At 37.6% G+C, this 57,671-nt stretch carries 51 protein-coding genes and 1 riboswitch (1 of these 52 running past the window's edge); of the genes, 43 read left to right on the forward strand and 8 right to left on the reverse strand.

The window, feature by feature from the left end; translation table 11 throughout:
- The first annotated feature begins 493 nt into the window (after positions 1-493).
- The 13 genes from mntA to CSV70_RS13610 all read left to right on the forward strand — a co-directional run bounded on the left by mntA (position 494) and on the right by CSV70_RS13610 (position 15,080).
- A complete protein-coding gene (gene mntA, locus CSV70_RS13550; RefSeq protein ID WP_099629592.1) occupies positions 494-904 on the forward strand; it encodes a type VII toxin-antitoxin system MntA family adenylyltransferase antitoxin in 411 nt (136 codons plus the stop codon).
- Positions 897-1,301, forward strand: coding sequence for a type VII toxin-antitoxin system HepT family RNase toxin (gene hepT / locus CSV70_RS13555; protein WP_099629593.1), 405 nt, complete (start codon positions 897-899; stop codon positions 1,299-1,301). Before mntA ends, hepT begins: the two co-directional genes overlap by 8 nt.
- Before the next feature lie 188 nt (positions 1,302-1,489).
- Positions 1,490-1,681 carry a DUF6440 family protein gene (locus CSV70_RS13560; protein WP_099661134.1) on the forward strand — a complete coding sequence of 64 codons (192 nt, stop codon included), beginning with the start codon at positions 1,490-1,492 and terminating at the stop codon, positions 1,679-1,681.
- Between the two features lie 41 nt (positions 1,682-1,722).
- Positions 1,723-2,004 carry a hypothetical protein gene (locus CSV70_RS13565; RefSeq protein ID WP_099629220.1) on the forward strand — a complete coding sequence of 94 codons (282 nt, stop codon included), beginning with the start codon at positions 1,723-1,725 and terminating at the stop codon, positions 2,002-2,004.
- 676 nt (positions 2,005-2,680) lie between these two features.
- Positions 2,681-2,819: riboswitch (cobalamin riboswitch) on the forward strand.
- A gap of 154 nt (positions 2,820-2,973) precedes the next feature.
- Positions 2,974-5,037, forward strand: a complete 2,064-nt coding sequence (locus tag CSV70_RS13570; protein ID WP_143560427.1) for a DUF4430 domain-containing protein — start codon at positions 2,974-2,976, stop codon at positions 5,035-5,037.
- A gap of 18 nt (positions 5,038-5,055) precedes the next feature.
- On the forward strand, positions 5,056-6,891 hold the full coding sequence (locus CSV70_RS13575; protein WP_099629222.1) for a prenyltransferase/squalene oxidase repeat-containing protein: 1,836 nt from the start codon (positions 5,056-5,058) through the stop codon (positions 6,889-6,891).
- Between the two features lie 9 nt (positions 6,892-6,900).
- Positions 6,901-7,437: a DUF4430 domain-containing protein gene (locus tag CSV70_RS13580; protein WP_099629223.1), complete on the forward strand. Its 537-nt coding sequence runs from the start codon at positions 6,901-6,903 to the stop codon at positions 7,435-7,437.
- Positions 7,438-7,455: 18 nt separating this feature from the next.
- Positions 7,456-8,325, forward strand: coding sequence for an energy-coupling factor transporter transmembrane component T (locus tag CSV70_RS13585; RefSeq protein ID WP_085130948.1), 870 nt, complete (start codon positions 7,456-7,458; stop codon positions 8,323-8,325).
- Positions 8,298-9,929 (forward strand): ABC transporter ATP-binding protein, encoded by a 1,632-nt coding sequence (locus CSV70_RS13590; protein ID WP_099629224.1) that lies wholly within the window; start codon positions 8,298-8,300, stop codon positions 9,927-9,929. The genes CSV70_RS13585 and CSV70_RS13590 overlap by 28 nt, the downstream gene beginning before the upstream one ends.
- Before the next feature lie 3 nt (positions 9,930-9,932).
- The gene (locus CSV70_RS13595; RefSeq protein WP_085130946.1) at positions 9,933-10,877 is read left to right on the forward strand and encodes an AAA family ATPase; all 945 of its coding nucleotides are present in this window, start codon (positions 9,933-9,935) and stop codon (positions 10,875-10,877) included.
- A gap of 11 nt (positions 10,878-10,888) precedes the next feature.
- A complete protein-coding gene (locus CSV70_RS13600; protein ID WP_099629225.1) occupies positions 10,889-11,935 on the forward strand; it encodes a DUF58 domain-containing protein in 1,047 nt (348 codons plus the stop codon).
- The gene (locus CSV70_RS13605) at positions 11,932-14,151 is read left to right on the forward strand and encodes a transglutaminase-like domain-containing protein (RefSeq protein ID WP_099629226.1); all 2,220 of its coding nucleotides are present in this window, start codon (positions 11,932-11,934) and stop codon (positions 14,149-14,151) included. The genes CSV70_RS13600 and CSV70_RS13605 overlap by 4 nt, the downstream gene beginning before the upstream one ends.
- Positions 14,152-14,369: 218 nt before the next feature.
- The gene (locus CSV70_RS13610; RefSeq protein ID WP_369822362.1) at positions 14,370-15,080 is read left to right on the forward strand and encodes an endonuclease V; all 711 of its coding nucleotides are present in this window, start codon (positions 14,370-14,372) and stop codon (positions 15,078-15,080) included.
- Between the two features lie 168 nt (positions 15,081-15,248).
- On the opposite strand, the gene CSV70_RS13615 is transcribed toward CSV70_RS13610, so the two are convergent.
- Positions 15,249-15,677, reverse strand: a complete 429-nt coding sequence (locus CSV70_RS13615; protein WP_099629228.1) for a HEAT repeat domain-containing protein — start codon at positions 15,675-15,677, stop codon at positions 15,249-15,251.
- 360 nt (positions 15,678-16,037) lie between these two features.
- Positions 16,038-18,137 (reverse strand): sigma-54-dependent Fis family transcriptional regulator, encoded by a 2,100-nt coding sequence (locus CSV70_RS13620; protein ID WP_099629229.1) that lies wholly within the window; start codon positions 18,135-18,137, stop codon positions 16,038-16,040.
- A 248-nt stretch (positions 18,138-18,385) separates the two neighbouring features.
- Between CSV70_RS13620 and CSV70_RS13625 the strand changes: the two genes are divergently transcribed.
- The 6 genes from CSV70_RS13625 to CSV70_RS13650 all read left to right on the forward strand — a co-directional run bounded on the left by CSV70_RS13625 (position 18,386) and on the right by CSV70_RS13650 (position 25,113).
- Complete coding sequence (locus CSV70_RS13625; protein ID WP_099629230.1) at positions 18,386-19,546, forward strand: acyl-CoA dehydrogenase family protein; 1,161 nt, start codon at positions 18,386-18,388, stop codon at positions 19,544-19,546.
- A gap of 18 nt (positions 19,547-19,564) precedes the next feature.
- Positions 19,565-20,749 carry a CaiB/BaiF CoA transferase family protein gene (locus CSV70_RS13630; RefSeq protein ID WP_099629231.1) on the forward strand — a complete coding sequence of 395 codons (1,185 nt, stop codon included), beginning with the start codon at positions 19,565-19,567 and terminating at the stop codon, positions 20,747-20,749.
- 14 nt (positions 20,750-20,763) lie between these two features.
- Positions 20,764-21,552 (forward strand): enoyl-CoA hydratase/isomerase family protein, encoded by a 789-nt coding sequence (locus CSV70_RS13635; RefSeq protein ID WP_099629232.1) that lies wholly within the window; start codon positions 20,764-20,766, stop codon positions 21,550-21,552.
- 20 nt (positions 21,553-21,572) lie between these two features.
- Positions 21,573-22,343 carry a 3-hydroxyacyl-CoA dehydrogenase gene (locus CSV70_RS13640; protein WP_099629233.1) on the forward strand — a complete coding sequence of 257 codons (771 nt, stop codon included), beginning with the start codon at positions 21,573-21,575 and terminating at the stop codon, positions 22,341-22,343.
- A 61-nt stretch (positions 22,344-22,404) separates the two neighbouring features.
- Positions 22,405-23,946: a long-chain-fatty-acid--CoA ligase gene (locus CSV70_RS13645; protein WP_099629234.1), complete on the forward strand. Its 1,542-nt coding sequence runs from the start codon at positions 22,405-22,407 to the stop codon at positions 23,944-23,946.
- Between the two features lie 15 nt (positions 23,947-23,961).
- Complete coding sequence (locus tag CSV70_RS13650; protein ID WP_099629235.1) at positions 23,962-25,113, forward strand: thiolase family protein; 1,152 nt, start codon at positions 23,962-23,964, stop codon at positions 25,111-25,113.
- Positions 25,114-25,366: 253 nt separating this feature from the next.
- On the opposite strand, the gene CSV70_RS13655 is transcribed toward CSV70_RS13650, so the two are convergent.
- Positions 25,367-25,969: a LysE/ArgO family amino acid transporter gene (locus CSV70_RS13655; RefSeq protein ID WP_099629236.1), complete on the reverse strand. Its 603-nt coding sequence runs from the start codon at positions 25,967-25,969 to the stop codon at positions 25,367-25,369.
- A 274-nt stretch (positions 25,970-26,243) separates the two neighbouring features.
- Here CSV70_RS13655 and CSV70_RS13660 point away from each other — a divergent pair, with 274 nt between their 5' ends.
- The 13 genes from CSV70_RS13660 (at position 26,244) to CSV70_RS13720 (ending at position 36,289) form a co-directional block, all read left to right on the forward strand.
- Positions 26,244-27,098, forward strand: a complete 855-nt coding sequence (locus tag CSV70_RS13660; protein ID WP_099629237.1) for a hypothetical protein — start codon at positions 26,244-26,246, stop codon at positions 27,096-27,098.
- Between the two features lie 61 nt (positions 27,099-27,159).
- Complete coding sequence (locus CSV70_RS13665; protein WP_099629238.1) at positions 27,160-27,396, forward strand: hypothetical protein; 237 nt, start codon at positions 27,160-27,162, stop codon at positions 27,394-27,396.
- A 135-nt stretch (positions 27,397-27,531) separates the two neighbouring features.
- The gene (locus CSV70_RS13670) at positions 27,532-27,852 is read left to right on the forward strand and encodes a hypothetical protein (RefSeq protein ID WP_099629239.1); all 321 of its coding nucleotides are present in this window, start codon (positions 27,532-27,534) and stop codon (positions 27,850-27,852) included.
- Positions 27,853-28,189: 337 nt separating this feature from the next.
- Positions 28,190-28,723, forward strand: coding sequence for a GNAT family N-acetyltransferase (locus CSV70_RS13675; RefSeq protein WP_233191819.1), 534 nt, complete (start codon positions 28,190-28,192; stop codon positions 28,721-28,723).
- Positions 28,724-28,773: 50 nt separating this feature from the next.
- Positions 28,774-29,226, forward strand: a complete 453-nt coding sequence (locus tag CSV70_RS13680; RefSeq protein ID WP_099629241.1) for an SMI1/KNR4 family protein — start codon at positions 28,774-28,776, stop codon at positions 29,224-29,226.
- A 35-nt stretch (positions 29,227-29,261) separates the two neighbouring features.
- Positions 29,262-29,771: a MepB family protein gene (locus CSV70_RS13685; RefSeq protein WP_099629242.1), complete on the forward strand. Its 510-nt coding sequence runs from the start codon at positions 29,262-29,264 to the stop codon at positions 29,769-29,771.
- 186 nt (positions 29,772-29,957) lie between these two features.
- Entirely contained in the window at positions 29,958-30,518 is a 561-nt protein-coding gene (locus CSV70_RS13690) for a class I SAM-dependent methyltransferase (RefSeq protein WP_099629243.1), read from the forward strand.
- A 73-nt stretch (positions 30,519-30,591) separates the two neighbouring features.
- Positions 30,592-30,879: a TIGR04104 family putative zinc finger protein gene (locus CSV70_RS13695; protein ID WP_099629244.1), complete on the forward strand. Its 288-nt coding sequence runs from the start codon at positions 30,592-30,594 to the stop codon at positions 30,877-30,879.
- 472 nt (positions 30,880-31,351) lie between these two features.
- The gene (locus CSV70_RS13700) at positions 31,352-31,735 is read left to right on the forward strand and encodes a VOC family protein (protein WP_099629245.1); all 384 of its coding nucleotides are present in this window, start codon (positions 31,352-31,354) and stop codon (positions 31,733-31,735) included.
- A 151-nt stretch (positions 31,736-31,886) separates the two neighbouring features.
- Positions 31,887-32,300 carry a VOC family protein gene (locus CSV70_RS13705; RefSeq protein WP_099627494.1) on the forward strand — a complete coding sequence of 138 codons (414 nt, stop codon included), beginning with the start codon at positions 31,887-31,889 and terminating at the stop codon, positions 32,298-32,300.
- Positions 32,301-32,541: 241 nt separating this feature from the next.
- Entirely contained in the window at positions 32,542-32,832 is a 291-nt protein-coding gene (locus CSV70_RS13710) for an RNA polymerase alpha subunit C-terminal domain-containing protein (protein WP_099629246.1), read from the forward strand.
- A 176-nt stretch (positions 32,833-33,008) separates the two neighbouring features.
- The gene (locus CSV70_RS13715; protein ID WP_143560428.1) at positions 33,009-34,463 is read left to right on the forward strand and encodes a WD40/YVTN/BNR-like repeat-containing protein; all 1,455 of its coding nucleotides are present in this window, start codon (positions 33,009-33,011) and stop codon (positions 34,461-34,463) included.
- 1,172 nt (positions 34,464-35,635) lie between these two features.
- Positions 35,636-36,289: an endonuclease V gene (locus CSV70_RS13720; protein WP_099629256.1), complete on the forward strand. Its 654-nt coding sequence runs from the start codon at positions 35,636-35,638 to the stop codon at positions 36,287-36,289.
- A gap of 402 nt (positions 36,290-36,691) precedes the next feature.
- On the opposite strand, the gene CSV70_RS13725 is transcribed toward CSV70_RS13720, so the two are convergent.
- The 5 genes from CSV70_RS13725 to CSV70_RS13745 all read right to left on the reverse strand — a co-directional run bounded on the left by CSV70_RS13725 (position 36,692) and on the right by CSV70_RS13745 (position 42,740).
- Positions 36,692-37,462 (reverse strand): LamB/YcsF family protein, encoded by a 771-nt coding sequence (locus CSV70_RS13725; RefSeq protein ID WP_198166050.1) that lies wholly within the window; start codon positions 37,460-37,462, stop codon positions 36,692-36,694.
- A 259-nt stretch (positions 37,463-37,721) separates the two neighbouring features.
- Positions 37,722-38,507 (reverse strand): SDR family NAD(P)-dependent oxidoreductase, encoded by a 786-nt coding sequence (locus CSV70_RS13730; RefSeq protein WP_085130931.1) that lies wholly within the window; start codon positions 38,505-38,507, stop codon positions 37,722-37,724.
- Between the two features lie 24 nt (positions 38,508-38,531).
- Positions 38,532-39,839: an aspartate aminotransferase family protein gene (locus tag CSV70_RS13735; RefSeq protein ID WP_099629248.1), complete on the reverse strand. Its 1,308-nt coding sequence runs from the start codon at positions 39,837-39,839 to the stop codon at positions 38,532-38,534.
- 17 nt (positions 39,840-39,856) lie between these two features.
- Positions 39,857-41,554, reverse strand: a complete 1,698-nt coding sequence (locus CSV70_RS13740; protein WP_099629249.1) for a thiamine pyrophosphate-dependent enzyme — start codon at positions 41,552-41,554, stop codon at positions 39,857-39,859.
- A 19-nt stretch (positions 41,555-41,573) separates the two neighbouring features.
- The gene (locus tag CSV70_RS13745) at positions 41,574-42,740 is read right to left on the reverse strand and encodes an NAD(P)/FAD-dependent oxidoreductase (RefSeq protein ID WP_099629250.1); all 1,167 of its coding nucleotides are present in this window, start codon (positions 42,738-42,740) and stop codon (positions 41,574-41,576) included.
- 621 nt (positions 42,741-43,361) lie between these two features.
- On the opposite strand from CSV70_RS13745, the gene CSV70_RS13750 reads away from it, so the two are divergent.
- From CSV70_RS13750 to CSV70_RS13800, 11 genes are all read left to right on the forward strand, one after another.
- The gene (locus tag CSV70_RS13750; RefSeq protein ID WP_085130927.1) at positions 43,362-44,564 is read left to right on the forward strand and encodes a sugar diacid recognition domain-containing protein; all 1,203 of its coding nucleotides are present in this window, start codon (positions 43,362-43,364) and stop codon (positions 44,562-44,564) included.
- A gap of 751 nt (positions 44,565-45,315) precedes the next feature.
- The gene (locus tag CSV70_RS13755) at positions 45,316-46,392 is read left to right on the forward strand and encodes a TRAP transporter substrate-binding protein (protein WP_085130926.1); all 1,077 of its coding nucleotides are present in this window, start codon (positions 45,316-45,318) and stop codon (positions 46,390-46,392) included.
- A 401-nt stretch (positions 46,393-46,793) separates the two neighbouring features.
- Positions 46,794-47,291, forward strand: coding sequence for a TRAP transporter small permease (locus CSV70_RS13760; RefSeq protein WP_158232340.1), 498 nt, complete (start codon positions 46,794-46,796; stop codon positions 47,289-47,291).
- A gap of 16 nt (positions 47,292-47,307) precedes the next feature.
- On the forward strand, positions 47,308-48,579 hold the full coding sequence (locus CSV70_RS13765) for a TRAP transporter large permease (RefSeq protein WP_099629251.1): 1,272 nt from the start codon (positions 47,308-47,310) through the stop codon (positions 48,577-48,579).
- Between the two features lie 22 nt (positions 48,580-48,601).
- A complete protein-coding gene (locus tag CSV70_RS13770; RefSeq protein WP_099627488.1) occupies positions 48,602-49,558 on the forward strand; it encodes an ornithine cyclodeaminase family protein in 957 nt (318 codons plus the stop codon).
- Positions 49,559-49,766: 208 nt separating this feature from the next.
- Positions 49,767-51,191 carry an NAD-dependent succinate-semialdehyde dehydrogenase gene (locus CSV70_RS13775; protein ID WP_085130922.1) on the forward strand — a complete coding sequence of 475 codons (1,425 nt, stop codon included), beginning with the start codon at positions 49,767-49,769 and terminating at the stop codon, positions 51,189-51,191.
- Between the two features lie 497 nt (positions 51,192-51,688).
- On the forward strand, positions 51,689-52,420 hold the full coding sequence (gene pxpB / locus CSV70_RS13780; RefSeq protein WP_099627486.1) for a 5-oxoprolinase subunit PxpB: 732 nt from the start codon (positions 51,689-51,691) through the stop codon (positions 52,418-52,420).
- Positions 52,396-53,373 carry a 5-oxoprolinase subunit C family protein gene (locus CSV70_RS13785; RefSeq protein ID WP_233191820.1) on the forward strand — a complete coding sequence of 326 codons (978 nt, stop codon included), beginning with the start codon at positions 52,396-52,398 and terminating at the stop codon, positions 53,371-53,373. Before pxpB ends, CSV70_RS13785 begins: the two co-directional genes overlap by 25 nt.
- A 108-nt stretch (positions 53,374-53,481) precedes the next feature.
- Positions 53,482-54,897 carry an FAD-binding oxidoreductase gene (locus tag CSV70_RS13790; protein ID WP_099627484.1) on the forward strand — a complete coding sequence of 472 codons (1,416 nt, stop codon included), beginning with the start codon at positions 53,482-53,484 and terminating at the stop codon, positions 54,895-54,897.
- A gap of 1 nt (position 54,898) precedes the next feature.
- Positions 54,899-56,227, forward strand: coding sequence for a (Fe-S)-binding protein (locus tag CSV70_RS13795; protein WP_099629253.1), 1,329 nt, complete (start codon positions 54,899-54,901; stop codon positions 56,225-56,227).
- Positions 56,228-57,319: 1,092 nt separating this feature from the next.
- A protein-coding gene (locus CSV70_RS13800; RefSeq protein ID WP_099629254.1) for a CaiB/BaiF CoA transferase family protein crosses the window boundary here: on the forward strand, positions 57,320-57,671 show its 5' end (the start). 860 nt of this gene lie beyond the right edge of the window; the window shows 352 of its 1,212 coding nt (coding positions 1-352); the start codon lies at positions 57,320-57,322; the stop codon falls past the right edge of the window.

The following is a 57,671-nucleotide window of genomic DNA, read 5'->3' on the forward strand; positions in this document are numbered from 1 at the left end:
GGAACCTATCTTCTAGAGGGTTCGACTAACTTATATAACTGGATATTACTCTGTCTGAATCTATTGTCTTTGATATCGGTTGTTGTTTTGAGAATTAAAGAAACTCCAGTCGATTCAAAAAGCCATTAAGTAAGATCAATTTTTATTCAAAAGATGGCTTAAAGGGACCAAGATTGTGCAAGAATCGGGCGCGATTGTCGCAGAGTTTCTCTGTAGTCAGCTAGTTGATCTTCGCTACAGCCGGCTCCGGGAGGATCAGCGAAAGTCGTAACGAAGAACGTCTTTTGCGAGTGAAGCGAGGAGTGTGGTTCACCGCCCGCCCATAGGACACGCATCCGGCTGCAGCGCAGATCAACGGGTTGTAACCACTATCCCGTTATCGGTGGCGTTAATGGCAAATCGTTATGTAAGAAACGAGTGAGATTGAGGGAGGAGTAGCCATTTTTGGTTACTCCTTTTATAATAGATAAAACAGACGAAAGTGGTGAGAGTCATGCTATCTGAAGAAATAAAAAAAGAACTTGTAGACTTGCTAAATGAACGAGTAAATCCGTCATTTATTTTATTATTTGGATCTCATGGAAAAGGCACTGCTAGAGAAGACAGTGATATTGATTTGGGTTATTATGCAGTTGATTTACTTTCATCATATGAACGTTTTATATTAGCGGGTGAACTAGCACGAGTTGCTAAAAAGGAAGTCGATTTAGTCAATATTCGAGAGGTAGATACAGTATTTGCTATGCAAATTTTTTCAACTGGTAAGTTACTTTCTTGCCATGATGAAAATGAGTTTATAAAACAGCGAATGAAGGCTTTTAGTATGTACATTAACCTTAACCAGCAACGAGCAGATGTATTACAAAGCATTCGGGAAAGAGGGAGTGTGTTCGGCGATGAATGATGTGATTTTAAATAAAGTGACAACCATCGAACGTTGTGTGAATCGAGTTCATGAAGTATATGATCAGAATGTAGATAATCTAAAAGATTTTACTAAGCAAGATAGCATTATTTTAAATATTCAGCGTGCATGTGAAGCTAGTATCGATCTGGCAATTCATATCGTTAGTGAAAAGAAGTTAGGCATACCCAAAGCAAGTCGTGATGCATTTAAGATGTTGCAAGAAGCTACTATTATTGATGAATCATTAGCTAGCACACTAATGAATATGGTAGGTTTTAAAAATATTGCTGTACATGATTATCAATCAATAGATTTAGAAATTTTGGAAGCAATTTTAGAAAAGCATATTAACGATTTTAAAGACTATACGAAAATCGTCTTGCGTGTTCTTTAGGAAGGTATGTCAGTTAATAAAGTCACTTGGTGAATCTGTATTCTTAGAAGTTTTTAGGCTTGAAGAATATCTGCGATTTCATAAAATATAATTCCGTTAATTGATAAAATTAGGCCTTCGGAGTATTTCTATTAACATGTGTCTAGTACCTCAATCGGGCCAGATTATTAAATAAGGAGTATGAAATAATGAATTACAAACGCTTTGAAGTCATCGAGAAGCAAGGAAAGATTGAACGCTTTCAAATTATTCGAGATAACGAGACAGGTGTCCTTTATATGTCGCACGCTATGGGGTACGGTTTGGGACTGACTGTGATGGTTGATCCTGAAGGGAAACCTCTAGTAGATTTGGAATATCAGAAATCTAAAACTTGTTAGAGAATCGGGCCATTTTGTTGAAAATACGAGGTGATGAAGCGATGAGTAATGATGATTTTACTTTATCAAATATCTTTGGCAAGTTTATCGAAGACGAAATAATGGACATCGAAACATTTAAACTTATATATGATTTTGTTGCATTAGATAACTTTCGCCAAGGTGAGTATGAAGGCAATATGTTTGTTATTAGAAAGATAAATACGAATTATATACAGTTAGAAGATGAAGTAGCGACAGCAAATACTCCCAAACCAAAAGTATTTGTTTATACAAGGAAAGAATTCTTAAGTCTTTTACAATCACATAAACCAGGTTTTTAACCTACTCTTTTAACGGGCGCGATTGTTGGTGCGAAATGTTCCTAACTCAAATGAAATGTGGTCACACAATTTCGGTAAAGGTTAGGCGGTTTTAGGTTTCCTAAAACTGAAGGGTTATATCGAGAAGTCGAACGAGGAGGTAACGCTCCGAAAGGCTTCCCCTGCGTCGAGTAGCACGCTGATTAGTAAGGAAAAGCGTGTTACAAGCTCGGCTAATAGGTGTGAGAATTTACCGTAACAGTTTGGCTGACGAAAGCCTACCCGTTGGGGTGGTGTAAATCATGATGCTTGGGTTGAACAAATATGGTGAGAATACAATGTAATACAAGAACATACTGTATTGCTGACGAACTTCCGAATGTACGGGTCTAGACGCGCGTTATATAGAAATGTATTTACTACCAGATGTAGGGTTAGCTGTGGATGAGTAAGAATCTGCAATATGAAAATCCATCTTGTGTTATAGGCACATGGAGAGCCATAACGAAGAACGGCTTTTGCGAGTGAAGCCAAGTGGGGTGCACCGACCGCCCACAGGACATTTGTCCGACCGTAGCGTAGATCAACGAGTTCCAACCACTGTAAAGTTAGGATGCGATTGCAGTGTAGACAAAATAGCACGATGAACTTACACCGTCTATTGATTTTACCTCGCGAAAACTATATGCTTAGTAACAGTTACATAGAGTATTTTGGTTCTTTGTCCCGTAAACAAAGAGTAAATAGGAATCAGGTGAAAATCCTGAGCGGTCCGGCCACTGTAATGGGGAAAATTGCCCCTAAGTCAGGAGACTTGCCAAAGTATGTAAGCATGACACCTTCCGGTAAAGGGTGATTTGTGTATCATTCAATTTGTGCAGTTTAATTATTGAACATACATGGTCCCCATCTCATTCAGGAGGTGGGGACTTTTTGAATTCAAAACGCTGTGCACAACATCCCTTTATAAGTAAAGAAAGGACGAGTTGGATGAAAAAAACGAAGAATGCCTTCATGAAATACAAAAACTATATCTATTATAGCCTCATCGTCTTACTGCTATTTAGCACAATTACATATGCGGCGACTTCTACTGAAGAAACGACTCCATTTGATTTCAATGAAAAAGTGGTGGCTTCTACGCTAAAGTTAGCTAGCGGGGGAAGTGGGTCTTCTGATACGGAACCGAATCAAACGATAGAAAATGATGCCGATCAAGCAAATCCGCAACAACCGACAAATCTGGACAAGCCGCAAAAGGAACTGCAAGAACAGCCGCACGATCAACAAAAACCTGAGCCGGAACCGCAAAATAAGCCGATGGAGAAGCCGGGAACTACTACACCCAATGCGAAACCGAATTCAAACGACAAAAACACCGCACCTGCTGACGGTAATACAGCCCCGGCACTAGGTAAACCAAAACCAAATGCCAAGCCAGACATCGAAATCGTCGATATTGCGGATCAGCAAAATCGCTACTTTACGACGAACATCACCAATAATGAAACCGTTACCAGCCCATTATATAACGTCAACGTAAATCATCTGGACGATACACTCATTCCCCAGGAAATGAACGTCAAGCTAAATGGCAAGAAACTGGATGACTACCAAGGTGTCATCATGCTAACGGAAGGCACGAACGATATTCAATTTCAAGTAATCTATAAACAAACGAATAACAAACTACTGCGCGTTAGTCAGTCGTATCGCGTGATGCTGAATGCTCACGATATCGTCATTACGACGCAATTAAAAGATCAAACCGTGAATGAAGAATCTCTTACATTCACAGCAACAGCCACGCAAGGTGAACTAGATGCCAAACTAACGGTCTTCGTCAATAACAAAGAACTAAAGCCACTGGCTGGTAGCGCGTATAAAGCCACACTAGCTGAAGGGAAAAATACCCTCAAGCTCACCGCGCAACGACATGGGAAAAAAGCGGACCAGACCTATACCATGATCTATGAGAAAGAAAAAATCGCTATTTCATTGAAAACAGACTTAAAAGACCAACAAGCAAATGGCGCAGATTTTTCATTCTATGCGAAAGCTACAGCGAATGAAGTAGATGTACCACTCCGCATTACCGTAAATGATCAACTGGTAAAATCATCGGATAGTACGAATTATCATGTACAGCTTGTCAATGGAACGAACATTATCAAACTCGTTGGACAATATAAAGGGGAACAATTGGAACGGCAGTATACAATCACTTATAACGATCCGAATGAGAACGAGAACCCGCAAGTAGATCCCGATGCACCGAAACTCGTGACCGATCTAAAATCAGGTAGCAAAGTCAAAGGGGACATTAAGACGATCAATGTCTGGCCGGTAACTGCATCAGGTGAACGCATTCGAGGGAAAAACGTCCAAGTGCAAGTCAATGGGGAAAATATTCCGTTCACATGGGATGACAGCGTGAAAACCAGTTATAAACTTACATTGCGAACGGGACAAAATACCGTCACGATCAAAGTATGGGACGATGAAGGGCGCACAGTGGCAGAAACATTCACGGTCACGTCAGTAGCACCTGCAGAAGATGGTGTCATCGGTCAAGTAACGATCAGTCTAGAAGCTTCCGTATTAGGAATCCCCTATCTCATCAAGCCGACGAAGATGGATATACACCAAGGCCAAAGAGGTTCCTATATTCTGGATCAGCTACTGCGCAATAATGGTTTCACATATGGAAAAACTGGAAACCTCGACAGCAGTTTCTATTTGCGAGACGTCAGTAAGCCGGGCATGTTGAACAATGTAGCGATTCCCGATGATCTATGGGAAGTAGTCGAGAAAGTGTCTACCACTTCAAATCGGGATGCCTATTCACCAGATAGTTTAAGTGAATTTGATTTCGCGAACGGCTCTGGCTGGATGTACAGCGTCAATGGCGATTACCCGAACTATGGATTTTCGGATGCTTATTTCCTCGATGGAGATGTAGTGAGAGTTCGCTATACCCTTCATTATGGTAAAGATATTGGTGGGCATGACAGTTCAGGTACAAGTGATGCGAATTGGGATAAAGAATGGTAAGGAAAGAGAAGTGACGGAATGAGAAATGTCTATGCATGGCTAGTGACGATCGTGATGATGACGGCGGTATTATGGCCGTCCGTTGCGCTCGCGACACCTGAAAAAGAAGATTCGTTGCTCCACACAATTGAACAAATTATTGCGTGGAAAAAGCAAGATGAAAAGATCGCAGAGTCTGCCCCCTTACTAAGCAAACCGTTTCTTGCGCATGCGGGTAATACAAATGGTGACTGGTATCCGGTGGGCCTCGGCCGCATTGGATATCCTGACGATTACCATGCGTATCTCGCGGTCATCAAGAATCATGTCATCGAACGCTATAAAACGAAAGATCAGCTTAGCGATATGAAAGCGACAGAATGGCACCGGATTTCATTGGCGATCTTGGCAGCGGGCGGTGACCCGACAGCTATTGGGAATATCAACTTGATCGCAGACGGAACATATAATCGTGGATTGCAAACTTCTTTAGGCGCACAAGGGATCAACGGCTGGATCTGGGGGCTGATCACGCTCGACAGTATGCGCTATAAAGTGCCCGATGATGCGGATATGACAAGAGTCGAGATCATCGAAGAAATTCTCTCCCTGCAACTTGAAGATGGCGGATTTTCGTTTTACCAAGACGAAGCAGAGACCGATATGACCGCCATGGCGATCCAAGCACTCTCGCCATATTATCAAAGCACGGAAGAATTCAGCTATACACAAAAAGATACAGGTGAGGATGTCACAAAAACGATTCATACTATCGTTGACGAAGCACTCGCAAAGTTGTCTGATATGCAAACGTCCACTGGAGGCTATGGCACGCTACATGACGAAAATGTCGAAAGTGCGGCACAAGTACTCGTTGCGCTAACATCACTCGGTATCCATCCGAATGAAGACGAACGCTTCAAGAAAGGCGATCATTCATTGCTCGATTTCATCATGGACTACCAAATGGAAGATGGCGGATTTGTCCATGCAAAAACGTATAACGCAGATAATCCATCTTCTTTACCGGATGAATCGAACTCGATGGCTTCTGAACAAGTACTCTATGCATTGGTATCGCTCTACCGACTCGAAAACGGTTATCGTTCCATGTATGATTTCCGCCCTGAAAATCCGCAAGAGATGAAGCGACAAATGACGAAGCTGATGGAAGACATTCAGGCTATCCATGAACAGACCGACGCCAAACGGCTTCAGCAATTGCTCGATACATATGAAAACTTCCCGATAGAGGAACGGTCCTATGTCTACAACTTCCATACGCTCGCGGAAGCTGCAAAAAAGCAGTCCATCCCACTCGATCTTCCTGCATTTAGCGAGGCTTATGAAGTGTACACGAAGGGCGCCGGCACGATTGCACCGATCTATCAAGAGCAAACCGCGCCACGAAGTATTACCGAACAAGATGTAAAGAGAATCGATGCGATTTCTACACCTCTGACGACAGAGCCGTATATTGACGTCGTTTCAATGATCGACCAGTTCGAACAAGCAGATAATAAAGGCGACTTTGAAAAACAATTGGCCCAACTATATGAATACAAAGAAGAGATGGAGAAAATAGAAGCCGAAATCCAACGTATCAATGAAGATGTACTCGATCAACTGTATCCATTCAATGAATTAACAAGCAAAGATCAAGACAACGTCGATGCGATTCTCAAGCGATTCAACGCACTGTCTCTCTATGATCAAGGAAAAGTCTTGAACTATGAAGATCTCAAGAAATCAAAAACGCAAATTGACAATGCCGTTCGAGCACAGCGCATTTCATGGGCGCTCGGAATCGTTGCAGTAGGTTTACTCATCGTAGTGCTACTGAGAATCAAAAAAAGAAGGCGTCAGAGAGATTAGAGGGATATAATGAAGAAAGATCTATTAGCCGTAGCATTCATCCTCTTTATCGTTGGGTGGCTGGTCACGGGAACGAAGATTCAATCGGTGGAAGAGTATTACTTGACCCATATCGACGAAATTACGGATGACTCGGAGACGGTGACACTTGAGATACGAAGTGACACCGTCCTGGATTCCATGGACAAGTTGAAACCGGGTCTCGAGAAATATGTAGAACCAGACGGCGAAATCCTTGAGAAAACGGAGTATGTGCTGCGCAGTGGCGATACCGCATTTGAACTACTCGATCGCGCGACACGCCATCATCGCATCCCGATGGAGTACCAAGGAGCGGACTACAATATATACAACAGTATTTACGTCCAAGGCATTAACTATTTATATGAGTTTAATTGTGGTCCGTTAAGTGGCTGGATGTATAAAGTGAACGGCGAATTTCCGAGCCGTGGCGTCAGTCAATACGAACTGCAAGACGGTGATGAAGTGGAGTTCCATTACACATGTGATGTAGGTAGAGATCTAGATGGCTACATACGAAAATAAAAGAAAGTAGGAAACTAGATGAGCGCATTCTCAAACTTTCACCCTATATTGCTACTTGTCTACGTAACAGTTGTTTTGGTCACGATGTTCAGCTCGTTTCATCCCATCATCGTGGCACTGGCCATGACCGGAGGCATTCTGTATTTCTTCATGCTGCACGGTGTACGGTCTGCCAGTAAAGATCTGATCTATTATTTTTTCGTCTTCCTACTAATTGCCGCAGCTTATCCATCTTATGTCCATAACGGTTTCACTCCGTTGTTTTTCCTTAATGACCATGCGGTAACGCTTGAAGCCGTGACGAAAGGACTCGTCGTTGCGGGAGCCGTAGTCGCAACCAGTTTCTGGACAAAGAGTTATTTCGAGATTTTCACAACGAATAAAGTACTCGCCGTACTGACGAACGTGTCCGCAAACCTCGGCATCCTCGTTTCCATGTTGTGGCGATTCATTCCGTTATTCAAAATAACATGGCGTGAAAAGCAAATGGCACAACGCGGGATCGGCTATTACAAAGTAGGAAGCAGAGTGGAGAAACTTCGCCGCGCGTTCGCATTGTGGCGGCAGACGCTCGTTCAGACAGCGGAGTTTGTCTTTGTGAAGCCAGATGTCATGAAGGCACGAGGATATGGAATCACGAAAGAAAGAACGCAGTATAAGATGATGCGGTTCACGAAACGAGACGGAATATTGACGGCTGGACTCGTTCTGTTTCTTCTGTACTACATCGGATACTTTACGCAACACCAAACGCAGTATTACCCGAAGATCAGTGAACAGACGCTAGGCGCAGGACATTATGTGGTTATCGGTTTGCTGATGCTATTACCGTTTATCTATGAAGCGAAGGAGAGTGTCAAATGGCGATACTTACAGTCGAAAATCTAAACTTCCATTATGAAGAACACCATGTGTTGCAAGACATTAGCTTTTCGATTAAACAAGGAGAATTCGTAACGCTTTTCGGTCCTACCGGTTCAGGAAAGTCTACGTTATTGAAAATGGTGAAGCGGGAAATGCGACCGAACGGTAAACTAAGCGGCACGGTGTATTTTAACGGTGAAAAAATCGATGAACTGCCTGTGTCGACTACAGCGACTGCTATTGGCTACATGATGCAAAATCCAGATGAACAAATGGTCATGGAGAAAGTGTGGCAAGAGTTGGCATTCGGTCTCGAGAATATGAGTGTATCGACGGAAGACATGCAGCAGAAAATCGCTGAAGTCGCCAGTTTCTTTGGTATCCAAAACTGGTTGCATAACAGTATTAGTGATTTATCAGGCGGGCAGAAACAACTCGTCAATCTAGCGGCAGTGCTTGCGATGGAGCCGGATATTTTATTGCTTGACGAACCGACTTCCCAACTTGATCCCATTGCGGCTTCAGAGTTCTTGACACTGCTTGAGAAAATCAATCGCGAACTCGGCATGACGATTTTAATCGTGGAGCATCGGCTAGAAGAATTATTACCGGTGTGCGATCGAGTGTTGTTCATGGAAAACGGCTCACTTCTATATGACACGACGCCTAAAGCAATCGGCAACTTGTTGCTAGAACATCCGATGCTCGACGCACTCACAACAGCGATGCGTGTCTATTATAAGCTCGGATTCCGTGATGAGACGCCGATTACGGTGCGCGAAGGGATGGATTTCATTCGGCAATATCCACCGGCAATTTTGCCAATGGGTCCCGTGAAAAAAAAGCATCCACCGCTCATTACAGTGAAAGATGTGTATTTTCGATACAATCGCAAGAGTGATGATCTACTCGCCGATATGACATTCACCGTACATCGCGGTGAAATTTTTACGATTGTCGGTGGCAATGGAGTCGGCAAGTCTACATTATTGAAATTGCTCGCTGGATTGCATAAGCCATATGCCGGAAAGGTGTGGTTGGATAACGTCGTGCCGGATAAGTGGAAAGGCAATATCGTCTTATTGCCGCAAAACCCGCAAGCTTTATTCATGCATTCAACGGTGAAAGAAGAGCTGATTCACGCGGTTCCTGTGCAGAAATTGCCGAAAGAACAGAGAGAATCCGCTGTGTCCGGTATGATGCAGCAGCTACGTATCGAACATTTAGCAAAGCGAAATCCATTCGATTTAAGTGGTGGAGAGCAGCAGAAGACGGCGCTTGCGAAATTATTATTGCATAAACCAGATGTTTTATTGCTCGACGAGCCGACGAAAGGCATGGATGTCATGTCCAAACGAGAGGTGACGGAGTTGATCCGAACGCTTCAAAAACAGAACATCACGACGATTATTGTGACACATGATATTGAATTTGCAGCAGAAGTATCTACACGGGTCGGCATGCTGTTCGATAAATCACTTATCGCGATCAATAATCCAAAAACCTTTTTCACATCCAATCGCTTCTACACAACCGCCGCCAGCAAAATCGCACGCGGATTATTCCCATATGCCATCACAGCGGAAGACATCGTGGACGCGGTGAACTTACACAACAGGAGGAACTAAACAATGAGCAATCCATCAACACACGTACTGAATGAAATGAAAAAGGTGATTAACGGTAAAGACGACGTCATCCAAAAAGTGTGGATGACGTTCCTAGCCGGAGGACATGTATTGCTAGAAGATTTACCAGGAGTCGGGAAAACGACACTCGCGAAAGCATTCAGCCGAGTCGTCGGTCTCGATTCGAACCGCATCCAGTTCACACCGGATGTCGTCGCGTCTGACGTCATCGGATTCACGATGTTCGACAAAGAGAAAAACGAATTTGTCTTTAAAGAAGGCGCGGTTATGTGCAACTTATTGCTCGGCGATGAAATTAACCGGACGTCTTCGAGAACGCAAGCAGCGCTCCTTGAAGCTATGCAAGAGAAACAAGTGACAGTGGACGGCGCAACCTATCCGCTGCCAGCACCGTTTCACGTCATCGCGACGCAAAATCCGTACGGTACAATCGGTACACAACCACTACCGAGCGCGCAAATTGACCGTTTCATGACCAAGTTGAGCGTAGGATATCCCGATTTTGAAGACCAAGTAGACATGCTGAGAAATCGTCAGCAGGCAGAACCATTGTCATCACTCACTCAAATCATTACGAAAAATGAATTGCTTGCGCTGCAACACCAAGTACAGAACCTGTTCATTCACGATGAAATCTTGCGCTACGTCACGGCACTCACCGAGAAAACGAGAAATCACCCGTCGATTCATCAAGGAATCAGTCCACGTGGCGCACTTGCTCTATGTCAGATGGCGAAAGCGCATGCCTTCTTACAACAACGCGATTACGTCATTCCGGAAGATGTCCACGCTGTGTGGTTGCCGACGAGCCGACACCGCATCGTCATGTCGAGCGTGCCAGGTACTGAACAGGAGCAGGATACGCTACTCGAAAAATTACTGCAAAGTGTTGCCACTCCCGACCAAGCAATGCTTGCGACATTTTAAGGGCTGATCGTATGATATGGACATTACTCATTAGCGTCGTGTGGCTACTGTTTACGCTTGCGTTTTTCATCTTCACGACGACGCATTTCGCTCTATTATTCGCAGCTGGTTCGTTTCTTTTATGGCTGTGGCTCGTGTTAAGCGTCTATCTCGTCAAAGGAAAAATCCAGTGCGAGATCATCACGGCGAATGAAATTTATAAAAATGAACAAATGAGCTATCAACTGCGCGTACAAAATACAAGTCGCTTACCTGTTACACAACTACAAATACATCTCGTCATCGAGCATATATTTACTGGTAGACAAGAAAGTCACCAGCACAACTTGTCCATCCCAGCGAAAAGTACGGAAGAGTTTTCATTCGTGCTGCCGCAGAAATATATGGGGCAAGTGACTATACGAATCAACCAACTGACAATCAAAGACAGTTTCACATTCTTCCGTTCGATGCAGAAAATGGATACGCAATCCGCGATGTTGATCATGCCGAATCCGTATTTCCTGAAACTTCAACGCATCGAGCAAAATCAACATGTGCTACAAACGCCGGGCATCATCCCGATGAAGAAGATCGCTGGCGAAGAGCTGGCGGAGTTGTCGGTATATAAACCGGGCGACTCGGTCAAACAAATTCACTGGAAATTATCAAGTAAAGTGGATGAGCTATTCGTCAAACAGCATGAAACGCTGACAGGAGATGCCGTCATGATGACGATCGATTTTACATCCTTCACCAATCGTGTGGCATTATATGATGAATTCATCGAGACGTTTTCCGCTCTGCTTTATTCCTATGTTGCAGGCGATCACGAAGTCCACCTTCTAGTGGATCATTCGACAGGTGAGCAGTTGACGATCGACAATGAACAGGATGCAGCGAACGCTATAAAAGAAGTGTTGACGAGAAGTGTCACGCACGTTTCGATGTCAGATGAACAGTGGAAAAAGCTCAGACGAACCTATCCAAACTGTATCGTATTGACGACCAATAGTGCGCGTAGTACCGAATATCAGACGATCGTGATCTCGGATCAGAAGGAGGGATCAGTCGCATGAAATGGCTGGATGGAGTAGTTGCGTATAGTGTCCTCCTAGCGGCGTTCCTCGTAATCCGTGCGATGCTGTTTCCTGAGGTGAGTAGCGTGCCCGCGTTCATTCTCGTCTTGCTATGGATGGTTGCACGGATACTGTGGAAACAGCGTGGCGGCGACATCGTCTTGATTGCAAGCGTGATCGTTAGTTTGATTTTCTTGTCAACGTACATAGACGACGTGAAACGAACGATCAACGCGTTGTTCATCACACTCTCAGAACACAAACATATCTATATGGATCTATTGTCCGTCAATGAAACGACTTCGTGGCTAAACGGCATGATCCTCGGTCAAATCACTTTGCTAATTGGCAGTGCCATTTATTACGCCATTGCGAATCAAAAACGTTGGATTCCTGTTGCGCTCGCTATCGTGATTTGGTCGATGCAATTACTACTTGGCACATCACCCGCATTGATTCTCGATATTCTATTTTTCGCGGCACTGATTCTGGCATTGCTGTATATGAATCAATTAACTGTACACTGGTGGAAACGGATTGCGATCGTGCCTATTTCATTGGTCATACTGATGATCACGTATACGGCGATCAATGAAAATGGTAATGAAGAATTTACGGGCAGTCTGAAAATGGAAGATGCTGTACGGTATCAAGATGAGAAGTTACGCTATTTTAAAGGTGAAGAACCTGTGCTGACAGCTGGCAACTTCGATCGGCTTTCCACGTTTACACCGGGCGATTATACCGCGTTAAAAGTCGCGATGGAAAATCCGAGTCCACTGTATTTGAAAGGATTCGTCGGTTCAACTTACACGCCGAGTGGTTGGAAGGAAATCGGTGGGGAAGCGTATAGGGAAGAGAAGTCTCTGCTTGAAGCGCTAGAGAAAGAAGATTTCACCGGAGCGAAACAATTGAGTTTGGCAGCGAAAAGTAGTTTGCCGGAAGAGTACGAAGAAGCGAAACTCGTCATTCAAAACGTCGCTGCATCCAGTCGCTATATTTACGCACCGTATGAATTAGCGGAGTTGGATGATCAGCTTGTCCGTTCCAAACAAGCCGACGCGCTACATGCGACAGGGATATTCGGCAGACGTACAGTGGAAATGCACTATATGCTGACACCGTACACCGATTATCCGCAAATCGCGAATGCGTTGTACAAAACAAAAGACACCGACTATTTACGTCGTGAAAGTTATTATAACCAATACGTCTATAACGAATATCTCGCGGTGCCTCAAGATAGTTTGAATGTGCTGCGCAACCATATGGACGAAGGTGTAGTCGATTCAGAAACGCGTTTACCGTACGAACAAACGATTCAGGAAGTGGACCGTTTCCTCGCACAGTCGATGCGTTATAACGAACAAGCCAAACCGATAAAAGACCAGGATTTCCTGACAAGTATTTTGGAAGAGTCGAAAGAAGGCTATTCCGTTCATTATGCGACAGTCGCAACATTGGCATTCAGAATGCTTGGAACGCCTGCGCGTTATGCGGAAGGCTATATCGTCGGACTGGATGACGTGAAAGATTTACAGTCATTCAGTGAAATCAACGTCAGCGAGAAAAATGCCCATGCGTGGACAGAAATCTACGTCGACATGGTCGGCTGGGTACCGATTGAAGTGACACCGGGGTATGCTGAGAAAATGCCGGACATCAATAAACAAGACTATCCAGCAGCAGGTGCTGATTTACCGAATGCAAACAGCGGAAGTACGGCTGAACCTGAACCGAATGACACGACAGAAGTGCAACAAGATCAAGATAAGCCAGAAGACACGAAGCAAGTGAATTCGAACACTACTATATGGTTCTGGTTGAATATCGTCATTGCGTTCGTTATATTCATCCTGTTATTGCTGTACTTCTTAAGAAAAAGAAAACGTCAACAAAAACTTCAAGTGAAAGATCATCGAGTAGCCGTTGTACATCATGTTCAGCTCATGGTGCAGATGCTTGAAAAAGAACAAGTTGTCGCGAAGCTGCCTTCATTTGAAACAGTACCTGAAGCAGTTGGCAAAATCGATCCGCGACTTCGACAAGACTTCGAGGATGGATTGAAAATCTATCAAAAGGCTATGTACAGTCCACACGGCGTGACCCATGAAGAACGGGCGGAAGTAGAAACGTTATTTGCGCACGTTCATACTGCGGTGAAGAAATCGAAAAAAGGGTTGAAGAAGTTACGATTTATCGTACGTTATCCATAAATAGTGAAGTAGAGAAAAGTATCGCATGCCGCGGTGCTTTTCTTTTTTGAAAATGGATAGAGTTGTAACGGGAAGAACGAGAATGGATCTTAAAAAATGAAAAATCTCTTACATAGTAGAAGTATATATATAAATAGCAACGAACATATTATGGATAAAAGTAAGCTGACCGATTTCTCGATAGAATTAGATAATTAAGTCGTCTAGGAGGAATGAACATAAACATACAGGATATCCATCCGCTATCAACCGACAAAAAGAAATGGAATGCCATTCAAACCTGTTTAAAAGAAAAGATAAGTATGGTAAATAGATTGACTGCTACTGATATCAAGTTCATTGCGGGCGTCGATGTAGCTTACTGGGAGGATGAAGGGATTGAATGGGGTGTTTGTAGCATAATCGTCATGGACTATGCTACAAAGGCGGTTATTGAAGAAACCAATAGCACTGGAATTGTCGTAGTCCCTTATATACCAGGATATTTGGCATTTCGGGAACTCCCCCTAGTTATTGAAGCGGCCCGAAAGCTTCAACACGCGCCGGATCTATTTATGTTCGATGGCAATGGTTATTTGCATCCGAGGCATATGGGAATCGCAACTCATGCTTCTTTCTTTTTAAATAAACCAACTATCGGCATCGCCAAAAGTTACTTGAAAATAGCTAATGTCGAATTTGAAATGCCTGAAAATAGGACAGGCTCGTATGTAGAGATAGTCATAAATAGGGAGATATACGGCAGGGTTTTACGGACACATCAAGATGTAAAACCTATATTTGTTTCATGTGGGAACTATATAGACTTACCAACAGCAACTACTATTACTAAGGAATTACTAAATAGTGAAAGTCGATTACCCATACCGGTTAGACTGGCAGATTTGGCAACAAAGAGAAATAGAAGACGGCTACGGGACAATAAATGAGATACTTTTATCAAATAAATGAATCAATTTCAAAACTCCAACTCCATTTAAAAGACGAACATCATAGAATCTTAGCAGTTTCGGCGAATCACGCTGTAACATAAGAAAAAGCCATCCACTCCAAAAACGGAGAGAATGACATTCCTTTATACATCACAAAACTACGTATTACAGCTTTGCCCAACGTTCCTCTAACCAATTTATAAATTCTACACCTTTGTCGCCTTCATATGCATCAAAGACATCTACACGCATCCGTTGTAGTTTATCCGCAAAGTCTGCCACCGTATGGTCTTTCGGCAAGCTCTTTTTGACGCGAAGGAAGATCTTGTCTGTGTTTTTGATAATATCAAAGCGAGCAGGAGATGGCTTTTCTACAACCTCACCAAATGCGGTAAGTGCTTCATAGGCAGCTACTTGCACCTGGTGGACAGTATCATGCTGCATACGATTTTTTAATAAATCTATGATTTTGTCATGTTGATAATCCGATAATATGTTGACTGCTTCCAAACGATCTCGCCAGCTAGACGTATAATTGGCCTGTTTTTTTAATGTTTCATACTGCTCGGGTAATGCTGTTTCAAATTGTTTCAAGTAATTGCACCTCTTTTTTTAACTAAAGGAAGATTGAATTCTTCTTCTGCTTTTCTTATTATACGTTGTCTGCATGAAAATAGCGATGGATTGCTGGTAAGGATATTTAGAGAAGATAGAAAGCAGAATTTGCTTTAGTAGAAAACTATCGAAAAAGACACTATCTATAAAAGGTAATGTAAAAGTTTTGAAATTTTTTTCACTCTCTCCTTATCTACATTGCAAAAAACAGACGGCAACCTGATTATAATTAGGTTATCTAAGAATAAAAGGAGAGAAATAAAGCGAAAAGAATAATCAAGACAGCTCTGGTCGCATTATTGATTGCGCGTAACTTACCATTTCAAAAAGGCAGAGTGCTCACTCAATGCCGTACTCTCGAATCTTTTTATAGAGCCATGTCCGACTAATTCCAAGATCTCGGCTCGCTCTTGCTTTATTTCCGTTGGCAATGACCAGAGCGGATTCGATTCTCTCTTTTTCACAGTGCTTATATACGGCAACATTATCTTGAGAGTATGAGTGTGCACTTTGCGATCTTTCAGCGCGATTAGAAGTAGGTGATCCAAGGCTTTCTGGTATATGGTGGATATCAATATAACCATCTTCCGTTAAATTTGCGGCGCGTTCGATAATATTATGCAACTCTCTTATGTTGCCGGGCCATTGATAGCTGATGAGTTTCGTCAAAGCGGAATGTGTAATTCCCTGCAAATCAAATTCAGATTTTTTCAGTCTATTGATTATTGAATGTACGATATCCGGCAAATCATCCAGCCGCTTTCTCAGGGGAGGAATATCAATTCTAATAACATTCAGACGATAAAATAAATCCTCTCGAAACTTCCCTTCACTAACTAGATCTTCCAAGTTTTTATTCGTAGCTGCAATAATCTTGGTTTGCAAATTGACAACACGATGCCCACCAATAGGTTCGAACTCTTTTTCTTGCAAGACACGCAAGAGTTTTGATTGAAGAGCAAGGGGCATATCCCCAATTTCATCTAGGAAGAGTGTGCCGTTTTGTGCCATTTCAAGTTTTCCTTTTTTCCCACCTTTTTTGGCCCCTGTGAATGCTCCGTCTTCGTAACCAAAGAACTCAGATTCCATTAATTCGTGTGGTATAGCCGAGCAATTCACCTGAATGAACCTGCCCATTTGTGAAGAGGATGCATGGATACCGTGTGCAAATAATTCTTTTCCGGTCCCACTTTCTCCAAGTAATAGTACTGTCGAAGTACTGCTGGCAGCTGAAGCAGCTGTGTTTTTCGCTTGTTGGATAATACGGGATTCCCCAACGATATCGGCGAATGAATATTTCGTTCCTTTTAAATCACCGAGCTCTTTTTGGTAGTGACTCAGTTGCTGTTCCAGTGTTGATACCTTTTTTAAAGCTTCTTGTAACTGCTTTAAGCCTCGATACGTTACTTTGCATATCCCTCCAATAATTTGTTCATTGTTTTTAATAGGTCGAATTGTAATTAGACATTGTGTATCATGAATTATTTTAGCAGAATTTGTTATCTTTACACCGGTGGATAATACTTCGGAGAAACCTAGTTCTGGAAACCACTCTGAAGCTGGCTTTCCTAGAATGTCATTCTCATTGACAGAAAATAAGTCGCTGAAGCCTTTATTGATCATTGTAATGACTCCATCATAATCGACTAAAATCAATCCATCATAAGCCATCTCTATCGCGCTGTGCAACTTTTCTTCCCATTCTTTCGAAAATCGTAATTCATTTGCCATTTTTTCGAAATTGGTCCAGTCGTCCGTTATAACCATCGAGCCTACTAATTTTCCCTTCTCGTATAAGGGGTAACACTGAACAATTAAAATACGGTCGTGAATCTGTATTTTCTTTTTCATGACAGGTTTACTTTGTTCTAGAACTCCCACCAACAAGTCGTTTATTTCTTCTAGTCCTTGTAGTTCTTTTATTGACAAATTTTCACTAGCCGTCATATGCAAAAGGTTCTCGGCAATCGGATTAGCTGTTGTAATAATTAAGTTTTTATCCACAGAGAAAAGTCCAAAACTCATATTCTCAAAAATCAATGAAAGTTGACTTTGAATCCGTTCATAGCTCAAGTCGTATGCCCATAAGATCTGCGCAGTAGAAAGGAGACCTATAGGTTTTGAGAATTCATCCACAATAGGTGCATGACCAATATTATTATTAAGCAACAATGTTTTAGCAGTAGTAAGCAACATCTCTGGTTTTAGATATACGGGGTTTTTTGTTAGAAAACTAGATATGGCTTCTTTTGTATTGGCTCCATCACTCAATGCTTGTATCAATTTATTTTTAGTAATTATAGTAGTTAGTTTAGAAGACTCATCCACTACAGGGATAATGTGGGAATCGATTTCTGAAAAAAGAATGAGTACAGTTTGTATAGATTGATCAGCCGTACAAACAGGGAAGTCTCTTATCATGACATCTTGAACTAGCATTTGATCACCTCTACTAATACGTCTAATTAATCAAAATAATCATACTATATGTGAACTTAGTTTACAACATTGTGTAAACTCTGTCATATAGTGAACAGTCAAGTTTACAGAAAAGTATACACTTTTTATTTCAGTCCCTTTACACCACTTGATATAACGGCATTTTAAGAAGTGGCATGGTTCTTGCAAATAATAAAAGTGTAAATAGACTTTTTGAATAACTATTAATTTTTAGGGAGATGAATTAGATGCGAGTAGATACGAAAATAGAAGATGAGTTGAATTTGTTTCGCAAATCAATTCAAGGATTTGCGAAAAAAGAATTGGAACCCGAGTATTTGGGATGGGAGAAAGATGGAAACATACCGCGTAAACTCTGGAATCGGTTAGGCGATGAGGGATTACTGAATATTGATATACCTGAAAAATATGGAGGTACGGGTGCACCGTTCATCTATTCATCAACCGTAGTGGAAGAGCTAAGCTACTTACAATATCCAGCAATAGCAGGGAACATCTCTGTCCATTCGAATATTGTAGCCCACTATATTTTGGCTTCAGGAACAGAAGAACAGAAAAATCATTATTTACCTAAAATGGCAACAGGCGAGTTGATCGGTGCAATCGCCATGACTGAGCCCAATGCAGGAAGTGATCTTCAAGGAATCAAAACATCAGCTGTTTTTGATGAATCAAAAAATATGTATAAATTGAATGGATCCAAAACATTTATCAGTAATGGCCAACATTGTGATTTTGTTATTGTAGCGGCCAGAACAGACTTAAGTGTGGCAGGTTCGCGTGGTACTACACTATTTATTGTAGACTTGCCAACTGTTGGGTTTGTGAAAGGTAAAAACCTTGAAAAAATAGGTCTACATGCAAGTGATACTTCGGAACACTTTATGGAAGATGTGTTTGTACCGAAAGAAAAAGTATTAGGGAATTTACACCGTGGCTTTGAAATCTTGATGAAAGAACTTCCAAAAGAGCGATTCATTCTGGCGATAGGTGCGCAAGGTGCTATGGAAGGAATTATGGAACTAACTATCAAATATGCAAAAGAGCGTGAAGCATTTGGTAAGCCGATCAGTCAATTCCAGAATACTCGTTTCCGAATGGCCGAAATGAAAACAGAAGTGCGTATACACCGAGCATTTGTGAATGAATGCTTGGAACTGATTGAACAAGACAAGTTGGATACAGAAACTGCTAGTATGGCGAAGTTGTCATGTACAGAAGCACAAGGAAGAATCGCCGACGGCTGTTTGCAAATGTTCGGAGGCTATGGATATATGCAAGAATACCCTGTAGCAAGAGCCTTTGTTGATGCTCGGGTTCAAAGGATTTACGGTGGAACATCTGAGATCATGAAAGAGATTATCGGTAAAAGTATTTTCGGCAAGTAAAAGGAGTGACAAGACAGAATGGGAATATTACAAGGATTGAAGATACTTGATTTCTCAACACTTTTACCCGGTCCCTATGCAACCATGATGCTTGCGGATATGGGGGCGAAGGTGATTCGTGTAGAATCACCTTCACGAAAAGACTTGGTAAGAGAAATGAAGCCTATGGATTCACTTGGAAAATCAGCTGCACATGGACATCTTAATCGATCGAAAAAGTCGTTGGCGTTAAACTTAAAATCACCGGGGGCGGTGGAGATTGTTAAAGAATTAATCAAAGAGTATGATATCGTGATTGAACAATTTAGGCCAGGTGTCATGAAGAGACTCGGACTGGATTATGAATCGCTCAGTCAAATCAATCCTAAGTTGATATATTGTTCGATCACAGGATATGGCCAGACAGGACCTTATAAAATGAGAGCGGGTCATGATAATAATTATCTATCAGTGGCGGGTGTGATGGATTATTCTAGACGCAAAGATGAATTACCGGCACCGGCGGGAATCCAAATAGCCGATATTGCAGGTGGTTCCATGCATGCGGTTATTGGTATATTGGCAGCATCATATTCCCGAGAACGATGTGGCAAGGGGCAAGCAATCGATATTAGTATGACAGATACAACGTTTGCGCTCAATGCATTCCATGGTTCGGGATACCTTGCTGGAAACAGAGAGCCTGAAGCGGAAAAGCATATGTTGAATGGCGGATCCTTCTATGACTTTTATGAAACCAAAGATCATCGTTTCTTTTCAGTAGGGAGTATAGAGCCACAATTCAGGAAATCGATATGCGAGGCACTGGATAAAGAGGAATGGATTCACAAAGCGTTCAGCGAGGAAGAAGAAGACCAGATAGCATTTAAAAAGATGCTAAAGGATAGTTTCCTTGAAAAAGATTTCGATGAATGGCTACAAATCTTCAATCAGAATCTTGACGCATGTGTAGAACCAGTACTTACCTTTGCTGAAGCTTGCAATCATCCCCAACTCAAAGCAAGAAAGATGATCGTTGACGTACCGCTATTGAATGGTGCTTCACAGCCACAAATAGCTTCTCCAATCAAGTTTTCATCCGCCGATCCTGTTTACTTCCATGCAGGAGTAGATGCGGGAGCGCATACCAAAGAAATTTTATTGGGTTCAGGTTTTACTTTAGAGCAAATTGAAGATTGGAAGAAGACGGATGTTTTCAATTAAAGGGAGGATGCAAAATGGACAGTGAATCAGTAATCTATGAAAAAAGAAATCAAACAGTCTGGATTTATCTAAATCGTCCCGATGAAATGAATTCTATCGGCAAAGAGTTATTGTATGATGTGGCAAACGCAGTGGATCAGGCAGAACGGGATGAGGACGTACGAGTAGTCGTTCTATCCGGAAAAGGAAAAGCTTTTTGTGCAGGAGCCAATTTAAAAGAGCTAGTAAATGATTTAGAAATGAAACATTCAAAAGAACCTGCACTACTGGATCTAGTGGATACACTTTACGGCAGATTGGAAAAGTTGAGTAAACCACTGATTGCCGCTTTAAATGGTTTGACTCTCGCTGGGGGGTTGGAGATTGCGATGACTGCAGATTTTATTATAGCTTCTGAAAAAGCCAAAATAGGAGATGCTCATGCAAACTTTGGTGTACTGCCGGGGGCTGGGGGTGCAGTAAAACTACCGAGAAAGATCGGTGTGAATCGTGCAAAGTATTTATTGTATACGGGAGATTTTATAAGTGCTCAACAAATGAAAGAGTATGGATTAGTGCAAGAAGTTGTACCTGCAGAAGAATTAGAAAGAGTCGTTCAAGAAATTGCTGACAAAATTTCCGAAAAGAGTCCTCTAGTTCTTAAAAAGATGAAACAGCTCGTTGCCGATGGATTGGAGCAACCGATTGATATTGCACTAAAACAAGAATTGCTATCTTTGAAAGCGCATACAAGAACGTATGATATGGCGGAAGGATTGGCTGCTTTTAGCGAAAAACGCAAACCGGTATTTAAAGGATATTAATCTATAGAGGAGTGAACGTAATGGATATTAATAATAAAGTAGCCATCATAACTGGGGGAGCTTCAGGACTGGGGCATAGCACCGCAAGAAATTTGGTTGCACGTGGTGCGAAAGTGATGATTTTTGATGTCAATGAAGAAAATGCTCAGAAAGTTTGTGATGAATTAGGAAAGAATTCATTCTATGCAACCGTCGATGTAACTGATGAGTCGTCTGTACAGGCAGGAATCGAAAAAGCGGTGAACCATTTCGGAGCCATACATATCTGCGTGAATTGTGCAGGTGTTGGGACACCGCAAAAAACATTAGGACGCTCAGGTCCTGCTCCATTGGAGAATTTTAAAAAAGTAGTGGATATTAACTTAACTGGCACATTCAATGTATTACGTTTGGCTGCACAGGAAATGGTAAAGAATGACCAGTTAACTGATTCGGGAGAAAAAGGGGTTATTGTGAATACTGCTTCGGTCGCTGCATTTGATGGTCAAATGGGGCAAGCAGCTTATGGAGCGAGTAAAGCGGGAATTGCAGGAATGACACTACCTGTGGCCCGTGATCTATCAGGTCATGGTATTCGAATCAATACAATTGCGCCAGGACTATTCCGCACGCCTTTAGCAGAAACGCTTGATCAGAAAGTCATTGACAAGCTGGAGCAGTCTGTCGAATTTCCAAAGCGTTTAGGCAAACCTGATGAATATGCTTCCTTGGTACTTTTCATGATAGAAAATGAATATATAAATGGTGAAGTAATCCGTTTGGATGGTGGTATAAGGATGTCTCCACGCTAAAAATCAGTAAAAGGATTTTGATAGTATAAATAGAAAAATCGCTTTAGGGGAGGAATTCACTATGAATTTATCACAATTATTTGAGCAGAACGCATCGAAAAGACCAGACAAAATGGCTTTATATTATGAAAATCGTTCATATACGTATGCAGAGTTAAATAATGAGATAAATAAACTTGCTCATGGTTTAGCAAATCTGGGTGTGAAAAAAGGTGAGAAAATTGCATTGATGATGAAGAATTCCGATCATTTCGTTATTTCTTACTATGCTTGTATAAAAATGGGCTTCATATTGGTTCCTATGAATTTCCGTTTAGTTGAAAGGGAAATAACGTATATTATGGATCAGTCCGATTGTATGATGGTCATCTGTGATACAGAATTTGAAGATGTGGTAGTGAAGGCGGGAAAAAATGTTTCTGCGATTCGGCAAATAATTGTAACAGAGAATCCCAAAACAGAAGAAACTCTATCACTACAAAATGTCTTGTCAAAAAATACTGCTAATCCTTTAACTAAAATAGAGAGTTCAGATGATATTCATATCTTGTATACATCCGGTACGACAGGAAATCCAAAAGGTGCGTTATTTGATCATCAACGTGCACTTAATGTCATGTTGGCAATTACCGGAACGCTTGGATACAATTCTGAAGAAAAATATATTCATATTGCGCCATTATTTCATGCAGCACAACTGGTAATTTGTCTAATAAGCGGCCTATCATTAGGAGGTACGCATGTGATCCATTGTGATTTTAACCCTGAAGTTGTTTTTAAAGATATCGAGAAGCATCAGATTACAAACTTTTTTGCAGTGCCGACCATATTTTCAGCACTCTTAAGTTATCCCGATAAAGATCGTTATGATGTATCTTCAATCAAAAGATTTACCTACGGTGCAGCGCCAATGTCAGCCTCCTTGGTTAATGCGTGCATGGATTTCTTCAAATCGCCTAATTTTTACAGTCTTTGTGGTTTGACAGAAGGAGGACCTTCAGGTATCTATTTGACACCGGCAGAACATTTCACAAAGAAAGGATCTGCTGGAAAAGATGCTTTGTGGATGACAGAATCCAAAATGGTATTGCCCGATGGTAGTGAAGCTAAGTCCGGTGAAGTAGGAGAGCTTATTCTAAAAGGATTTACTATCATGAAAGAATATTACAAAAAACCTCAGGAAACAGCGGAAACTCTACGTAACGGATGGTTATACACAGGTGATCTCGGTGTGAAGGACGACGATGGTTATGTATACATTTTAGATCGAAGTAAAGATATGATCATCACGGGTGGAGAAAATGTCTACTCCGTAGAAGTAGAAAATATTCTCGGGGGACACCCTCAAATCGCAGATGTGGCGATTGTCGGTACCCCTGATATCGTATGGGGAGAAATAGTAACAGCAGTCATTGTTACTAAACCAAATGAAACAATCGATCTAAAAGAGTTGGATATCTACTGTAGAGAGCATCTCGCCGCATTCAAAATCCCCAGAAAAGCAGTTTTCCAGGACGAGTTGCCGCGAAATGCTTCAGGTAAGTTAATGAAGTTTAAATTGCGCGAGTGGGTCAGTAGCGATACACAAAATGTGAATAAATAAAAGGAGTCGATCCTAGTGATAGAAGTTGTAATTGTAGATGGAGTACGTACGGCAGTCGGAAGAAGAAAAGGTGCTTTATCTTCTGTCAGATCAGATGAATTAGCAGCCACAGTCTTAAAAGAACTCGTGAAAAAGACAGGAATTCACTCTTCGCAAGTAGAAGATGTTATTATGGGGTGTGGATCGCAAGTTGGTGAGCAATCAATGAATATCGCCAGGACTTCAGCACTGATTGCGGGATTCCCGATTGAAGTCCCTGGTATCACTCTGGATCGTCAGTGCGGTTCTGGCCAACAAGCAATTCACTTCGCAGCGCAGGCTATTGCATCGGGTGATATGGATATCGTCATTGCAGGTGGCGTAGAAAACATGACACGCGTTCCTATGTTTTCCAGTGTGGGTGAATCAAAGCCTAGCAAGAAATTAACATCCAAATACGAAATTGTGCATCAAGGTATTTCAGCAGAAAAAGTTGCAGAAAAATATGGTCTGACCCGTAAAGAGATTGACGAGTATTCTTCGGAAAGTCATGATAAAGCAATTAAAGCAATAGCGGAAGGATATTTTGATGAAGAAATCATACCGATTACGGTTTCTTTGGATAATGATGAAACGATGGTTTTTGAAAAAGATGAAGGACCACGGGAAGGTTCAACGGTAGAAGTGTTAGGAAATTTAAAACCAGTATTCCAAGAAGACGGTATCATTACAGCCGGCAACTCTAGTCAAATGAGTGATGGTGCTGCTGCTGTTTTAATAATGTCAGCAGATAAAGCGAAAGAATTAGGGTTAAAACCGAAAGCACGTATAGTGGCAAAAAGTGTTGTAGGATCAGATCCGACATTAATGTTGACCGGACCAGTTGCAGCCACTCAAAAAGTTTTAAAGAAAGCGGGACTCACAATTGAAGATATAGATACGTATGAAGTGAATGAAGCATTTGCTCCCGTTCCAATCATGTGGTTGAAGGAAATTGGAGCGGATCCCGAAAAACTGAATCCTGATGGTGGTGCGGTTGCGCTTGGCCATCCGATCGGAGCAACGGGTGCGAAATTAATGATTACGCTCATGAATCGTCTTCAACGCACGGGTGGTCGTTATGGGCTACTGTCTATTTGTGAAGGTATGGGAATGGCAAATGCGACAATCATTGAGCGCATAGACTGAGAATCTGTCAGTCGATCTTGTGGAGTAATGGCAAAATTTTAAAGCGTGTGAAGATTCATGGAAAATTAAAAATCCCACTCATAATTAATCTACTCAGACTGCAGGCAACCCTCATAAATTTGAAGCTTGTCTGCAGTCTTTTTTTAAGGAAGTAATATTTTCAGTAAGGTGCCAAGTTCCAACACAATTCAGAATAGTGTCGAGACTTGACGCCTTTTAATCTGTTTTTCTATTCCAAAATAATAATTAACCCTCACATTAACCCAACCAAAAGATAAATAGCAGTTCCCCAAATAAACAATGCCGAAAACTTGTTTATTATACCCATCAAACTCCCTCTTGTATCCAACTTTTTCAAAATCGAACCTGCGATCATTAATCCGAAGAACCAAGCCCAAGCTACTGCAATACAACCGATTGTAAAATATACTTGTTCCTTTCCCACATATTTTAACGCGCTTGTCCCGATCACTCCTATTGTATCCAAGATAGCATGAGGATTTAATAAAGAAACGGATAAAGCAAACATGATTTGCTGGCGGATTGGTAACGCGTTATTCGATTCATTTGCTTTTAGTTTTGTATTCCAAATGGAAAGCCCCATATACAGTAAAAATAATACACCCACGAGGACTAAGCTAAATCGCAGCCATTCAAATTGCAATACAATAGCTGATAGTCCAAATACAGCTAACACGATTAAAAAAGTATCGCATAGTGCAGCTGTAATAGTCGCCGGAAGTGCTTGAAGAACTCGCGGCTGTGTAGCTCCTTGTGAAAACACAAATACATTTTGAATTCCTAGTGGTAAAATTAAGCCGAATGCCAAAATAATACCATGAATTGTAGCCTCCATTAACATCACATCCTATCAATATCTATTTTACTATGAAAAAGTAAAAGAAAACCTCCAATTGAATAGTTATTTATTCATCCCATTTACGAGAAGATTTGTAGAATGAATCCAAATTGTTATTTTCACTTAACTACTCAAGTTCAATTATTATAAATGAACTCTGTGAATAGATGGGGATGGTTGCGGAAGAATGATAGCGCTTCTATAGTCCTGATATATTCAAATATGTAACGTATTTAACTTATCTCGGTCTACTAATAGTAGGAGGGATAGAATGAAAAAGAATAGAGAAAGATTTACTGTAAAAGGTATCGGGATTGTAGTTGCTTTACTTATTTCTGTTGGAGCATTCACTTTAATGAATTACGTGACTTCAGATAGTACAACAGACAATCAAGATCCACTTATGGATAATGAAAATGGAAGTGTGGAAATCCCAGCTATTCAATTACCTAAAGATTCTTCAAATGCAGACATGGTTGGCTTAATTGTGTATAACGGAAAGATTTATACTCAAACAAACTCAGAAATACATGCTACAGATGCAAAAGCTCTTATAGGCGATAAACTTGGAACTACAAAAGGGAGTATTGATGAATGGAGTAAGCAAAAAGCCTACGACGAAGAGTTAGCTTCAACAATTGGTGAAATGGATGTGTATTCTGTGAAAGGCTACGATAAAGATTTCAGATTAATGGTTTATGAGGGGCAGGCTGGAAACCAATACGCAGAGTTTTATGAGTGTCTTAACGGAATAACGATAAGCAGTGGGGAGGATGTATTTGGTAAGTTACATCTGGTGGGAAATGTATCCACTGCTCAGTGGAGAGCCTTTAGTGATTGGGATCACGACATTGATAATTACAAGCCGATTTTAGATATGAACGTATTAAATACCTTCTTAGAAGAACTGAAAAAAACTAAGCCTCATCTTCGCGAACAAAATTCAGATCCAATAAGTGGTTCTCGAAATGACGAAGAATTCAGGGAACTAACTTTAGCATTACATGACGGTTCCACGGTTACACTTACTCTTCTTAAAGATGGATATATCTATTATGGAAATACAGATGTCTATTTTGAGATGAATGAAAGCATGTTTTCAAAACTTTGGAACCTACTTAAGTAAAAGCACTATTAAATATGTGGGTTACTAAACCAATGAAAATAATGTTTGAGGAGTGATTTTAATGGAAGTCCAAAAACTTAATGATTTCCTTAATGAGCTTGAGAAAAGAAAAGTATTTTATAAATTGAGCAAGATCAGAAGCGAAGCGATTATGGTAGAAATTGCTATACCAGGTCAGCGTTGGGAAGTCGAGTTTATGGAAGATGGAACAATTGAGATTGAAAAATTTATGAGTGAAGGTGGCGTCTTATATAACGAAAAAGAATTAAAGAACCTTTTTAAAGAGTTTAGTGATTAATAAGGCTAATTACTTCGTCACAAATAAGAGCTTTAACAGTAGAAGGTTAATGCTCAATCAGGCTCTCTTCATAAACGGAAAGTGTAATGATTTTCAATAAGATTCATCCGTATTTTAAAGGAGTTGACTTAATCAATGAGAAATAAAATGGTTTTTTCTCTCTGTTTGACAGTAGTTACTAGTTTACTGTTTGCCTGCGGTTCAGAGAATCTGGAGAAAGACGTTAAAGCAACTTTTGTAGGAACAATCGAGGAGATCCATAGTAGCGGAACTGCTTACGTTTCTGAAATTGAAGCGAATGATAATAAACTTTCAGGAACTGTTGAAATTGATCTCCCTGAGAATGTAGAAGAAACGATTCATGTAGGTGATAAGGTGATAGTCGGATATGATGGTACGACTATGGAAGTAGCTCCAGTCGGAATTTCTACAATCACTATAGAAAAAGTGAAGTAATTTCAGAATTTTTACAATCAGGCGCGAATGCAGTATAAACGATTGCGTTCAGATCAGGTAAACGGGGTAAGTAGTTTGGGTATTAGAATAATACTGTTGGGTATTGTAACTTTCTTTATAGGTTTTCTTACACCTATTAATGACTTTTATACTTTACCAATTGCTCTAATACTTATTGTGTTTGGAATTGTACGTTTGATAAACAGAAGAAAATGATTTTTTCTTTGTTCCTACAAATGCTGATGTTTATCGAATAGCTTGTAGATGATGATTCAACAAAAGGGTGCGATAACTGAATAAGGATTTTCCACAATAGGGGCATATAGTTGGGTTATTTATGATGGGAGAGAGAAATAATTTGATATTAAGAGAAATAGAAAATTCAGATGCAGAAAAACTTTCCAATCTAATTCAGCAAGTAGAATCAAGTTCTGAATATATGCTTTGGGAAGCTGGGGAAAGAGAAATTGAAATAGAACGTCAAAAAAAGATGATAGAGCGTATGAAGGATAGTAATAATTCCACTATTTTTGTAGCTGAAAACAGAAATAATGAGTTAGTGGGATACTTATTTGCTATCGGTGGCGATGCGAAAAGAAACAAGCACTCGGCTTATATTGTTGTCGGTATATCCGAGAATTATCGAGGTCAAGGTGTAGGATCGAAGCTATTTAAAGAGTTGGAGCAATGGGCCACACAACACGGTATTCATCGTTTAGAATTAACAGTCGTTACAAGGAACCAAGCTGGTCTTGCTTTATATAAAAAAATGGGATTCGAAGTCGAGGGAACAAAAAGACATTCTTTATTCATTAATGATGAGTTTGTTGATGAATACTACATGTCAAAGATAATAAGCCCTGTTTACTAGGAAATAAAACAGGGAATCACATCAAATAACACAAACGGACAAGATTATATTTGTATAAAGCTAAATGCACGTTCAATCCACCAGCAAGTGAGGAGGAAATACATGACTTTGAAAAACAAACGGGTTTTCTAATTCCACCAGACTATAAAGCATTTCTTAAAATAACGAATGGTTGTCGTTTATTTGATGACATCACATTTGGCGGAGAAATAGAACTTTATAGCTTAAAACAAATTATCGAATTAAATGAACACTACGAACGATATGAAGGTTGTTATAATATTGCATACATATCTCAGGATAATATTGTAATTAATTCTGAATACTACTCACAAAATAAAAGAAACTACCTTTTTTGGAAATCCTGTATAGAATCATTTGAAGAAGCTGAGCCACTAGAATCGAACTTTGAATTATGGCTGGATAGATTCGTTGTGAGTCAAGGTGCTAAGTTTTGGTGGTGGTCTATATATACTGCTGAAAATTATTATAGACTATCGTAACGGGTCAAGTAACTGCGAAGTAAAGGAGTCGGACAATGAAAGATTTTTATGGAGCATTAACCCATATGAATAAAATGCTATATGAGCCAAATAATTTAAAGTTGAAGTCGGTGCAAGAAGAAAAGCAAAATGCTAAATATGGCGCTGGTACATTCCAAATATCCTCTAAAACCGTTCGATTTAGAGTAGCGAATAGAACACCTACGAAAGTGGGGCAATTTGTAGCGCTTTGGAAAAAAGATGAAAACAATAAAAATCAGCCTTATTCATATGAAGAAGCGCTCGATTTGTTAGTTATAACTACTTATAAGAGTGAGCAGGAGTTTGGACAATTTATTTTCCCAAAGGAAGTACTTTTCAAACAGAATATTCTTAGATCTAGTTCAACAAAAGGGAAAATGGCAATTAGAGTGTATCCTAGCTGGGATCGTCCCACTAGTAAACAAGCAATGGAAACACAACAATGGCAATTACCCTATTTTATTGATATGAGTAGCCCGAATAAAATAATGAAAGAAAAACTGCTGGAATTGTATTCTTGTTAATTCGTAGCGATCGGGTGTTATTCTTGACTAGACTTGGCAAACATTTTGTATATTAGCGTCAATCAATTTAATCTTTTCAGGATCTGGTACCTGAAAATTTACTAGATACCTTTACTGTCGTAACAGAAAAGGTACGAAACAAGGTACCGATCAAGTAATACAACAAATGAAATGGGAGAGTGAAGTATGGAAACGGAAAAACGAATGGAATTGGTTAACGTTATTCTTGAAGAAGTAAGACCACTATTACGAGGTAGTGAATCAAAAAGGTTAGTAGACTATGGGAGCGGTTCGGGTTTAGTTAGTTTAGAACTAACGGACTTAGTAGATTCTATATTGCTCGTGGACTCTTCAAAACAAGCATTACAGGATGCAACAGATAAGATTGTGGCAAGAGGAATGACTAACTGCGAAGTACTGTATTCAGATTTTACCGAAGACATGCCTGAACTTAAAGCGGACATCGTGTTACTCTCTTTAGTTCTTCTTCATATTCCCGATACTAAATTAATTTTGCAAAAGCTGTATAGCATTTTACAAAATGATGGCCTGCTAATAATTGTTGACTTTGACAAAAATGATCAAGTCAATCATCCGAAAATTCATAGTGGATTTTCGCATAATGCACTAAAAAGTATATTAGCCGAAGTCGGATTTACGTCGACTACATGTAAGACCTTCTATCATGGGAAACAGATTTTCGCGAATCAAGATGCATCGATGTTTATAGCCACTAGTAGAAAATGAAATTCTATATAAATCGACTCGATTGCGTATTCAATGCAATCGAGCTGGTTTAAAAATATAATGTTATACCTACATAAATTGCAATAATCAGTGGAGTTGGAAACAAACAATAATAAAGACGACCACTTTAAACCCTGCCATGACTTGCCCGTACTGCGAAGAAAAACAATATCAAACGCAAAAATCCAAAGGGGAAATTGGCATGTTAACTCCGATTGTTTTATTGCAACTGATTATTCAAATGTTCTTTGAGGTGCCAGAAGCTATAATACTTAGCTTATTCCCTATTTTATTCATTTTGGTTATCATTCTATATCCGTTTTTAGTGAAGTTAAGTAGCCAAGAGAAATACATAGGGTAATGCTGAGATTGTTTAATACGCCAGGTTTAAGCGCTATTCAACTGGTTACACAGAAAAAACCATCTATTGGAAAAGGATATACCCCGATCGCTTTAGATGGTTTTTCTTTATATAGTCACGTTAGGCAATAAATAGCGAAATGAAATAAGGGAATGTGTATCTATTAATTCCAATATGAATTTGTATCTCCAATCATGGTTTTCGATGTTTGCAATCCGCCGCCATAGAACCATGCTTCTGTATCCAGATAAATTACATAATCATTCTTATAAGAATTTATCATTTTCCTGAGCTGATTTTCCCTTCATTCACCATAAAAATAAACGTTTTCCAAAGGTTAGTCCTGTACCGGATGCGATTGTATCATGAAGGATTTATGCTCTTTTAGTAATAAGGCCAATAGTTTGTATAAATATCAAATTAAATCCAACAATAAATATAAGCGATAAATTATTGATAAGGGGAGAAGAAAATGATTAATAAAATCGGTCAAGTTATGTTGTATGTCAACAACCAAGATGATGCGGTGGATTTTTGGATAGAAAAAGTAGGGTTTATCGTAATATCAGATGAAGATAACGGTCAAGGAATGAGATGGATTGAAATTGCAGCTACAAAGGAAGCCGAAACAAGCATTATACTTCACAATAAGGCAATAATTTCTGAAATGCAGCCAGAATTGAATCTTGGTACACCTTCATTAATGTTTTTCTCGGAAGATCTCGATAAGTTGCATAGCACCCTATCAAATAAAAATATCACAGTCGGAGAAATTGTAACTATGCCTTCCGGAAAAGTATTCAATTTTGCCGATAGCGAACAAAATTATTTTGCGGTTATGGAAAAGAGTGAATAACTACTAGTAGCACGTCGCATAAAAGTGGGATTTCGGAATCATTTCAATTAATTTACTTGGAAATTAGATACTTTTTAGTGAAAGAAGGTATTTATATCTTACTGGAAAATATACTGAAAAGTAAAAATGAATTTTAAAAGGAGAAATAATTATGGTTAAAAACTTTTGGGTCAATTTACCAGTTGAAGATACAAATAGATCAAAAGAGTTTTATAGCAAACTTGGATTTTCGACGAATACACTACCTGGTGATAGCGATCAAGTGCAATTAGTCATCGGAGAGAGTAATGCTATCGTAATGCTTTTTCCTGTTTCCACTTTTAAAAACTTCACAAAACATGAAATTGTCGATACAAAACAAGCTACCGAAGTATTATTTTCCATAGATGCAGGGAGTAAAGAAGAAGTAGATGAAATAGCAAAGAGGGCTGTAATGGCTGGAGGCACGATTTTTGGTGAACCTTCAGAGAACCAAGGTTGGATGTATGGGTGCGGTTTTGCTGATCTAGATGGTCACCGTTGGAATGTGTTGTATATGGATATGAGCATGATGCCGAAGGGGTAAGAAATAGAAAGCTGAATTTCTTATCAATTTATCGGGTGTAATTTTGTATAAGAGATCGGTAGCCTATTCAGTAATCGGAACAGGTTCTTAAGTAACGCTAATTGATATTATAAAGTAGTACATATAAACAGAAGAAGTAAGTTTCTTTAATAGGGACATTGAGAGTGTTTACGGGATTGTATAACTAAGTATAGAAAAATAATATATTAACATTGAATCAATATATATTGGGAGTGGTTATTTGAAAGCTGAAAAAAAATTAAAGGTTTGTGAAAAAGGACATAGGTATTATAAAAGTAGTGACTGCCAAAGTTGTCCTACTTGCGATAAAGAGAATAAACCTGAAAGTGGATTCCTTTCGAAACTAAGTTCACCAGCTAGAAATGCCTTAGTTCATGGGGGAATCGATACTTTGCAAAAACTCTCAAAGTACACCGAAAAAGAAATTCTGAAAATCCATGGTATTGGACCAGCCTCCCTACCTATTATGAGAACTTCATTAGAAGAAAAAGGTTTATCATTTAAAGGATAATAGTTTGCTATACTTTAATTACGAACTCAATATTCAGGGACAATTGTTCAATAAGGATTTCGCCTACATTAATCAATAGACTAATAGACAAGAAACATGCGAAATAAAGTACACTCAAAATAAGTGAAAGTGTCTATGAACTTTGGTTAGGAGTGGTTTACATATTTAGAGGGAATATAAAAAAGATATTAATATCATTATTAACAAATCCACTATTCCTAATTGTATATTGGATTTTTTGTTATGAATTAGCTTTACTCTGTATGTATGGAAGAATAAATCATACTGTTCCTATTTTATTGGTATCTATAGTACTTTTAATTTCTATAATTGCATTTTCTGCAATGAAAATTATAAAAGCTAAAGAACTTGAACCCAAGAAATTGATTAATTTGAAGGCATGGAAATACGTTTCTGTTGTAATGATCATGAGCATTACAATATTTTATGGAATGAAGATTTATAAAAGTGCAACAAATTTCGGAGGCGAACTTGCTTGGTTTATTGATAGATTAAAAAATGAAGCTTCAGTTGAGTTTGAACATAACAACATCTATATGGATGGAGTAGAAGGGATTTTTAAAGATATAAATAAAGAATATGCTTTGCCGAAGAAATTATATATGGAAAGTGATTTTCACCTTAAATTTAATCAGGATGGAACCATCACATCATTTGATACTTTTGTTTATGGGAAAAATGCTGATGGGGAAGAGGAAAGTTACCTAATCACTTATGATCAAAATAAGGCGTCTACTATTACTGTAAGATTAAACGGATATCTACATGCCGATTATAATGAGGAAAAGCTAGTGGAACCTCTAATTAGAACGGTTAAGGTTATTCCAGTGAAGCAGACAGTGGATATGTGGAATGAACATACGTATGGGTTAGTTTATTACGGGAAAAGAAATTGGGGCTACAATACTGAGGGGATTATACACATGGATGAGAATGGTATGGAGCAGACTCCTACAAAAACTACATCTGAAATAATTGGCTATACGGTATCTATTTTTGTCCCTGGAAAAGAGAAAGAGATCATACCTGCTAGATATAATGTAATTGGTGACCCAGATTGGAGTCAGTCAAATACGATTCAATATCAAGATAGTCTTGAAGATGATCGGCAAGAAATACCTAATACCAATGAACAGTTTTATCTATCAAATGAAGTAGGATATCTATTAGATGTTGCGGATAAAGCATTAGGAAGTACTTTATATTCACTCAGAAAGACGAGTGACGGCGGGAAAACTTGGACGGTTATTAATCAAAATCCATTCAATGGAACAGTTGGTAGTGCAGCAGGAATCACTTTTATTAATGAGGAACTTGGATTTTTAAGGGCAGCAAGACCTTCTGGTACTGAAGGAGTACTATTCCGCACAAATGATGGAGGGATATCTTTCGAAGAGGTAAGTTACACCATGCAGGAAATGAAGTTAGATAGTGGACAATCTATAAATCCATTTGATTTTCCAGGTCTGCCTTTTGAAAAAGATGGGGTTCTTACTATGTTAATTGGGCAAGGATCGGATGGTGATTACAATGGGAATAGTAGTGGACTTTATCAATCAAATGATCACGGTGAAACTTGGGAGTATGTACAAGAGGTTGAGAGTAAATAGGCTTATAAAATGAATATTTTCAATTTGAAAATATAATAATATCAGTGGTCCTTTTAGTGTCTACCGTGAAACTTCAATCGATATTACTAGTAGTTTAGAAGAACCGCATCGTAAGATAAAATAGCTATACTCTCCGCAAGCGGAGGGAATGATGATCCTTCATACATCGTAAAACTATGGAGTACAGCTTTGCCCAACATTTTTCTACCCAGTTCATAGATTCTACACCTTGCGCGTAGGATTTTTTAATAAATTTATGACTTTGTCATGTTGAAAATTTGATAGTATTTTAACTGCTTCCAAACACTCACACCATCTAGAGGTATAATTGACTTGTTTTTTATGTTTCATATTGCCTAGGAAATATTGTTTCAAACTTTTAAGCGTAATTGCACCTCTTTTTTAACAAAAAATACTCCTTCTTCTATCATTATACGTTGTCTGGGTGAAAATAGCGGTAAATGGCTAGTAAGGATATGTAAAGAAAATAGAAAACGAATTAACGAAGTATGAATTTACTAGAGTAGGAATACATACTTCTTTTTCTGTAGATATTTATCCTAACTTTGAAAGTTTTTTCCGTTTTTCCCGTCTGTGCACTGCCAAACATAGACGGTAACCTGCCTAGAACAGAGTTAGAATAGAAGGGGAGAGATAAAAAGAAAAAATCATGAGAGTGTTCGGTGCATTGCTGGTCGTGCGCAACATTATCGCTTTTTAATACAAATGTTTCAAGTTATTGATAGTGCGTAAAATGACTGAATCGGACAACCAGTTTCATTCAATAAAATAAGGTGAGTATATATATGCATGTCAACGAACATATTGTCAGCATAGCTGCAGGAACTGCGAATGTTTACACGGCGAGTACTCCACGAAAGAATGATTTTAAGGAGAAAACCACCTTAGTTGATTGCCAACAGAATTTTGAGCTAAACAATCATTTATAAAACAATAGGGTGAGTTAAGCGAGGAAGTCCTACAGAAGACTTTTATTGAAGTCAACACTATTGATTTATAACTTGGTCTTAAAATAATGCCAATTAATTGGTTGAGTTAGACAATGGAGAGTAAATTCTATTGAGCAAATTTAATCATTGAGGAGAATGAAAATATACATTCAGAATGTCCATCCACTATCAGTCGACAATAAGAAATGGAATGCAATTCAAATGTGTTTAAAAGAAGAAGTTAGTATGGTCAACAGAATGGCTGCTACTGATATCAAGTTCATTGCAGGTGTGGATGTAGCTTACTGGGAGGATGAAGGAATTGAATGGGGTGTTTGTAGCATAATCGTCATAGATTATGTTACAAAAGCGGTTATTGAAGAAACAAATAGCGCAGGAATTATCGCAGTCCCTTATATACCAGGATATTTGGCGTTTCGGGAACTTCCCCTAGTTATTAGCGCGGCCAAAAAGCTTACACACGCACCAGATCTATTTATGTTTGATGGCAATGGCTATTTGCATCCAAGGCATATGGGAATCGCAACACATGCTTCATTCTTTCTGAATAAACCAACCATCGGCATTGCTAAAAGTTACTTGAAAATAGCTGATGCCGAATTTGAAATGCCTGAAAGTAGGGTAGGTTCTTATGTAGATATAATTATAAATAAGGAAATATACGGCAGAGTTTTACGAACACATCAAGACGTCAAACCTATATTCATTTCATGTGGGAACTATATAGACTTACCAACAGCAACAACTATTACTGAGGAATTAATAAATGGTGAAAGTCGATTACCCATACCAGTTAGACTGGCCGATTTGGCAACAAAGAGAAATAGAGGTCACTTACGAAACAAGAAATCTTGAATTAGTATCTCGTTATGAAATTTTGCATCATAAGTCTTAATCAAACTGTCATATAAAGAACGGTACGTTAGGTGGGATGAGAGATCGGGTGCTAATCGCTCCCACCTGCTCAATTGCTGTTTCTATCTGGTCGCTGGCTTTCATGCCCGTATTGGCCAGCTCAAAACTCCGCACTAGTTGCTTATTCTGTCCGTAATACTCCGCAATCCCAATTATTTAAATCCGCTACATTAATTTTATCCGTTAAAACAACCATTCCAAAAATAAAAACTATAACATGAGAAAGACTTGAAATACTTAATGGAAATAAAAATGACATTCCCAATTAGTTCAGGAATATCATTTTAATTTTATTGAAATTAATTTAAATAGCCTTTAATTTTTGTATCATTTATTAAAATATTATTTTAACCATGTACCTACTGGGGCAATTATAACGTTATTTTCTTCAAGTTTTGATTTTACACATCTAATGATTTCAAGTGCCCCTTGGGTATCACCGTGAACACAAATACTGTCAGCGCTCATATCGATAATATTACCGTCGATTGTAGTAACGTTACCTTCTAAAACCATTTGTAAAACCTGTTCCGCGGCTTTTTCTGGATCCTTAATGACTGCGCCTTCTTGTTTACGGGAAACAAGTGTACCGTCATTTGTATACGTGCGATCCGCAAATACCTCGTGAACAACAGCAATACCTTTTTCGACAGCTAGTTTATGAATAACTGTATTTGCAATTACAAACAATTTTGTGTTAGGTACTATGTGTAATATTGCATCTGTGACAGCATCTGCTACTGTATGGTTTACATATGACATATTACCCATACTTCCATGTGACTTAATATGTTGTATTTCTACACCATGTTTTTTGCAAAACGCCTGTAATGCACCAATTTGATAAATAATGTAATTGACTAGATCATCTTTGGCGATATCAATATCACGACGGCCAAATCCTAGTAAATCAGGATAACCCATATGAACACCAATACCTACACCATGTTTTTTTGCCATTTTAACAGTTCTATCCATCACATTTGGGTCACCTGCGTGAAAACCACAAGCAATATTAGCAGATGAGATTAGTTCAATTACTTCTTCGTCATTACCTAATTTATAAGCGCCAAAACTTTCGCCCATATCACAGTTTAAATCAATGTACTTCATCACTAACTTCCTTTCTACTAGACATTTCAATAAATTGAATGACAATTAGCTCACGAAATAAAAACCAATACAGTAAATTGTTTGCACAAATTTTTACGTTACAAAATAAAGCAAAAGACAAGACTAAAAAAGCAGGAACAGGTTAACTCAGCTTCCTTATATACTTGTATTAAAAACAGGACATTTTCGCAGAACTACAAAGTTTGTATAGCTAATAGATTAAGTTGTTTTATTCGGTACGGAAGTTAAGTAATATTGGTTAATCGAACATTAATGGTCTTGCTACTTTTGAATAAGTTCCACCATCTACACGTAAAGAATGCCCACTAATATAAGAGGCTTCATCACTTACCAAAAACAAACATGCATGAGCAATATCATCAGCAGTTGCTATTCTTCCTAAAGGTTGATAGTCAAGCGTTTGCTTCCATGCCTCTTCAGGATCAGGTAAATTGTTCATCGTCTCATACAACATAGGTGTATCAACTGTACTTGGTAATACTGCATTAACACGAATATTATCCTTACCACAATCAAGTGACATCTGACGTGTTAAAGCTGTCATACCACCCTTTGAAGCTGCATAGGCAGCAAAGCGAGTGATCGTTTTATCGGCGTGCCAAGAAGCAACGTTAACAATCGCCCCACGTTCTCTTAATCTCATTTCGGGAACTGCATATTTTGAACATAAAAATGCGCCGGTTAAATTAACGCCAAGGACCTTTTGCCATTCATCTAATGATGTCTCTTCTGCAGATTTTCTAATCGATACTGCAGCATTGTTAACTAAAACATCTATTCTACCGAATGCACTTAATGTTCTATTCATTAGATTAATGACACTTTCTTCATTAGAAACATCTGTTTTAACAAAAATTGCATCAATTCCTTCTGCCATCAAACCTTCAAGTGCGGCATTTCCGGTATCTTCGTTAACGTCAGCAATAACAATCTTTGAACCTTCTTTACCAAACATTTGAGCTATTGCTTCACCAATTCCACGGCTACCCCCGGTGATTATTGACACTTTATCTTCTAGTCGCATTAATCTCACCCCATCATTAGTTTATTATAAAACTTCGAGTTCCTTTATGGTATTTACGATAACAGACATCGCTTCGTTTAGTTGATCATCAGTTATAACGAGTGGTGGTAGGAGACGGATAACATCCCCATCCGCGGCTCTCATAAATAAAACACCCTTTTTAAAACATTTATTTACTACATCACTGACAAAGCTACGATGAGATGCTTTAGATTGTTTATCTAATACAATTTCAATTCCAATCATAGCTCCTAAATGACGAATTTCACCAATATGTTTTGATTCGAAAGAAAGTTTGTCTTTAATAAATCGTCCGATTTCATTTGCACGCTCTAGTAAGTTTTCATTTTCTATCAACTTAATAACTTCTAATGCTGCAACACATCCTAAAGTATTTCCACTAAGTGTACCCCCAAGTTCTTTTACCTCGGGGAAATTAACGATTTCATTTTTGCCTGTAATGGCACTTAGTGGAATACCTGCAGCAATCGACTTCGACATTACTGTCAGATCAGCTGTACAGTTAAAATGCTCCATAGCAAACATTTTACCCGTACGACCGAATCCTGTTTGTATTTCATCTGCGATTAATACAATACCGTATTGATCACAGATAGCTCTAATTTCTTGTATAAATTGTTTTGAAGGAATGATAACTCCGCCATCACCTTGAACAGGTTCTAAAATAATTGCAGCTACTTCTTCTGGAGAAACCGAGACTTGAAACAATCGTTTAAGTTCATCAACTAACTGCTCATCTGTACGCTCATCTTTAAAGTAATATGGGTAGGGCGCATGATGGACATCTGATGCTAGGGGACCAAATCCCTTTTTAATTGAATTAACTTTCCCAGTTAAAGTCATTGCTAACATCGTACGGCCATGAAATGAACGATCGAAAGATATTATTCCTTTGCGACCTGTATACCGGCGAGCAATTTTCACGGCATTTTCAATTGCTTCTGCTCCACTATTAAAGAAAACAGACCTTTTTTGAAAATCACCCGGAACAATTTGATTTAGTTTTTTAGCTAAATCAATATATGGTTTATGCATCGTTACATTGAAAATAGGATTTATAAATAAATCGAGTTGTTTTTTTAATGCATCAACTACAGGTTTTGGAGAATGACCGACATTTAAACTAGAAATTCCCGCTGCTAAGTCAATATAAGAATTTCCATCGATATCAGTCAGAACTGCCCCTACACCTTTTTCTACTGCAATAGGGTAAGCTGTAGAGATTCCTCTTGCTACAGATTCTTCTTTTTCTTTTAATAGTTCAATCGACTTTGGGCCAGGTATTGCTGTCTTTATATTTATCGATTTCATTGTAATCTCCTTTACTGTTAAATCGTTTGATCATGATTTGCAGATAAAATACACGGATCTGTTAATACTTCAATTAATGCAGGCTTATTAGATGCTAAAGCTCTCTTTAATGCCGGAACAAATTCATCTGTATTGGTAACTCTTTCTCCAAAACCACCAAACGATTCAGCAATTTCTTTATAGTTAGGATTAGATAATTGAGTACCAACCATCCTATCAGGAAATTTACGCTCTTGGTGTGTACGAATTGTCCCAAAAATATTATTATTAATGACAATGGAAACGATTGGAATATTGTATCTAACAGCTGTTTCAAAGTCTTGCATTGTCATCATGTATCCACCGTCACCTGATAACGATACGACAACTTTTTCAGGATGCGCAATTTTAGCTCCAATTGCAGCTGGCATTCCATATCCCATAGCACCCGAAGTTGGTCCATAATATTTACCACCTTCATCATAACGGTAATAACGTGATAACCATGAGAAGAAGTTACCTGCATCACTCGTAATAATCGCATCTTTCGGTAATTGTTCAGATAAATGATGAACTAGACTGTTCATATCAACATAATTTTCTTTTTTAATCAATTTTGGTGTAGAAAAGTCAACGTAATTATTACGAATTTTTTCTTTATTAATCTTTCTTTTTTCGTCTTTATTTTCTGAAACTACCTTTACTATTTCTTCAAGGAAACGTTTTACGTCCGAGACTATCGGTAATGTCGGTGTATAAACTTTACCTAATGTTTCTTCAGAAGCATCGACATGAATGAGTTTTGAATTTTCATCTAGTAATGTATAATCAGATGTCGTCATTTGTGAAAATCTAGTTCCTAAAGCAATAACTAAATCACTATCTTTAATATATTTTAATAAGTCTGGGCGTGCGCCAATTCCTAATGATCCCACATAGTTATCATGGGAGTTTGGAAAGGAATGGAAACGTCTAAAAGCTGAAGCAACGGGTGCTTGAGTTAACTCTGATAACTTAACTAGCATTTCAGTTGCATCAGACAATACGATTCCACCACCGGCAATTATAATTGGACGTTCCGCTTCTTGAATTAATTTAGCAGCTTCATTAACTGCCAAATTATCAGGGGAGATTGTACTCGATTTAAATTTTTGATGTGTGATTTTTGTGACAATGTCATCGAGCATATCTTCTGGCAATGAAACAAGTACTGGCCCTGGACGACCAGAACGAGCAATATGGAAAGCGCGGTGCAGTAACTCAGGAACACGATCTGCGTGGTTAATTTCTACTGTCCATTTGCATAGATGGCTGAAAAAACCAACGAAGTCAACTTCTTGGAATGCTTCACGATCTCTAAACTCACGTTCAACTTGACCAATTAATGCTACAAGTGGAGTTGAATCTTGGTGTGCTGTATGAATACCAATCGATAAATTCGTTGCACCAGGTCCTCTTGTTGCCATACACACTCCAACCTTACCTGAAGCCTTTGCATATCCTTCAGCCATAAAAGAAGCTCCACCTTCTTGTCGGGTAGAAATATATTCAATGTTTTGGTGCTCATAAATTGCATCAAGTACGTTTAAATAACTTTCACCTGGCACACCAAAGATCTTAGTTACGCCTTCTTTCTCCAATACATCAACTATTAACTGACCGCCTGTTAGATTCACTGTATTTACATCTTCATCTTCTAATACATCAACTGCTATCTGTCTGTCTGTTAATTTCATTTTATTCACCCTTTATATTTTAATAGACTGCTGTTTCAATTACTAATTCATTTGTTTTAAATCGCTCTACTGAAAGTGAAGATATATCCATTGTTTCGAACTTTCCTAAACGAATCAGTTCAGATAACGCTTTTCCAGCGGCTGGTGCATGTTGGAATCCGTGACCACTAAATCCTGATACAATAAAGTATCCACCCAAGTCTGGATGGCCACCTATTATTGCATTCTGGTCAATATAGTTATAATCATATAAACCAGTCCACCCATTTTCTAATTTAAGTTGTTCGAAATGAGATGAACGTGTAGCTAAAACAGGCCAAATTTCTTCTTCAAAAAAACTCTTTTCAAGGTTAAAGTCGTAGCCATAAGGAACATCATTTGCCCAGCCAACGACTACTTTTGATCTTTCACTTCTGAAATGTAGACCGGTCGGATCAAATGTAAATGGTATTTCATGTTGGAATTTCAGTTGGGTATCAATTGAAAATAATTGACGTCTTAATGGTTTTACGGGAATTTCGAGTCCGATTTTTGCACTTAAATCACCAGACCAGGGGCCTGCTGCATTAACAACAATTGGTGCGAAATACTTATCACCATTAGTAGTTTGAATACCAATTGCTTTATTACGCTCCGTTAAAATTGTATCAACCTCTTCGTATATAAAAGAAACACCGTATTCTCTTATTTTCCTGATATACGCTTGTAATACAGAATACGGGTCTGCATTTCCGGCTTCTGGGTCAAATACAGACCCTACCAAATCTTCAACATTTAATTCAGGGAAAAAAGATTGTGTTTCCCTTTGATTCATAAACTTTGTTTTAACACCTAATGTTTCTTGTGTTTTTAAAATATTTTCAAAGATTGGCATTGATTTTTTATCAAGTAAATATAAGTAACCGTTTTCATTGAAGTTGATTTGTGCATTCTCACCATCGAATGCCATCTCCTCTTCAAATTTCTTATATACTTGGTAACTATATTGACTCATTCGAATGTTAACTTCTGTACTAAAAGTTTGACGAATTCCACCTTCACTTCTAGGTGTAGAGGAATATTCGTATTTATTATCCTTTTCGAATAGTGCGATTTTCCCGGTATAACCGTCTTTGTACAAATTGTAGGCTAAACTGGATGCCATAATTCCTGCGCCAACGATAATCAAATCGTAGTTATTTGACATTGATATCACTCCTAAATATTTAGAATTTATTTTCCTGTTTAATTGGACACCTCTACAAATACATAAATTGCTTATAGAGTTTCGCACATTAATTGTATTCTAAATAGATCGATAGATTCCATTACCATTTTTTACGAAAATTCAGTCTATTGATTTGATTTTATAGTGCACCTTGTACAAAAAATGCTTAATATGTATTTGTTTTAATTGTTTTGTCATATATAATAGAACAGAGTGTTGTAATAAGTGAGTAAAAGAGGGAATATATCCCAAGTTGTAAAGTTAACAACACCATCTTTCGTGCACTTATTGTTTTATTCATATTTTAAATGGGATTGAGGCCTTCGTGTAATGATAGATAGACACATAAATGATGATTTAGAATTGCACCTGTGCTTTATCTAATAATATAAATTAATTTAAAACTATCAGAAATGGAAACTATTAATTGTTCCTTATATTTTGTATAAAGCTACTAAAACAACAGTGCTACCTTTATTTAAATATTTACCTTTTTCGCTGTCGATTTGTTTAACTAGTAACTAAAGTTTAGTCACAGCTTATGTGAAGCCAATAATAATAGGATCACTATAGAAATCATAAGATAGGTGGAATATTACAATGTTAGAACAAATTGCACAGAAAATATCAGAAGATACAACTAAAATAATTGGCTTCCCAGTAACTATTTCTGATAAAAATGGATATTTAATAGGAGTAAATGATAATAGTCGTATTGGGATTTTCGACTCTCTTTTAGCGGAAGTTATTAAAACAAAGAAATTAACATTCTTTGATGAGGAGGCTGTCAAAGATTATCCGGATATTTTCCCTGGGGTAGCGGGTCCGATTATTGTAAATGGACAAGTTTTAGGGGCGGTCGGAATAATTGGGAAAACTGGCCAAGACATTGAAACAACAAACTACATTCGACTTGTTAAAAACCATATTGAAATGATTTGTCATGAAACTTTGATGAAAGAAATGAAATCATTACAATCAAATGCAGTGGATACTCTCATTCACTACATATTGAACTATGAAAGTTCACGAAATAACATCGAACAAATTACACGCTACGGCAATATGATGGGATTTAATGTGCATAAAGAAAGAATCTGTATTATTATTCAAATTAGCCGAGAAAATAACGACGATAATACGGAACCATCACTACAAATTTACGATCAACTGTACGAAACAATAAATGAAGTCTTTAATGTAAATCATCATGATATTACGGGTCGACTTACATTTGAACAGTTTTGTATATTAAAAGTTGTCGGTGAAGATACCGAAAAACTATTTAATGATATTGAACGATACGCACAGCAGCTTAATGATACTTTGTTGAATCGATATAATGTGTCAGCAAAAATTGCTATAGGAAATCCAAGTAGTGGTATTGAAGGAATACAAAAATCATATAACAATGCGCTTATAGCTATGGAGTCAAATGAAAAAACAAATCCAAAACATTTCTTATTTAATTATAACGATTTCTCAAGCAAGCTAAATATTATTATTAATTCCCTCCCTAAAAAAAAGTTTGAGAGTATTTCTTCTACATTAGATACATTTATCAATCACAGTAATTTTAAAGTATTATCGGAAACTTTTCTTATTTATTGTGAAAGTAAATTTAACTTCAGTGACGCTGCCCGTAGTTTGCATCTTCATCGAAATTCATTGATCTATAGAATGAATCAAATAAAAATGATTACAAATATTGATATTAATAACTTTAATCATTGTATTATTTTGTATATATATATAAAAAAGCATCTTATTGAGGTGCACCCCGAAAGTAGAGTGAAAATCTAACATTCGGGGTGTTTTTTATGGCTAAATATAGCGTGGAATTTCAAATGATAATTGCTCAAGAATATTTTGATGGGGAATTGGATACGACTTGTTAGCTTGAAAATATAATGGGAAAGCTAACACACAAATATTGATTTGAGTAAACGTCTATAAGAAATACTGTTTAGAAGGATTGGCTAGAAAGAAAACTAAAAAGGTTTGTTTTGTTCAATTTAAGCTAGATATACTAAGCTTTATGAAAAGACAGTCTGTATTTGAAGATAACGACAGAAGTTATAGCTATCGTAGAATTCAATAAGCACTGAGAAATAAAGGAATTATAGCAATCCATAAGAAAGTAGAACGACTCATATTACGGAATGTAAATGTTCTGATGAGGTGAACTATATCTCAGTCCCAAAGCGCACGTACGAAGAACTAAACGAGATTTCGAATTACATATTGAGTATTCTAATAACGAACGAATCAAATAGAAATTGGCTGGCTTGAGTTGGGAACAATACCGTCTTCACACCAGCGAATTAGCTGCACAATTTAAAACTCTAAATTTTAGGGATCATCACATATTAACGCTTCTAATTGAGGACCACGTATAAAGTGCACAAATTTATACGTGAATTCGAAACAAAGATTGTATATATTGTGAATAGCTATCAATAAGAAAAAGAATTAAACTGAAGCTGTAAACGTAAATGACTAAATAGTGCAAATTTAGAAAGCGTTTTCAAAAAATCTGATTTGGGGGGATTTTATGAAAAGAAGATTACTTTTACTGCTCGTAGCAATGGCATTGTTAGTACTAACGGCTTGTGGTGGCGAAGACGAGAAAGAAAAAGTTGCTGTTAACAAAGAAAATGATGACGAAGAATATGTATTAAGATTAGTACATTCACACCCACAGGCTTCAATGCACCATAAATATGTTGAATGGTTTGATGAGGAAGTTCAAAAACGTAGTAATGGACGTTTGAAAATTGAAACCTATTCAGATGGTCAGCTAATGCCGAGTGATCAGGAAATTCCGGCCATGCTTCAAGGGCAAGCTGATATGGTTCACTCAAGTTCAGCAATTGCCGGCAGTTTCGATCCAATTTGGCACTTCTTCGATTTACCATTTCTATTTAACTATGACCCGAATGATAACGACGTATATTTAGACAACAAGAAAGCTTTTATTGATAGTGAAAATGGTGGAAGAAAAATTGCTGGACTTATGGAATCCAAAGGGGTTAAAGTACTTTCAATGAGCTCCACTGATATGTACGGTACTATTTGGACCGGAGATGAAAAGAGAGTAATCACCAGCCCCGAAAGTGCTAAAGGTTTAAAAATTAGAGTCCCAGGAGGCCCAATAGCTTCAGAGACTTTAAAATTGGTAGGGGCAAGCGGAACATCAATTCCAGGACCTGAATTACCAACAGCATTACAACAAGGCGTAGTAGATGGCATGGTTATTGTTCCATTATATGTATACGACAGTAAATTACCAATTAAAACCCAATCGCTTTATCCGTTAATTAGTTATGTTATGCCAGTAATGATTTCGATGGATAAGTTCAATTCATTACCAGAAGATCTACAAGAAATTTTAGTTGAAACAGGCAGAGACTTAGAAGAGTATGCAGATAAGTTAGTAAGAGAAAAAGGCAAAGATGTCTTCGAAAAGCTTGAAAGTGATTATGGCGTGAAAACCTACTATCCAACAGATGAAGAAATTGAAGATTGGAAAGAGGCAACAAAGGGCATGTACGATAGTTACGCAAAAACTGAACCGCGAGCGGCAGAATTTATTGAAGAAGCAGAAAGAATTAAAGAAGAAATGAAATAGATAATTATCATACAATAAAATAACTTTGAACTAAGAATTAGCTTGAAGAAGAGGGTAGATTGGGATTCCCAATCTACCCTATCTACGTATTTTTTCGATATGATATTGTTTTTTGTATTTCCTGTATCTAGCGAAAGTAGTCAAGGAAGGTTTTACATTTGATGGATTTCGCTAGATACAGGACATTGCACGAATGAATGTCACTTTGAAAGGAACGTAACTTATTCGTATCCAACAGTTTGATTGATATTAAAAAAATGGTACGGATTTTTTATTTATTTAAGTAATATAATTTATTCTTTACGTTTACTTTCTATCATGTATATGTATAGCGAATTACACTGATCTGGATGAATGTAAATAAAATAAGCATAGTAGAGGATAAAAGAGGAGTTAGAAATATGGAAAAAATAAACGTGTTAGATAAAATAACTGATAATTTAGATAAATTATTGGAATACTTCGCTATTGCAATGTTGGGAATTAGTGTTTTATTAGCTTTCTCAAATGTGATAATGCGATATGCATTTGGAATTTCACACGAAATTTTAGCAGAAATTTCGATTTATACGATTGTTTATGGCGTGTTTTTCTATATGGGACCATTAATTAGACAAAATGAACACATTAAAATGAGTGCATTACATGAAATACTTAGTGAAGAAGTTTTGGTTTATATTGATTTACTAATTAATATAGTCCTTGCTCTAACATTTGCTTTTTTAATCTATGGTGGATATAACTGGTCATTTTCTTTACTAGGGATGAATATAAAAACTTTATCCGGTGGAATGTTATTATTCGTCCCAGCGCTAGCGATTTTAATTGGAATGATTATTGGATTACTTTATTCAATACTAGAAATAATAAAAGGTATTAAAACGATAAGCGACAGATAGAAGGTAGGGGTTACGTATGATTATATTAATTGGTCTAGTTATATTTTTAGCTTTTTTAATTATAGGAGCTCCGATATGGCTTAGTTTAAGTATAAGTGGGGGAACAATACTCTTTGGTTTTTTAGGTCTACCTATTGAAACTGTTGTGTCGCAATATTTAATTGCAACTGACAGTTGGATTTTATTGGCTATTCCGTATTTTTTATTGGCAGGTAATTTAATGACTGATTTAGGAATGGCAAAAAGAATGTTGAAATTCATTACAAACTTAGTTGGTCATTTACCCGGTGGAATGCCATCTGCCGCAGTATTGTCCTGTGTGATTTTCGGAGCGCTATCTGGCTCATCTGCCGCAACGGTTGTCGCTGTTGGGGCAATGGTTGTTCCACAGATGCTCAAACTTGGTTATTCAAAAGAACAAAGTTTGGGGATCGTTGCAACTTCTGGTACTTTAGGACAAATGATCCCGCCTAGTGTTTATATGATTGTTTATGCATCAATGACTCAACAAGATGTCGGAATGATGTTTATGGCGGGAATAATACCTGGACTATTTATTGCAACCGTATTGATTATTACTGCTGTTATTCTGACATATAAAGTAAAACCAATGTCACAAGTTAGACCAAGTAAGAAAGAAATTATCAAATCATTCCTCTATGGATTACCTTCATTATTAATGCCGATTATCATACTGGGCGGTATTTATTTAGGTATATTCACACCAACTGAAGCAGCAGCAATTGCGGTTGTCTACGTACTTCTAATTAGTTACATTTTTAATCGTAAGGATTTTAAAAAGAAAAATATTATTAAAAGTTTTATTGCTTCAATCAAAACAACGACTGTCATTTACTTATTATTATGTGGAGCAGTTTTGTTTTCAACAGCATTAATGTATATACAAGTTCCGGCTCAAATCACTCAATTTGTATCTGAGTTAAGCGTCCCGAGTTGGCTTATTTTACTAGCAATTTTAGGGCTATATATCATATTCGGTATGTTTTTGGACGCATTACCAATCTTATATATTACTATTCCAATTGTTTTCCCTACAATTCTTGCATTAGGTTATGATCCAGTGCATTTTGGCGTAATTACAGTAGCATGTATGATGATTTCACAAGTAACGCCACCTGTTGGTATTAGTTTGTTCGTATTAAGTGGTCACTTTAAAGTAAAGGTAACTACAGTCATAAGGGGATCTGTTCCTTATTTAATTGCGCTAGTTTTAGCTACAATTGTACTTATATACGTACCCTGGTTCAGTACTGTACTAACAAAATAACTTTTTTGCTGGAGGAATGCCTATGTTAATTATTAGTGAAGAAGATGTACTAAAAAATTATAGTATGAAGCAGTGTATAGAGGATGTTGAAAGAGCGTTTGCACTTTCGAAAAGATCTGAAATTGTAATACCTTTTAGAACGCTTATGCATCAAGGTGAGGATGGCGCACATACATTATACATGCCTTCATTTGTCCCAGAAATTAATTATTCTGCTGTGAAAATTGCGAGTATATTTCCTGGTAATGAAGAATATAACATTCCTAGGATCCAAAGTACTATTGTGTTATCAGAATCAAAAACTGGTCAACACGTAGCAAATATTGCTGCATCAGCTTTAACGATGTTAAGAACAGGTGCAATAAGTGGAGTCGCAACGAAACATATGGCAAGAGAAGATGCGAGAACTCTATCGGTTATCGGCTGTGGTGTTCAATCTTTTGGTCAAATACTTGCAATTATGGAGGTTCGAGACATTGATAAAATTTATCTTTATAACCGAACAAAAAACAAAGCATTTGATTTAAAAGAAAAGGTTACCAAGCAATACCCTAATTGGAATGGTGAAATACTAATTGTCGATTCTGCAAACGATGCTGTAAGTAAAGCAGATATAATAGTTTCAAGCACATCGGCAAATACACCGGTTTTTTCAGGGGAATATGTAAATGCAGGAACTCATATCAATGCAATTGGTTCATGTGAACCAACTAAACAAGAATATGATGTTGAAACATTAAAAAAAGCGAATAAAGTTATCGTTGATACTTTAGAAGGAGCTAAAGGAGAAGCAGGTGGATTGGTTATCCCCAATGAAAAGGGAGAATGGTCGATCGAAAATATTTATAGTGAACTTGCAGATATTGTTGTAGGTGAAAAAGTAGGTCGTGAAAACAAAGAAGAAATTACTTTACTTGATTCGGTTGGAGTAGGCTTTTTAGATACAGTCTGTGCAGCATCAATATATGAAAGTTTTTAAAAAGTAAGATGAAAGCTATTCGGAATTCAACAAATGTAATCCTTTAATATGAAGATGAACCAAATTATCAACAAACTAGAAATCGAGCACCAATCGATTTAAAAAGACTAAAACAAAATGGGAATTCAATTTTGTAAACGATCGATTATGAAATTGACTTATATAAGTAAGTCATGAACTTAGGAATATATGAAGGGGGATTACTACTATGTATATTAATGGACAATGGATTGAAACTGAAGATAAATTACGCATGTCTAGTCCCGCAACTGGAGAATTTACTTATGAGGTAACTAATGGAACAGAAGAACATGTCCAGCAAGCGATTGATGCGGCGGATGAAGCATTTAAGACATGGTCGAAAATCTCCGCAAAAGAAAGAGCAAATTATTTGATAGCTGTCTATAGAAAAATGGAGGAAAAGAAAGAGTTTTTAGCAGAAGTTATTACCAAAGAAATGGGGAAGCCGATCAAGGATGCCAGAGGTGAAGTTCAATCTTCAATTGAATATTTTAGATGGTTCGCCGAAGAAGCTCGTCGAATATATGGTGAAACAATACCTTCCGATTCACATGATAAAAGAATTTTAGTTATTAAACAACCGATTGGCGTTGTTGGAGCAATCACTCCATGGAATTTTCCGTTATCTATGGGTGCACGTAAGGCAGCACCTGCAATTGCGGCAGGATGTACACTTGTTATTAAGCCTTCAAGTAAATCACCACAATCGACAATAGAACTGGCAAAAATATTTGAAGAAGTTGGCTTGCCTAAAGGTGTATTTAATGTCGTAATGGCAAATTCATCTAAATTCACTGAAGTATTAATGGATAGTAAAAAAGTAAAAAAGATTACGTTTACTGGATCTACAGGTGTAGGGAAATTACTTATGGAAAAATCGGCGAAAACAGTAAAACGAATTTCGATGGAACTTGGCGGTCACGCACCTTTTATTGTATTTGATGATGCCAATATCGAACAGGCTACCGAAGACTTATTATCAACTAAATTCAGATGTTCTGGTCAAATGTGTACTTCAACCAATCGAATTTACGTTCAAGATACAATTGCGGAAAAGTTTACAGAGTTAATTATAAATAAAGTTAGAAATTTAAAAGTAGGAAATGGTCTCAAAGAAGAAACGAATGTTGGGCCTTTAATTGATCAAAATGCAGTAACTTTAGTTAAAAAACAAATAGAAGATGCTGTAAATAAAGGAGCCCATAAATTCGAAAATAAAATGGAGCTATCTGAAGCTGAAAAAGATAATGGAAACTTTGTTAATCCTACAATATTAACAAATGTTACACCTCAAATGAATATATATACTGAAGAATCATTTGGTCCTGTTGCTCCAATTATTGTCTTTAATTCTGAAGAAGAACTTTTGAATATGGTTAATCACGATAGCTATGGCTTAGCTTCATATTTATACACTGATAATATGTCTCGAATCATTCGCGTATCTGAAGCATTAGAGTATGGGATGGTAGGTGTAAATGATCCACTTCCATTTGTCGTACAAAGTCCTTTTGGAGGCGTTAAAGAGAGTGGAGTCGGCAAAGAAGGCGGACACCAAGGATTAGAGGCTTATCTTGAAGAAAAGTTAGTTGCTATAAAGTATAACCTATAAGTAATAAAATAAATTGCATTTATGAACTGTCCTCTTAATAGGTAAGTCAGTTTCATAATTGCTTTTTTATAGTGCGAAAAAAGACAGCATTTACAAATTATATTTCAAAATATCAATGATGCGGTTAGATTTGTTTAAACGGACATCTCTTCCGAATACTTACTAAGTATTTACTTTTTGTGTACACTTGCTCGGTAGTGTACAAGGGCTTGGAATTATGAGTTTCATTCATGTTAAAGACTCAATTTTAATATCTTTGTTAAAAGTGTACGGTTTCACGATACTATGAACAACTATTTTCGTACAGATTGCCAATATCTTTTAACTTAATAGGTGGTTTACAATTAAAACAAGATAGGTGTCTGAAAATAGAAACAACTACATTTTTTCATTACATGAAATCGAAATCAAATGCTTGTAAACATAATGTGATTTTAGAAAATGAAGTTAAAAATCAATCAACATTCTACTAAAGACTGAATTTTAGAGGTGAAAATATGAGTATTGAAAATAACCAATATCCTTCTTATTATCCCATGGGTGACCGTGCGATTGTGGCACAATTTGAAAACATTATAAGTATAGATGTAAGTAGAAAAATACAATCATTTTTATATATGATTAAAAAACAGGACATTAAAGGAGTTATAGAACTATTACCGGCATATAACAATTTAACAATCGTATATAATCCGGTAATCATCAAATACGATGAACTGGTTATGGAATTTAAAAAAATCGAGAAAGACATATCCGATGATGTAAAAATAGAAAGTAAAACAGTTCATATTCCAGTAGCCTTCGGCGGTGAATATGGATTAGATATAGATGAAATTGCTGAAAGAGCAGATCTGACATCGTCCGAAGTAATTAAAAAGTTACAGAGTAAAAGCTATTATGTATATATGATTGGATTCATAGCTGGATATCCTTATTGTGGTAATATCGATGAAAAATTGCGTTTTAAACGGCGTTCCAATCCTCGTATGAGTGTAAAAAAAGGTACAGTTCAAATTGCTGATAAACAGGTAGGAATATTCACTATGGATGCACCATCTGGATGGCATATAGTTGGTTGGACTCCTATGGAAGTTTTTAATCCACATCATTTACCTCCTGGGTTATTAAGTGCAGGGGATTATGTAAAGTTAGAACCTGTTAGTTCAGATTTTGTTAAAACCTGGGATAAAGAGAAGGAGAAGGAGTGGAATCGCAATTGGAATATGTAAATATCTTGAAACCCGGATTATTAACGACAGTTCAAGATCTTGGAAGACGAGATTATCGAATTTATGGTGTTTCAGTATCAGGTGTAATGGATCCGCTTTCATTTAGATTGGCTAATACTTTAGTAGGGAATCATGAAAATGATGCAGCAATTGAAATAACGATGATGGGACCTACTATTAAATTCGAGACGAAGACTGCATTCTCTATTACAGGCGGAAATTTATCCCCGAAATTGAATGGAAAGAGCATTGATATGTGGAAAGTTATTTTTGCTAAGGCAGGAGATGAACTAAGTTTCGGTAAATACATTTCAGGTTGTAGATCATATATCGCGTTGGCTGGTGGAGTGAACGTTCCAGTAGTTATGGGAAGTCGTGCGACGTTTACTCGTGGTCATTACGGTGGATATATGGGAAGAGCCTTAAAAAGAGGAGACAAATTATATTTTAATAAACCTGATTTTAATATAAAACAATTACAAGGTAGAAGATTACGAACGAATGACATCCCAGATTTTGGTGAAGAGCGTCCAATTAGATTTATATTAGGTCCACATATAGAACGTTTTGTAAATAAGTCCATTGAAACTTTTTCAAATGGTACATATAGTTTATCAAATGCATCAGATCGAATGGGTTATCGTTTAGAGGGTGAACAATTAATCCATAAAGATGGTGCTGATATAATATCTGACTTTATAACACCGGGAACAATTCAAGTGCCAGGTAATGGTTATCCAATAATCCACATGGCAGATTGCGGAACATCCGGTGGTTATACAAAAATTGGTGTTGTCATAACTACTGATATACCCTATGTTGCTCAGAAAAAACCTGGCGATAAAATTAAATTTCAAGTATGTGATATTAACGAGGCACAAAATGAATATCGAAAGATTGAAAAAATGTTATACGATATTGAATTAAATAATAAACTATTGTCCAGAAATTAGTGTATAACGGTTGGAATTAAGTTTTATTTCAATCGTTTATTTTTTAATAAAAGAAAATAAGACTTATTTTATTAGAAAGCGAATATTCAATTTCCAAGGAGTGGTATGATGAATCGACTATCTACAAGTGAGCTATTGAATCTTATAGAACAAGAAATACCAAGGGAAAGAATACTGGATAGCTTAGCTAATCGTTACTCATACAGTTTTGATGCATCATTTGGTGAATATTTACCTGACATTATCGTACAAGCCACTACCAAGGAAGAGGTTTCATTTTTATTAAAGTTAGCAAATGAACATCAATTTCCAGTCTATCCTCGTGGAACCGCTACATCATTAAGCGGAGGTTCTTTGGCGGTACACGGCGGCGTAATGTTAGATATATCGCAATTCGAAAAAAAACTTATTGTAGACCAAGAAAATTTATTAGCTATTGTATCACCAAGTGTTATTACAAGTGAAATTCATGAAGCAGCTGAAAGTGTTGGTCTTTTCTACCCGCCAGATCCAAGTAGTTCACATGTATCAACAATTGGTGGTAATATATCGGAAAATTCGAGTGGTCCCAAAGGTTTGAAATATGGAACAACTAAAGAATATGTAATTGGTTTGGAAGTTGTTACACCTACAGGAGAAATTATTCGCACTGGAGGAAAAACAGTAAAAAATGTAACAGGGTATGATTTGACGCGACTTATTGTTGGTTCTGAAGGAACCTTAGGTGTTATTACAGAAGCGATAATTAGACTTATACCTAAGCCTGCTGATCGAAAAACACTTTTGGCATCTTTTGATTCAGTGATTAACTCTGGGAAAGCAATTACGAATATATTGGCATCGGGAATATTACCGAGTGCCATGGAGCTAATGGATAATGCATGTATAGTTGCAGTAGAAAATTATATGCCAAGTGGTTTACCAACTGAAGCAGCGGCAATCATAATTATTGAAGTAGATGGACATAAAGTTGCAATACAGGAAGAAATTGATAAATGTGCAGAGGTATGTGAACGATTTAATGCAACAAGTGTAAAAGTAGCCAAAAATGAACAAGAACGAGAGCGGATTTGGAAAAGTAGACGAATGGTTTCTCCAGCAATAACACAATTAGGCCCTACAAAAATATCTGAAGATGCAACAGTGCCAAGAAGTAAAATTCCTGAAATGATGGAAAGACTCGGTGAAATTAGGGAAAAGTATAAATTAAACTTAGTTGTTTTTGGACATGCAGGTGATGGAAATCTACACCCGAATATTTTAACCGATATACGCAATGTAGAAGAAATGAAGCGTGTAGAAGATGCGGTTAGTGAAATTTTTGAAGCGGCAATAGAATTAGGTGGAACATTGTCAGGTGAACATGGCATTGGTTTATTAAAGGCTCCTTATATGTCCTTAGAGCTGGGGGAAAATGGATTATTGATGATGGAAAAAATTAAAGAAGCTTGGGATCCGAAAAACATTTTGAACCCAGGAAAAATATTTCCGGAGGAAGGACAAAAAAAGGTGGTGTTAATTTAACATGAAAACAGATGAAATTGATAAAAAGTACAGTAATAAATTGTATGAATCAGCTTATGATGCTGCAAATATGTGCGTTCAATGTGGTTATTGTTTACCAGTATGTCCTACTTATTTAACGATGGGTAATGAAGCACAATCTCCAAGGGGACGAATCAATTTAGTGAAGATGGCAGCTGAAGGTAAGATTGATATTTTAAATGACTTAAAAGAACCGATGGAATTATGTTTAGGGTGTCGAGCGTGCGAGGTTGCTTGTCCTGTTAACGTTCCATATAGTGAAATTTATGAATCGGCATTGAATGTGATTGCTGAAAATAAAAAGGCTTCAAAATCATCGCATACTATGCCAGATAAATTGTTACAAACTATGCTGAAAAATTTATTCCCTAAAAAGAAACATCTACGTACAGCAGGAAGCTTTTTATGGTTTTATCAATCATCAGGTTTAAGTAAATTAACACAAAAGACTAAGATTATGGAAATGGTTTCTAAACCAATGGGGCAATTTGAACGGGCTTTACCAAAAGTAGAATCGCCAAATAAACGTTATAAATTTGGTGAGCATTACAAAGCTGTTGGAGAAAGGAAAATGATTGTCGCTTTTTTTCCAGGTTGTATAATGGATGCAGTTATGTCAAAAATTAATCGTCAATCTATTGAATTACTACAAAAATGTGGAATTGAAGTTGTAATACCTAAAAATATAACTTGTTGCGGTGCACTACATAGTCATCAAGGTGAAGTAGATGCAACAAAGAAATTGGCAAAACAGAATATCGAAGCATTTGAAGAACTAGGTGTCACTTATTTGATTAACAATGCTGGTGGTTGTGGTGCGATGTTATATGAATACGATAAATTACTTGCTGATGAACCTGAATGGAAGAATCGTGCAAACAAATTCGTTGCTAGATCGAGAGATATTACTGAAGTATTGGCTGAAATTGACGAAATTCCATATGAAAAAGAATGGAGAGGTGTTATCACCTATCAAGATTCTTGCCATTTACGAAATGTTCAAGGAGTCATTGATCCACCTAGAAAATTATTAAAGTCAATTCCAGGAGCCACATTTGTAGAACTAAAAAACAGTCATTTATGTTGTGCATCCGGTGGAATATATAATTTACTGCACTTTGAAGAATCGATGGAAATACTAGATGAGAAAATGTTACACGTAATAAAAACTGAAGCAAGTACAATTGTTACCACAAACCCGGGGTGTTTATTACAAATGCGTTTAGGAATTGAACGTAGTGGCAGTAAGAATAAAATGCAAGGACTTCATTTAATGGAAGTAATAGCAGAAGCATGTGGAATAAATTAATAAAGTAGGAAATCGTTTAAGTAATATTATAGCAAGGTATATCAGTTATCAACTATAGAGCCCTATCCAAACAATACATGTCAAAATACAGCATCTCCTTCGTACGATTAACGTATCAAGGGTTGCTGTTTTCATTTCTGAAGAAAAGTTAACAATCGTTCCCATCACATTCTTCCTTTATTAGTAAGGAGCATTCCTTTATTCTACTTTGAAACCTCCATCACCGGAGATTGATCTATTCCATGGATTTTACGCTTATTTGAGGAAAACCGACTCTATTGTGTTTTATATAGAAGCGAACATGATTTGACCATAGTTAAAATTCAAAAAGCACGAATGAGTGAAGAACTTTTTTATTGGCGATGTATAGTGCAAAATGAAAGAATATTATTTTTCCACTTTACAAGGGGAGGCGAGGTGATAATTTTTGCCGGGCAAACCGGTCACGTATTGCTTGGTTACCCGGCTTGGAACTTAATTCCTTAGTGGCTCCGTGTCAAGTGGTTATCAACGCATAATGTTTTGCAATCTTTACTTTTAAAAACTGTTTTATTCCCAAACTGACAAGCGTTCCGACAGTTTGTTTCCATACAATACTAAAGCGTAATAAGTTCCTGGGTGTTCGGTAGGAAAGGAATGATATGGGTGGTAAAATCCAGTGGCAATAATCATTTTATCCCTGATAGGTAGACCTTTATTTACAAAAAGGTCTTATTATGTGCACTTTCAAAATTTTTCATAAGGGGTTTTGGCTGAAACTGAGTGTTTGGTGTGCTTTTATCTTGGTTGCAACGCTATATAAAAGGAAATCGTATTGATTGCAGTCTTTATTATAAAAGATCTTATTGGAACTGGAGATAGTGTTGTTAGATGCTTAGTTCGAGGAAGAAATCTCATAAGGACATAAGAAGCCATTAGTGTTGCATAAAGTTAGACAGTTAATGATTAACGCGAGATGAATCTGATCTTTTACCCTATTGTTTTTTATTTTATGTAGATATTAATGCTTAATTTTCATAAAAAAGTAAAGTGATACAAACAATATTTCAAGCGATATAATATCAAAATAGCAATTAAAGGAGTTGGATTTTGATGAAACAAGCATTGAATGGAATTAAAGTTCTTGATTTATCCAGAACTTTGGCGGGGCCATATTGTAGTATGTTGCTTGGAGACATGGGTGCAGATATCATAAAAGTGGAACAACCAGGAAAGGGAGATGAATCAAGATATTTTACGCCCCCAACATGGAATGGGGAAAGTTGTTACTTTCTATCTACAAATCGTAACAAAAGAAGTATTACAATTGATTTGAAATCGCCCGAAGGCAAAGAGATTATTTATAAACTTGTAGAAGAAGCTGATGTTCTACTTGAGAATTTCCGTACGGGTGCCCTGGATCAGTTAGGATTTGGCTATGAAGAGATTAAAAGAATTAACCCCC

It is taken from the genome of Sporosarcina sp. P25 (assembly GCF_002743235.1).
GTDB classification, from domain to species: Bacteria; Bacillota; Bacilli; order Bacillales_A; family Planococcaceae; genus Sporosarcina; species Sporosarcina ureae_B.

Excerpts from the sequence above, each read along its gene's own strand:
- CSV70_RS13795 (WP_099629253.1), top strand. The coding sequence starts at position 54,899 with ATGAAAACAGATGAAATTGATAAAAAGTACAGTAATAAATTGTATGAA.
- CSV70_RS13670 (WP_099629239.1), top strand. The coding sequence starts at position 27,532 with ATGAGAAATAAAATGGTTTTTTCTCTCTGTTTGACAGTAGTTACTAGT.
- CSV70_RS13755 (WP_085130926.1), top strand. The coding sequence starts at position 45,316 with ATGAAAAGAAGATTACTTTTACTGCTCGTAGCAATGGCATTGTTAGTA.
- CSV70_RS13765 (WP_099629251.1), top strand. The coding sequence starts at position 47,308 with ATGATTATATTAATTGGTCTAGTTATATTTTTAGCTTTTTTAATTATA.
- CSV70_RS13790 (WP_099627484.1), top strand. The coding sequence starts at position 53,482 with ATGAATCGACTATCTACAAGTGAGCTATTGAATCTTATAGAACAAGAA.
- CSV70_RS13660 (WP_099629237.1), top strand. The coding sequence starts at position 26,244 with ATGAAAAAGAATAGAGAAAGATTTACTGTAAAAGGTATCGGGATTGTA.
- CSV70_RS13675 (WP_233191819.1), top strand. The coding sequence starts at position 28,190 with ATGATGGGAGAGAGAAATAATTTGATATTAAGAGAAATAGAAAATTCA.
- CSV70_RS13770 (WP_099627488.1), top strand. The coding sequence starts at position 48,602 with ATGTTAATTATTAGTGAAGAAGATGTACTAAAAAATTATAGTATGAAG.
- CSV70_RS13605 (WP_099629226.1), top strand. The coding sequence starts at position 11,932 with ATGAAATGGCTGGATGGAGTAGTTGCGTATAGTGTCCTCCTAGCGGCG.
- pxpB (WP_099627486.1), top strand. The coding sequence starts at position 51,689 with ATGAGTATTGAAAATAACCAATATCCTTCTTATTATCCCATGGGTGAC.
- CSV70_RS13630 (WP_099629231.1), top strand. The coding sequence starts at position 19,565 with ATGGGAATATTACAAGGATTGAAGATACTTGATTTCTCAACACTTTTA.
- CSV70_RS13760 (WP_158232340.1), top strand. The coding sequence starts at position 46,794 with ATGGAAAAAATAAACGTGTTAGATAAAATAACTGATAATTTAGATAAA.
- mntA (WP_099629592.1), top strand. The coding sequence starts at position 494 with ATGCTATCTGAAGAAATAAAAAAAGAACTTGTAGACTTGCTAAATGAA.
- CSV70_RS13655 (WP_099629236.1), bottom strand. The coding sequence starts at position 25,969 with ATGGAGGCTACAATTCATGGTATTATTTTGGCATTCGGCTTAATTTTA.
- CSV70_RS13585 (WP_085130948.1), top strand. The coding sequence starts at position 7,456 with ATGAGCGCATTCTCAAACTTTCACCCTATATTGCTACTTGTCTACGTA.
- CSV70_RS13735 (WP_099629248.1), bottom strand. The coding sequence starts at position 39,839 with ATGAAATCGATAAATATAAAGACAGCAATACCTGGCCCAAAGTCGATT.
- CSV70_RS13565 (WP_099629220.1), top strand. The coding sequence starts at position 1,723 with ATGAGTAATGATGATTTTACTTTATCAAATATCTTTGGCAAGTTTATC.
- CSV70_RS13625 (WP_099629230.1), top strand. The coding sequence starts at position 18,386 with ATGCGAGTAGATACGAAAATAGAAGATGAGTTGAATTTGTTTCGCAAA.
- CSV70_RS13775 (WP_085130922.1), top strand. The coding sequence starts at position 49,767 with ATGTATATTAATGGACAATGGATTGAAACTGAAGATAAATTACGCATG.
- CSV70_RS13750 (WP_085130927.1), top strand. The coding sequence starts at position 43,362 with ATGTTAGAACAAATTGCACAGAAAATATCAGAAGATACAACTAAAATA.
- CSV70_RS13600 (WP_099629225.1), top strand. The coding sequence starts at position 10,889 with ATGATATGGACATTACTCATTAGCGTCGTGTGGCTACTGTTTACGCTT.
- CSV70_RS13730 (WP_085130931.1), bottom strand. The coding sequence starts at position 38,507 with ATGCGACTAGAAGATAAAGTGTCAATAATCACCGGGGGTAGCCGTGGA.
- CSV70_RS13705 (WP_099627494.1), top strand. The coding sequence starts at position 31,887 with ATGGTTAAAAACTTTTGGGTCAATTTACCAGTTGAAGATACAAATAGA.
- CSV70_RS13635 (WP_099629232.1), top strand. The coding sequence starts at position 20,764 with ATGGACAGTGAATCAGTAATCTATGAAAAAAGAAATCAAACAGTCTGG.
- CSV70_RS13725 (WP_198166050.1), bottom strand. The coding sequence starts at position 37,462 with ATGAAGTACATTGATTTAAACTGTGATATGGGCGAAAGTTTTGGCGCT.
- CSV70_RS13640 (WP_099629233.1), top strand. The coding sequence starts at position 21,573 with ATGGATATTAATAATAAAGTAGCCATCATAACTGGGGGAGCTTCAGGA.
- CSV70_RS13590 (WP_099629224.1), top strand. The coding sequence starts at position 8,298 with ATGGCGATACTTACAGTCGAAAATCTAAACTTCCATTATGAAGAACAC.
- CSV70_RS13690 (WP_099629243.1), top strand. The coding sequence starts at position 29,958 with ATGGAAACGGAAAAACGAATGGAATTGGTTAACGTTATTCTTGAAGAA.
- CSV70_RS13720 (WP_099629256.1), top strand. The coding sequence starts at position 35,636 with ATGTGTTTAAAAGAAGAAGTTAGTATGGTCAACAGAATGGCTGCTACT.
- CSV70_RS13620 (WP_099629229.1), bottom strand. The coding sequence starts at position 18,137 with ATGCTAGTTCAAGATGTCATGATAAGAGACTTCCCTGTTTGTACGGCT.
- CSV70_RS13745 (WP_099629250.1), bottom strand. The coding sequence starts at position 42,740 with ATGTCAAATAACTACGATTTGATTATCGTTGGCGCAGGAATTATGGCA.
- CSV70_RS13570 (WP_143560427.1), top strand. The coding sequence starts at position 2,974 with ATGAAAAAAACGAAGAATGCCTTCATGAAATACAAAAACTATATCTAT.
- CSV70_RS13580 (WP_099629223.1), top strand. The coding sequence starts at position 6,901 with ATGAAGAAAGATCTATTAGCCGTAGCATTCATCCTCTTTATCGTTGGG.
- CSV70_RS13595 (WP_085130946.1), top strand. The coding sequence starts at position 9,933 with ATGAGCAATCCATCAACACACGTACTGAATGAAATGAAAAAGGTGATT.
- CSV70_RS13740 (WP_099629249.1), bottom strand. The coding sequence starts at position 41,554 with ATGAAATTAACAGACAGACAGATAGCAGTTGATGTATTAGAAGATGAA.
- CSV70_RS13560 (WP_099661134.1), top strand. The coding sequence starts at position 1,490 with ATGAATTACAAACGCTTTGAAGTCATCGAGAAGCAAGGAAAGATTGAA.
- CSV70_RS13645 (WP_099629234.1), top strand. The coding sequence starts at position 22,405 with ATGAATTTATCACAATTATTTGAGCAGAACGCATCGAAAAGACCAGAC.
- CSV70_RS13685 (WP_099629242.1), top strand. The coding sequence starts at position 29,262 with ATGAAAGATTTTTATGGAGCATTAACCCATATGAATAAAATGCTATAT.
- CSV70_RS13575 (WP_099629222.1), top strand. The coding sequence starts at position 5,056 with ATGAGAAATGTCTATGCATGGCTAGTGACGATCGTGATGATGACGGCG.
- CSV70_RS13665 (WP_099629238.1), top strand. The coding sequence starts at position 27,160 with ATGGAAGTCCAAAAACTTAATGATTTCCTTAATGAGCTTGAGAAAAGA.
- CSV70_RS13700 (WP_099629245.1), top strand. The coding sequence starts at position 31,352 with ATGATTAATAAAATCGGTCAAGTTATGTTGTATGTCAACAACCAAGAT.
- hepT (WP_099629593.1), top strand. The coding sequence starts at position 897 with ATGAATGATGTGATTTTAAATAAAGTGACAACCATCGAACGTTGTGTG.